Source organism: Rheinheimera mangrovi (assembly GCF_003990335.1).
GTDB lineage: Bacteria > Pseudomonadota > Gammaproteobacteria > Enterobacterales > Alteromonadaceae > Pararheinheimera > Pararheinheimera mangrovi.
This window is the reverse complement of the sequence record NZ_CP034683.1, coordinates 115343-172733: the sequence shown is the minus strand read 5'-3', so window position 1 is coordinate 172733 and position 57391 is coordinate 115343. Positions and strand designations below refer to the sequence as shown.

The window sequence follows — 57391 nt, the reverse complement described above, 5'->3', positions numbered from 1 at the left end:
CGCCAGTGACTTTAGAACTGGGTGGCAAAAGCCCGGTTTATGTCGACAGCAGTGCAGATTTAAAACTGACAGCACAGCGTATCGCCTGGGGTAAATGGCTCAATGCAGGCCAAACCTGTATAGCACCGGATTATATTCTGGCGCATAAAGATATTGCCCAGGCTTTGGCTGAAGAAATTAAGGCGCAGTTACACCAGATGTATGGTGATGATCCTAAACTTAGCCCTGACTATGGCCGCATTATTAATCTACGCCATTTGCAGCGGGTGCGAAGTTATCTGGATGGCCTTGATGTTTATTGTGGTGGTGTGGTGGATGAAGAGCAGCTGTATTTCAGCCCTACGTTAGTGTTGGACCCGCCGCTTGATAGCCGCCTGATGACGGAAGAAATTTTTGGTCCTGTACTCCCTCTACTCCCTATAAGTAGTTTTGATGCAGCTGTACGTTTTGTGCAAAAGCGCGATAAGCCGCTGTCGGCCTATTTGTTCAGTAATAACAGCACGCAGCAACAGCAGTGGGTAGAGCAAATCAGCTGTGGCAGTCAGTGTATTAACGATGTGCTGATGTTTATGGCTGTGTCTGAACTTCCTTTTGGTGGCGTAGGTCCGAGTGGCATGGGCCAGTATTCTGGCAAAGCAGGTTTTGAGCAGTTTAGTCATTTGAAGTCTGTACTAAAACGTCCACTCTGGCCTGAGCCGCCTGTGCGTTTTGCGCCATATGCAGACTGGAAACGTAAAGTGCTTGGCTGGTTAAGCTAGCCATTCAGTGCAGAGTACGGACGCTTCAGCGTTTTGCTATTGGATTTTTTAGCCCTAACAGTGGACAATTGCCGCAGTTGATAAGAACCAGTCTGGCTTTTACTTGGTGTAAGGTCGCCAGATGCTAAGGAAGCTTTAAGTTATGTCTATGATCATTAAACAAATTGCTCTGGAAATTTCCGCACGCCCAGAGCAGGTTGCCGCAGCTATACAGCTGATGGATGAAGGCGCTACTGTGCCTTTTATCGCCCGTTACCGTAAAGAAGTGACAGGTGGCCTGGATGATACCCAGCTGCGTAACCTGGATGTACGTTTAACTTATTTACGTGAACTGGAAGACAGACGTCAGGTCATTATCAAAACCATAGATGAACAAGGCAAACTGACACCAGAGTTAAAACAGGAATTATTGGCAGCTGACAATAAAACCCGTTTAGAAGATTTGTATTTGCCTTACAAAGCCAAACGCCGCACTAAAGGTCAGATAGCCATTGAAGCAGGTTTAGAACCTTTAGCTGACGCTTTATTTAACAACCCAACTTTAGTGCCTGAGCAACAAGCGGCCAGCTATTTAAATGTAGAAGCGGGTTTTGCTGATACCAAAGCTGTGCTGGATGGCGTGAAATACATTCTGATGGAACGTTTTGCTGAAGATGCTGCTTTACTGGCGAAATTACGTCGTCATTTAAGCCAGAACGCTGTGCTGAAAAGCAGCATGGTGGCAGGAAAAGAGCAGGAAGGCGCTAAGTTTCGCGATTATTTTGAACACAAAGAAACTTTTAAAACAGTGCCGTCCCACCGCGCTTTGGCGATGTTCCGTGGCCGCAATGAAGGTATTTTAAACCTGCAATTGCAACCTGATGCCGACGACGCTTCTGCTCATGCCATCTGTGAGCAAATGATCGCCAATCATTTTGATATCCGCCAGCAAGGCCGTGCTGCAGATGATTTTCTGCGTACTGTTGTGCAATGGACCTGGAAAGTAAAATTACACCTGCATTTAGAAAATGACTTGTTAGGCGAATTGCGTGAGCAAGCGGAAGAAGAAGCCATTAAAGTATTTGCCCGTAACTTAAAAGACTTATTAATGGCAGCTCCTGCCGGTATGCGTGCGACCCTGGCGCTGGACCCGGGTTTACGTACTGGTGTAAAAGTCACGGCTATTGATGAAACCGGCAAGCTGGTGGACCAGACCACTATATTCCCTCATGCGCCACAAAATCACTGGGACAAATCAGTCCGCACTTTAGCTGCTTTAGCTAAACAACATAAAATTGAGTTAATCGCTATTGGTAACGGTACAGCTTCACGCGAAACCGACAAGTTAGCGGCCGATGTGATCAAACTGCTGCCAGAACAAAATATCAGCAAAATTATGGTGTCTGAAGCCGGCGCTTCGGTGTATTCAGCCTCAGAACTGGCTTCACAGGAATTCCCGGATCTGGATGTATCCTTACGCGGCGCTGTCTCTATAGGCCGTCGCTTACAAGACCCGCTGGCTGAGCTGGTGAAAGTGGAGCCTAAAGCTATAGGTGTCGGGCAGTACCAACATGACGTCAACCAAAGCTTGCTGGCTAAGTCACTGGACGCAGTAGTCGAAGACTGCGTAAACGCCGTAGGTGTCGATTTAAATATGGCCTCAGTGCCTTTATTGGCTCGTGTAGCTGGTTTAAACAAAACGCTGGCGCAAAACATTGTGGTGTACCGCGATACCCATGGTCGCTTCCAGCAGCGCAAAGATCTTCTGAAAGTAGCCCGTTTAGGCCCTAAAGCCTACGAACAGGCGGCAGGTTTCCTGCGTATCAACAAAGGCTCGGATCCGTTGGACTCCTCTTCAGTTCACCCGGAAGCTTATCCTTTAGTGGAAAAAATCCTGGCGAAATTTGGTCAGCCTATTGAGCAATTGCTGGGCAACAGTGCTTTCTTAAAAAGCCTGAACCCCGCTGACTTTGTTGATGAACATTTTGGTTTGCCTACAGTAGAAGACGTCATCAAAGAGCTGGATAAACCGGGCCGTGACCCACGCCCTGAGTTTAAAACAGCTGTGTTTAAAGATGGCGTAGAAACCATGGCCGACTTAAAGCCAGGCATGTTGCTGGAAGGCGTTGTTACCAACGTCACCAACTTTGGTGCTTTTGTGGATATCGGCGTGCACCAGGACGGCTTAGTGCATATTTCATCTTTAACTGACAAGTTTGTCTCAGATCCGCATCAAGTGGTAAAAGCTGGCGATATCGTCAAAGTGAAAGTGCTGGAAGTCGAACTGGATCGTAAACGTATAGCGCTAACAATGCGAATGGACGAACAACCTGCAGTGAAAGGTGCTGGCGGCGCAGGAAAAGATGCACCACGTGCTTCTGGAGCAAATCAGAGCAGACCGGCGAAAGCCGCAAAAACTCCTGAAACTCCAAATGCAGCCATGGGCGACGCTTTTGCTCAGGCCTTTGCCAAAATGAAGAAGTAATTCGCGTTTTTGAAAAAATAAAGGCCGGGAATTCCCGGCCTTTATTTTTAAGATTTGGATTAAGCCATTTGCAATAAAGGCCGCTGTGCCGGTTGGGTTGCTTTAGCGTAAAAACCTGAAATCACATCAGAGCGCAGCGACATTAAAGGGTCACGTTGCAGGGATTTAAAATCGGCAGGAGCAAAATCATTGGCCTCGTTATTCACTGGCGCTTCGTAGGGCTCCCACTCTGCAGCATCAGAGGAAGCCGTTTGTGTTGTTTTAGCGGGACTTGTTGTCGCCGCCTTCGCAATTTCTGCGGCCAAATCGGCCTGAGCTTCCATTAAAGTGCGACTGGCCTGAGCTGCTACAGAGCGATCTGCACTTGACGGTTCAGCCGGCGCCAAAGCTGCAGCTTTGACTTGCTGCATTTTTTGAATGGTAGCCCGTGGATCATTTGGTACTTCAGACACATCAATACGGACTTCACCGCCAGTCGCATATTGCTGACCATCAGGACCCGTTTCGTATTCGTAGCTTGGAGCACCGGCATACTGGCCACCTAAGGCTGCATGCGCCTGTTCGTGAACTTTAACTTCCTGATCACGGGCTTTTAATTCAGCAATGGTTTTCTGTTCAGTCTGTTCTTCTTTTTGCTGCTGCGGGTCGTCTTTTTCCTGCTCAGAGGCACTTTGTTTTTCTTGCTCAGAACCAGATTGCGGGTCTTTTTCAACTACAGCCTGGCGGTATTCCAGACCTTTAGTTTTTACATCTTCATAAGTGATTGGAGCAGAACTGTTGCCGTTGCGGCTCTTTTCGTCGGCCATCAGGCCTTTTTCAGCAGCGGAGCGTTCCATAGCTGCAACAGGTTCAATAACTTCACGGCGCAGGTTATCGCGCCGGGCCATATCCATGGCCGGATTACCAGTGTGCAATGGCACATTTGGGTAATTTGAAGTCAGTAACATAAAGTTTAGTTACACCCTTAAATCGATAATTGAACCCAACATTTCGTCCGCAGTTTTTATAGACTTCATATTGGCTTCAGCGTTAATTTGTTCATTCGCTAATGTCACCAGACTTTGCTCTATCGATGGGCCAGTACTTGGCTCAACCGGAGTTTCCAGTGCACGCTGATTACTGCTTTGGGCAGTTTGCTGATTTATATTTACGCTCGCTTCAGTCACAGCGTCTGATGCGCGCTGAAAGCCCTGAAAACCGCTCGTAAAGGCTGAACTGATTTCCATCATGACCTCGTTGACTAATGAAACAGAGTAATTTAACTGGATAATTATTAGCCATTTTTCGACAAAACAAAAGCCTGACGGCAATTATTTGCCGCCAAAATGCAGATTTTTCTAATTTAGTTAAGATTTATGCGGATAGGTGTGGCTGTAACAGGGAAATAAACTCCTGTTGATGAGAGATAAAAGGTGCATGCGAGGCTTTTGGCAGTATCCCTATCTGTAAATCAGGCCGTAGATTTTGTAATAAAGGGGCTATAGCAACAGGAACTAAGGAGTCCAAACGCCCTAAAATGCTAAAAACCGGCTGCGTTAAAGCGGCAAACTCTTGCCGCAAATCCAAAGTCGCCAATAACTCCAGTCCACCTTGTAAAGCTGTGGCTGATGGCAAAGCTAAACTCAATACGGCTTGTTTTAATGGTTTAATATCCTGCCGCGCTGTGCTGCTGCCCATGGCCTGAATCGCCAGAAAACGCTCCACTGTTAAAGCCAGATCCCGCTGCAACTGTCCTGCAAATTGCTGCATCACCCGGCTTTCCATGCCAGGCCAGTTGTCTTTTGCCATAAAGCAGGGCGAACTGGCAATTAAACCCAGTTTTTTCACTTTATCCGGATAACGGCTGGCTAAGGCTATGGCTAGTAAGCCCCCTAAAGACCATCCAACCACAGTGCTTTGATCCGGGATTTGTTCAGCAAGTTGGGCCAAGACGCTATCGATATCATAAGAAACCGGACAAGGAGATAAACCAAAACCAGGTAAATCAGGCGTATGAATAGTTAACTCTGCCGGCAAGGCCAACACAAGCTGCGACCAGACCTGATGGTTTAAACCCCATCCATGCAACAACACCACTGGGTTTTGGCTAAATTTTATTTGTTCGCTCATCCGCTCGACCATACTTGTTGTTATGTCTGGCCTTTTATCAAAGCAGGGATGCAGATGCAAGCGACTTTGTTGCAGCAACTGGTGCATAGACTGGCGCCAAATAGCTGCCTCTGGTGCCAGATGCAGGTGCAACAGCCACAGGCCCAGCTGTGCGATTATTGTCATGCTCAGTTACCCAAATTGGATTTAAGTTGGGTTGAACACAATGCCTTGTTATTACCTCAAGTGGCGCAAGGCTTCACCAGACCCAGATTTGACAGTCTTTACAGCTTAAGTTGGTACAGACAACCTTATAGGCATTGGATCAGTCAGTGGAAATTTCAGCACCAGCAGGCCGCAGGGGAGTTGTTATGTCAGTTGCTGTATCAGCATGCACAGCTTTACCAACAACAAGGCGGCCCCTTGCCGGACTGCGTCAGCTATACACCGGTATCCAACAAAAGGTTGCAGGAACGAGGCTTTAATCAGGCCAAACTGCTGGCACAGCAACTCGCCATTGCCTGGCAAAAACCTTGTGTCGGATTATTTCAAAGTCCGGATTTAGTGCCCCATCAAATTGGGTTGAATCGCAAAGAGCGGCTGGCGAATTTAAAAGGTAAGATTCAGCTGCAACAGCGCCCCCTGCCCGCTCATGTCACTTTGGTGGACGACGTCATTACAACAGGGGCTACTCTGGATTATCTGAGCTCTTTACTGAAAGCCAAAGGAGTCCAGACCGTCAGCGTCTGGACTCTGGCCATCACCAGGGCATTTTAGTGTGCTTCTTCGCCTTCACCATCAGAGGATTCGGCGCTGAACATTTTGCCAAAATACAGCGCGTTGATCAGTAAGCGGCTGGAACCGACAAAATAGCCGCGGAACACCGGGTTATCTGTCATGCCAATAACCCGGCCTTCGCCATGATTATGCGCAACGACTGCCGCACCTTCAGCGATACGGCTGACGTATTCAGGCGCGGTATAACCTGCCAGTTGAGGTTTATCTGTATACAAAGCCACATTGATAAAAGGCTCTTCACTGGGGGCTAATAAGAAGGTGCCGTTTTTAAACACAGGCAGGTTTTTATTCGACAGGCCAAAAGTTAAAGGATGACTTAAATCCAGTTGCGTCTGATAAATAGCACCGGCAATACGGCGCTGACCAGCCAGACTTTCTTTATCGGCATAACTTAAACCTTGATCAACAATCAACATACTCATATCTGCTGAATTCCAGGCTTTGGTTTTCAGCAAACCTGAGCGCACCAGAAATGCGGCACCGCCTTTATGGCCCCACAACACACCGCCTTTTTTCGCCCAGTCATTCAGCAATTGCTGCTCTTTTTGCTGCAAGCTGTTGTAACTGCCATCCGGCAAAATAATGTGAGTGTAGCGCGACAAATCGACCCGACCTAAACGTTGTGGTTCGATCAGACTTGGTGATACACCCGCCAGTTTTTCCAGATTAAACCAAACTTCGCCTGCCTCAGTGGAATTGACATCAGGGCCTGCCACCAACAGTACATTAGGTTTAGTCACAGGCACAAAACCATTGCTGCCTAAATCCTGGCCCTTGGCGGTTAAGCCTGACGTAAGAGCTGTGATAGCTAAACCTGCTTGTTGCTGAGCTTTACCTAAAAGTTCAAACCAGTTGTTGTGCTGCTGCAAACCAGCGGCAATGACGATAGCTCCGGCACTAAAAGCTTGTTCTCCGTCAGCAGTTTTAGCAAAAAATGGCTTGCTGGCAGCGCGTAATACCACACCTTGATCCAACAGCGCCTGAGTCAACAAGGGTGCCTTTTGGTCGGCCCAGTCAAATGCATAGGCATAAGCACCGGCGGATGGCGTCAGCACAGACTCTGACTGTGGCGACCAGGCGTCTTCAGCCACACCAGAAGGCTTGCGGCCTACTGTGCTGAATTCAATATTAAAAGCATAAGGTAAAGTCCAGGCTGACACATCGTAAAAGGTATTGTCCTGAAAGTTGGTCTGAGTGCTGAACGCCGCTTTTAACAATAGGTACTGTGGTTGTTGCAGCGGAATATAATAAGCCTGACCTTTTTGATAAGTCTGACCTTTTTGCTGCCAACGCTCATTGATTGGGTAAGCTTTGATCTGATGCTGTTTTAACAACGCCAGCAAGGCTTCTAAACGGGTTTTATCCGCAGCTTCTGCAATCACATAACCCTGAGTCGAGTCATCTGCTGCTAAGCGTTCAGACTCCAGCACAAAAGCTTTTTGATAACTTTGCAGCGCTTTTTTCTGCGCCACTGAACCGCGAAGGGTCGATAGCGAAGTAATATACTGATTTTCCACAGTTTTGCTAAAAGGCAAAGGCCCATTAATGCTGTCCTGTAAATGACCTCGGCTACTGGCCTGCTCAAACAAAATCCCAACACTGGCGTTGACGTCCGGGTAAGTTGAGCCTTTACCTACATAAAAATCGTCAAAACTTTCTTCGGTGTAATACAAACGGCCTTTTTTATCCAAAGCTGCGGCATGGTAATCGGCAATTTTCGCTGTCAGTTGTTGATTAGCGGTTGGCGTTAATGGATAAGTCCGGGTTGGAATACCAGGCTGGAAAAAGAAAGTGCTGTTTGGGCCCATTTCATGAAAATCACCGACCACAGCAGGCCGCCATTTATAAAACTGAGCGATACGGGCACGACTTTCCGGATGTTCTAACGGCAGCCAGTCGCGGTTTAAGTCAAACCAATAATGGTTAGGACGACCATTAGGCCAGGGTTCAATATGCTCGCGGCTTTGCGGATCGGCCACTGGCGATTTGCCTTTGTGCATATTGGCCCAGGTGGCAAAACGCTCTAAGCCGTCAGGGTTTAAACTGGGCTGGATCAAAATAACGGCGTTTTTCAGCCAGTCTTGCACTTCGGCCTCTGTGCTGGTTAATAAATGATGCGCAACCTGCACCGATGCATTAGGGCCACTGGATTCATTGCCATGCACGCCATACCCCAGCCAGACGATCAGCGGTAAATCGTCCGCCAGTTCAGTACCTGTCGATAGCTGAGTCAGGTGCTGCAAGCGGATTTGCTCCAGCTTTTTTAAGTTTTCCGGGGATGAAATAATCAGCTGCAATAAGGGTTTTTGTTCATGAGTGCGGCCAATAATTTCCAGCTGGGCTTTGTCTGAACCGGCAGCCAGTTGATGGAAGTACATTTGAATTTGATCATGGCGTAAATGCCATTCGCCGACAGGATAACCAAAAAATTGTTCCGGGCTTTGTGGTGCTGCCATTGAGAACTGGCTGCAAAGCCCCAATACTAAGGCACTGATGATAGTTGTTATTTTGTACATTGTTGTTCTCCCTTTCTGGCCGCTACCTTAGCAATAAAAAGTCCGGCCCGACAAGCGGGGCTGGCAAGGCACAAGAAGTCAGAGTATCATAGCCATTAACCTAGTAATTTAGTCAGGTACTACCGATGATCACCATTTCTGAACAGGCGCAGAGCCATTTTCGTAAGCTGCTGGAAAAACAGGCCGCCGGCACTCATATCCGAGTCTTCGTGGTCAACCCGGGCACTGTTTCTGCGGAATGTGGCGTGTCCTACTGCCCTGCCGACGCGGTAGAAAGCACAGATTTAGAGCTGCCATTTGACGGCTTTATGGCCATAGTGGATGCGGAAAGCAAACCCTTTTTAGTCGACGCCGAAATCGATTTTGTTACCGATCAGATGGGTTCTCAGCTGACGTTAAAAGCGCCAAACGCCAAAGTACGTAAGGTGAATGACGACGCTTCGCTGAAGGAAAAAGTACAATACGTTATTGACGCCGAAATCAACCCACAATTAGCCAACCACGGTGGCCGGGTTTCAGTGGTTGAATTGACAGACGACGGCGTAGCTGTGCTGCAATTTGGTGGCGGCTGTAACGGTTGTTCGCAAGTCGATTTAACCTTAAAAGAAGGTATCGAAAAAGAACTACTGCAACGTTTTGCCGGTGAATTAACCGCAGTACGGGATGTGACGGATCACCAGCGTGGTGAGCATTCTTACTATTAAGCTGTTGTTTGTATAAGCTACAGAGGCCACTTGATGTGGCCTTTGTTGTATATACCCAAGTAACTTCAAGATGCAGAATTCAGCGGGAGATAAAAGCGCTTTAGGCAAGGCAGCTGTTGGAAGCTTCAGTGGCTCTAAAGCGACAACAGTTAACGCGGCATAAAGCGCTTTTAACCCCGCCCTTTGGGAGTCGCAGGGCCATTGCACTGCGGTGTTAGCCTGTCTCGCAAGGTGTCGACATTGCTTCACCAGGCTGCCTTGCATTGCAAGCGCCCTGCGGCTCTGAAACTCGCATCTTGAGGTCACTTGGGTATATATGTCAAAAGGAGTTCTGAAATGAAATTGCTGGCCTTTTTGTTGGTTTTACTAAGCTTCCCAAGCTTCGCCGCTATTATTTTGCAGTACCATCATGTCAGCACTCAGACGCCTCGTTCCACCAGCGTCACGCCGGGAGAATTTCGGGTCCATTTGCAGTATTTAAAAGACCATCAGTATCAGGTGATAGGTTTAGATACTTTGTTAGCACAGCTGCAACAAGGTAAAGAACCAGCTGACAACGCTGTGGTGATCACTTTTGACGATGGTTTTGACAATATCTATCTGCAGGCCCACCCGATTTTGCAGGAGTTTGGGTTCCCTTATACGGTGTTTTTAAGTCCGGCTTTAATAGACCGTAAAGAAGGCCCAGTGATGAGCTGGCAGCAAATCAAACAGCTGCAAAAAGACGGCGTTATTATTGCCAACCATAGCTCCTACCATGATCATCTGGCCGCGCCCAATAAAGGCGAAAGCAAAGCGACTTGGCTGAAAAGAGTGAAAGCCGATATTTTGCTGGCGCAAACTCAGCTGGAACAGCAGTTAGGTATCAAACACAAATGGCTGGCTTACCCTTATGGCGAATTTAGTGGCGAGCTGGAGCAGATGGTGAAACACATGGGCTTTGTTGGCATAGGCCAACAATCCGGTGCCGTCGGCCTGAATAGCCTGATGACCCGTTTGCCGCGTTACCCTTCATCTAGCCAATACGCAGCACTGAAACACTTTACACCTAAACTGAAAACGCTAGCCTTACCGGTGAAAACCTATATAGCCGCCGATCCGGTGAAAGGCCCAAATCCGCCTACTCTGACATTACAAATCGACAGCTCAGATTTTAAAACCAGCCAGCTGAATTGTTTTAGCAATGGTGAGCCTATCAAAGTAACCTGGCTAAAAGCCGATACCTTTAGCGCTCAGGCTGGCCAAAAACTCAAAACCAGCCATAAGCGCTACAACTGCACAGCGCCTTCGTTAAGTAAAAAGGGATATTTCTACTGGTATTCCCAGCCTTGGGTGATGGAGTAGCATAAGGTTGTAACGCCTTCGGCGATTACAACCTACAAACGTAGGATGCATTCGCCCGCAGGGCAATGCATCTTGCTTCTCCGGTTTTTCTTATCTACACCTATAACTTCATCCCTAACTTTGTTCTGTCTTATGAACTACCGACGCTTGTGGTTTGAAGGCGGAACGTATTTTTTTACCGTCAACCTACATCAAAGACACAACAACTGTTTGCTAACAGAGCATATAGTCCTGTTACGTCATGCGGTTCGGCAGGTAAAACAGGTGCATCCTTTTATCATTCACGCTTGGGTAGTGTTGCCTGAACATCTGCATTGTATTATCGAACTGCCGCAGGGAGACGCAAATTTCGCGTTACGTTGGCGGCTAATCAAACTGATATTTTCCAGAGCTTTGCCAGCAACTGAACCCTGTGATTCAAGCAGAAAAAAACGTGGTGAGAGAGGGATCTGGCAACGCAGATACTGGGAACACCTTATCCGCGATCAAACCGATTTCAACGCTCATATGGACTATGTACATTTTAATCCGGTGAAGCATGGCTGGGTAGAACAAGTATCAGATTGGCCTTACTCAACCTTCCATTTGTTGGTCAAGCAAGGCGTATATTCTGTTGATTGGGCTGGAGGGGGAAATGATAAGCTATATACAGATTAAAAATTCAGCACATAAAATCATAAGCGGTTGTAATGCCTTCGATTGCACAACGTTGCAATGCCTTCGGCGATTGCAACCTATGGCTTCACCAACACAATCTGATCCAGTAATCCCAACAGCAATTTAGTGCCTGTGCCTGATGCTATGGCATCAAAGACATTTTCGGCATTTTTGCCTTGTTGGCCGCCGGCTAAATCACTGACGGAGCGGATCACTATCCAATCGACTTCGTTAACAAAACAGACCTGAGCTACCGCGGCTGATTCCATTTCAGTCACTTCGGCCTGAAATACTTTTTGCAACCATTGGCGATACTGGGCGTTGTCCAAAAACACCGAGCCTGTCACACCGTTACCACCCACTTTGATTTGGATTGGGTGACCAGATGGCATTTTGATAGGATCTATAGTGGCGACCGCTTTTTTTGTCAGCTCAATGAGTTGTGGCGTAGCGGTGAAATACGGCATTTGCTGTGGGCCGTCCCAGCCTTGTTTAACCACGGCCATTTCTTCGGGATGGATATAACCAAAGTTTTCATAAGCGGGTGAATGCGGATCCTGCTTATTACGCTCTTTGTAACTGGCCAACGCCTGCTCATAATAGTCAGGCAGAATATACTGGCCTGGTTTGGCCGGGTCAGGATTGGCATACACAGATTCATCGTGGAAGTACCAACGCTCAGGAATGGCGATATCGCCCGGCTGGAATTGTGGATTCACAGCACCAGCTATCCCCATCATCACCACCCGTTCAATAGGGAAATAATCCAGCGCCATTTGCATCGTCATGGCGGCGTTTGGCACGCTGACGCCCGTGGTAAAAATAACTATGGGTTCACCTTTGTAGTGGCCCAGTTGATACTTAACGCCGCGGATGGTCAGTGTTTTTGCTATTTTTGCGTCTTTAAGCTCTGCAAAGGCCTGGTCAATCGCCTTAATTTCCGGCTCATAGGCGGCTACTATAGCCGTCCATTTATTAGTGGTGCTAAATTGTTTTGGACCATACTGACTAAAATCTTCGGCGCTTAAATTAAAGCTAAATACCGCAGATAAAATCAGTAGTGGCGCTAAGGCGCGGGATAAAAACTTTCTCATCAGGCTGTGCTCTATGCTGGAGTTTACTTCATAACCAGCTGTTATGAATACAGTTCCACCATAAGGCGTGCAGCCTGATTTTGTAAAGAAAGGAATGAAGTTTGTTGCAGCGCCTTCAGATTATCGGGCTGCAGTTGCTATCACCAAAGGATAATCCGCCAGGAACTGCTGGTTATTGATCAGCGGCACAGCACCTGCTTTCATTTCAGGTTTAAACATAGCTACTACAGCGCCTTGGGGGTTTAGTAGCGTTATGCTGGCACTGTGATCGACTGTATATCGGTCTTCTGCGCCATCATTAATCGCATACATCAGGCCCAGTTGGCGGATAAAAGGGAATAGGTCTTTATGATCGGCTGTTCTGGCTTTGATCGGAGCTTGTTTAAAGTAGGTGATGTATTGGGCCAGTTGCTCTGGTGTATCCCGTTTTGGGTCGACCGAGACAAACCAAATCTCTAATGGCTCTGGTGTCAGCTTGACTAAGTCCTGATACATGCCCGCTAATTTCGCCATGGTCATAGGGCAAATATCTGGGCAATGGGTATAGCCGACAAAAACCAGCGTCCAGTGTCCTTGCAAGTCCTTTAATCCCACTGGCTGATTTTGTTCATCCAGCAAATTAAATTCAGTCAAAGCTCTGGGACTTGGGTAGACCAAAGCGGCCACAGGCTCAGCGGGATCAGATTTAAAACTGGCTGATAACCACAGACCCGCAGCCAAAGCCACAACCGCCACTACAACCCCTAACCACTTTTGCATAAAAAGTATCTTCCTGTTAAAGCGCTGATATCAACCAATAATGGTCCAGCAACAACAGCAGGAATAATACCATCAGATGCCAAATCGAAAACTTAAAAGTTGCCATGGCAGTTTCTGGTTTGGCATTAAACTTTAACTGCCAGGCATACCAGATAAAACCTAAGTTCAGTATGGTGCTGCCGAGCAAATACACAGCGCCTGTCATACCGACCAGATAAGGCAGCAAGCACACCAAAAACAGCACCAGGGTATAAAGGAAGATTGCACTTTTGGTGAACTCAATGCCATGAGTGACAGGCAACATTGGCATATTTACTTTGGCATAATCGTCACGGCGATGAATAGCCAAAGCCCAGAAATGCGGAGGCGTCCAGGTGAAAATAATCATCACCAGCAACAAGGCATGGGCATGCACTTCAGCCGTCATGGCTGTCCAGCCGAGCAGCGGTGGCATAGCACCGGCTAAACCCCCTATGACAATATTCTGCGGCGTCGCCCTTTTTAAAAACATGGTGTAGACCACGGCATAACCAAACAAACTGGCTAAGGTCAGCCAGGCGGTCAGTGGATTGACGGCAATAAATAACAGCAGAAAACCAGAACCTGCCAGCAGCAGTGAAAACTTCACCGCCTGCTGCGTTGATAAACGGCCGCGGGCCACTGGCCTGTTATAAGTGCGGGCCATTTGCGCATCGATGCGCTGATCCACTATATGGTTCATCGCCGCAGCGGCTGCGGATAATAAGCCTATGCCTAAAGTGGCGGCTATCATCAGGCCAAATCTGGGTAACCTAGGTTGCGCCAGCATCATGCCAACCCAGGCCGTCAGCACTAAAAGCGCCACGACTTTAGGTTTGGTCAGCTGGTAATAATCACGCCATTGCTGACTATAGTGTTGGGGTAAAGCCAGAACTTTAAGCATAAGCAGACTCCTTGTTTCTGTGCAGCTGATAACCAATCACTACCAGACACATGACTAAATTGGCTGCCACAAAGTTATGTGCCACCGCATTGGCCAAAGGCAAATGCAGCACCACGTTGGCAAGCCCCAAACTAAATTGCAGCACTAACAGCAGCAGCACTATGCTGGCCATGTTTTTAATCAAACCCGAACTATTGCGCCACAAGGCTATGGCATAAGCCGCCACCACCAGCAAAGTAACAACAGCACCAACCCTATGCATCACATGCACTGTGGCGCGGGCGCTTTGGCTCATCACGCCGTATTCGTAATTGTCGTAGCCCAGATGCAGCGAAAATGCCTCGTCAAAATTAAGCTGACCGGCCCAACCTGCTTCACAAACAGGCAACTGAATGCAGGCTAAAGCGGCATAGTTGGCTGCAGTCCAGCCCCCCAAGGCAATTTGGGCGACCAGCACCAGCAATACAGGCCAAAACAGCAGCTTCAGGCTTGGCTTTACAGCAATGAAAGGCGCAGGTTGTAATTGCCACCAATACAGCGCCAGTAACGACAGCAAGCTAAAACCACCCAGCAAATGCCCCATCACCACCACTGGGTGCAAAGCTAAAGTCACAGTCCACATGCCCAAAGCGGCTTGGAAAATTACCAGCCCCAATAACACAGTGGGTAACAACAAGCGTTTTTGTTTCAGACTCAACAGGAAAATGGCCAGGATCAACAGCCCCAAAGTGCCGGCAAAATACCTGTGGATCATCTCATTCCAGGCTTTATGACTTTCGACAGGTCGATCCGGATATAAAGCTTCTGCCTGCTCAATATGATGGGCCTGCTCCGGTACTTTTAAAAAACCGTAACAGCCAGGCCAGTCCGGGCAACCTAAACCGGCATCGGTCAGACGGGTGTAAGCGCCTAGTAAAATCACCAGCATGGCCAATACTAAGGCGCAACTGACTAAAGGTTTCAGGGCTCTCATCAAAGCCCCCTGTCGTATTTCAGCAGTTTGTTTAAATCGGTCAGAATAGCTTTGCCGGTTTGCACCATCTGGGTTTTGTCGGCAGTCACAGGGTAAGTCATCAAAGCCAGGCCATTCAGATCCACCAGCACCAGCTTTTGCTGTAACGCATCAGCCCCCACAGGATTAGCCTGCCACAATAATTTTTGTGGCTGAGTACCACCAGATTGCCATAACTCTAAATGCTGCTGTTTACGGCCCAGGGCTGTATAGACCTGCTGCATACCGTAATGGGCGTTCTGACATACGGCATCACAGTCAGTTTTATTGCTGACATAAGCTAAGCGCCAGTGCACATCACCACTGGCTTTAGGTAACAGCACAATTTCTTCGGTCAACCACTGGCCTTTATTGGTCGTCGCTCCGCCAAACCAGCCTAAAGATAAAAACGCCTGAGCAAAGGCTAGCGGTAATAAAGAACACAACAAAAACAGCAGCAAAAATTTATTCTTCGCCATTTACAGCTCCTTCTTTGACATAAACCAGCCGATCACGACTACAGCAACTGCCAGCAGCAACCATTGCAGCGCATAAGCCCGGTGTTTTTCCGGCGGCATCACCACAGCGTTGTAGTGGTACAGATAAGGGGATTGTTGCTGATACAGCAGAACCGGAGCCAACTCTTGCCCCAGCACTTGCGCCAGTTCCGCAGGTTCCACTTGTTGCATCCGCTGTGGCCATAAACCGGTGTTTTCTAAATTTTGGCCGAGGCGAAAGCCTTTGAGTTCAGTGCGCAATAACGCTTTTAAATCAAACTGTTCCGGAATGCCAAGTTCGGGCAATTGATCGCGGCTGGGCGGCGCAGCAACCCAACCCAAGTTCACTAAAACTGCTGGGCCCTGATTGGATACCAGCACAGGGATCACCACGTCGTAGCCTGCTTTGCCCTGGATCAGCTGATTATCCAACAGCCAGACCGCAGGTTTTAACCAGACCGCTTTGCCTTGTAGCATCAGGCCGTCTTGTTGCTCCGCTGGTATGGACGCTAAATCTATCCACTGCACCGGCCCTTGCTGCTCTGCCTGGTGCAACTGATCCAATTGAGTTTGCTTTTGTTCGGCGCGCTGCCATTGCCAGTAACTCAACTTGATCAAAAGCGCAAAAGCGACCAGAGTGAATACAGCCAGCAGCCAGTGTCGGGACAGATGACGAACAAAAGGCTGGGTGGTCATAAAAGTACCAGCCCTAAGTGAGGTTTTATGTGGATTAAACTTTTACTCATTGCACTACTGCTCTTTATTGTTTTTAACTTATTTCGTGCTTTGTTTCTGATGCTGAAGGACGATGAGAATCAGCCCAGTATGTCCAAGTTTTTAGGCCGACGCGTCTGGTGGTCGGCCATAGTGTTATTGCTGGTGATCCTTGCACTGCAGTTTGGCATCATCACTCCGCACGGCAGGCCCTATTAGCCACTAAGCGGGCAGAACAAGCCCGCCTCTGTGTTACAGCACGTAGACAAAAATAAACAAACATAACCAGACCACATCAACAAAATGCCAGTACCAGGCTGCGGCCTGAAAAGCAAAATGCTTATGGGCGGTAAAGTGGTTTTTCAGCAAAATACGCAGGAAAATCACTGTCAGGAATAAGGCCCCCAGAGTCACATGCAGACCATGAAAACCTGTCAGTAAAAAGAAGGTGTTGCCATAAATACCTGAGTCCAGTTTTAAACCCAGATCCTGATAGGCATGTACGTACTCTATGCCCTGCAAATACAGAAAACTTGCCCCTAACAGGATAGTGAGTCCTAACATCAGCTTCAGCTGACCTCTTTTATTTTGCTCTAACCCCATATGAGCAAACTGCAAAGTGACAGAAGATGCTAATAAAATCAGCGTGTTATAAAGCGGTAAACCTTGCCACGGCATGGCCTGAGTTTCAGTACCACCCGGTGTTTTTAGTAAAGGCCAGGCCGCTTCAAAAGCAGGCCACAATACAGCAGCTGTACTGGCGTTATTGCTGGCACCGTCCAACCACGGAATAGCGATGATACGGGCATAAAACAATGCACCAAAAAAGGCTGCAAAAAACATGACTTCGGAAAAAATAAACCAACTCATGCCCTGGCGATACGATCTGTCCAGTTGTTTGCTGTACAAACCATGCATGGACTCATCAATCACATTTCTGAACCAGCCGACCAGCATAAAAATTAAAGTGGCGACACCAGCCAGCAACAGATAACCGCCATAACCCGGCTGATCTTTCGTCACTTCATTGACAAAATGTCCTGCACCAAAGGCCATCATAAAAAGCGCCACTGCGCCTACTATCGGCCAAGGGCTTTGCTCTGGTACGTAATAATGTTCGTATTTTTCACTCATTGTTATCCCCTGTTGCTGTCTGTGCAGTGACCGGGGTGGCAGCTTCTACTTCGTACAAGGTGTAGGACAAAGTGATAGTGCTGAACTGTTCCGGTAGTGCGGGATCGACGTAAAATTGCAACGGCATTAATAACTGCTGACCTGCCGTCAGATGTTGTTGGGTAAAACAGAAACATTCCATTTTATTAAAATACAAAGCAGCCTGCCCCGGCGACACCGAAGGCACAGCCTGAGCTGTCATGGCACGGCCTGTGACATTGTGCGCCATATAATCAATGCGGTGGATCTCCCCCGGATGCACCCGCAGTTTGTGCACCACTGGTTCAAACACCCAGGGCATGTTGTTATTCGGACGGGCAATAAACTCCACCAGCACTTCACGTTTTTTATCCGGTATAGCCGCTTCTGCTGTCGCTGCCATGCTAGAGGTTTTACCGTTCAGGCCTGTTAAATCACAAAATACGTCGTACAAAGGCACTAAGGCATAACCAAAACCAAACATGGCTGCCGTCAGCAGACATAATTTAACCACTATAGGTTGATGCTTCAGTGCCATAACGCCCCCTACTTGATTTCAGGTGGTGTAGTAAAGCTGTGATAAGGCGCTGGCGAAGGGATTGTCCATTCCAGGCCCTCAGCGCCTTCCCATACCTGATCTGTGGCTTTTTCACCGCCTTTAATGCATTTCACCACCAGCCAGACAAACAACAGCTGAGATAAACCAAAGGCAAATCCACCAATGCTGATCAGCGCATTAAAGTCAGCAAATTGCAGGGCGTAATCCGGGATCCGTCGTGGCATACCAGCTAGGCCAACAAAATGCATTGGGAAAAACAGCACGTTGACCGAAATTAACGAACACCAGAAATGCCATTGCCCCAGAGTTTCGTCGTACATATGACCAGTCCACTTTGGTAGCCAGTAATAGGCCGCCGCCATAATAGAGAAGATGGCGCCTGTGACTAACACATAGTGGAAATGTGCGACCACAAAGTAGGTGTCATGGTACTGGAAGTCGGCAGGCGTAATGGCCAGCATCAAGCCGGAGAAGCCCCCTATGGTAAAGAGCACAATAAAGGCCAGGGCAAACATCATAGGCACTTCAAAGGTCATAGCGCCCCGCCACATAGTGGCCACCCAGTTAAAGACTTTCACCCCGGTCGGCACAGCGATTAGCATGGTGCAATACATAAAAAACAGTTCTGCGAACACCGGCATACCAGTCGTGAACATATGATGCGCCCAAACTAAAAAGGACAGCAGCGCAATACTGGAGGTGGCGTACACCATAGAGGCATAACCAAACAAGGGTTTACGGGCAAAGGTCGGTACTATGCTTGAGACAATACCAAAGGCGGGCAGAATCATGATGTAGACTTCGGGGTGACCAAAAAACCAGAAAATATGCTGGAACAACACAGGGTCGCCGCCACCGGCCGCATCAAAAAAGCTGGTACCAAAGTATTTATCGGTCAGCACCATAGTGACAGCACCGGCCAGCACAGGCATTACAGCAATCAGCAGGTAAGCCGTAATAAACCAGGTCCAGACAAACAAAGGCATTTTCATGTAGGTCATGCCTGGAGCGCGCAGGTTCATAATGGTTACTATCACGTTGATAGCGCCCATAATGGATGAAATACCCATGATATGAACAGAGAACACAAAAAGTGCCGTGCTGTCGCTGCTGTAGGTAGTGGATAGCGGAGCATAGAAAGTCCAGCCAAAACCAGGTCCACCGCCTTCCATAAATAAAGACAGCAGCAGGATGCTAAAAGCAAAAGGTAAGATCCAGAAGCTCCAGTTGTTCATCCTTGGCAAGGCCATGTCCGGCGCGCCTATCATCATAGGCACCAGCCAGTTGGCCAGACCGGTAAAGGCCGGCATCACAGCACCAAATACCATGATCAGGCCATGTACTGTGGTCATCTGGTTAAAAAAGTCGGGTTGTACTATTTGCAAACCTGGCTGGAATAACTCAGCCCGGATCACCATAGCCATAGCTCCGCCGATAAAAAACATAGTCAATGCAAACAGCAGGTACAAAGTACCTATGTCTTTGTGGTTGGTGGTATAAAGCCAGCGTTTTAAGCCTTTGGCTGGCCCATGATGATGCTCATGCTCAGCATGAGCATGTGGATCTGTAGTAACAGTACTCATCTGCGCCCCCTATGGTTTTTGTGCTTTGGCGATATCGGCAGCTTGCACCAGATCGCCTGTATTGTTATCCCAGGCATTACGCTCATAGGTAATCACTGCCGCAATTTCACTTAAACTCAGCTGTTTAGCAAAAGCCTGCATAGCGGTACCGGTTTTGCCGTTCAGCACTATGTCGATATGGGCAGGTAAATCCTCCAATGCCATTTTGCTACCTTTAAGCGCAGGAAAGACGCCCGGAATGCCCATGCCCGTAGGTTGATGGCAGGCAGCGCAATAACCCATGTAGGTTTTTTCACCCAAGGTCATTAACTCTTCTTTACTCATATTCATCGACAGCAGCTTTTGTTCTTCAGCTTTGGCAGCGGCCTGAGTAGCAGCTTCCTGAGCTATCCACTGCTCAAAATCGGCCTGATCTTTGGCAATAACAACGACAGGCATAAAACCATGGTCTTTCCCACAGAGCTCAGCACATTGACCTCTGTAGACGCCGGCTTGGTCCACTTTGGTCCAGGCTTCATTGATAAAGCCAGGGTTGGCATCTTTTTTCACCGCAAAAGCCGGCACCCACCAGGAGTGGATCACATCATCTGAGGTGACTAAAAAGCGTACTTTTTTGCCTGTAGGGATCACCAAAGGCCTGTCGACTTCCAACAGGTAGTTCTCGCCTTTTTTCAGTTTGTTGTCGATCTGCTTACGGGGTGTGGCCAGCAAAGAGTAGTACTCTACTTTGTGGTCCATGTATTTGTAGTGCCACTTCCATTGTGAGCCAGTGATCAGAATAGTCACGTCAGCTTCAGAGGTGTCTTCCATCGCTATCAGAGTTTGGGTGGCGGGTATCGCCATTAAAATAAGAATAACTACAGGTAAAGCAGTCCAAAGCAGCTCTACTTTGGTGCTCTCATGAAATTGGGCGGGCTCGACGCCCTTCGACTTACGATGGTGGATGATGGACCAAAACATCACCCCAAATACCGCTACCCCTATTGCACAGCAAATGTAAAAAATCTTCATATGCAGGTGGTAAACCTGCTGACTGATTTCTGTAACCCCTTGAGTCATGTTCAAAGGCATTTCTGCAGACTGCGTCGAAAACGCAAGCAAAAAGGTTAGCAGCGACCAACACAGATAACTGGTTTTCGCCACGTGACTTCTCCTCTGTCTTTGCACAAAGCAAATTGCAGATTAAAAGACACACACCCTACTTCGTCTTTGGTCCGCAACTGCCATTATTATTATTGTCCCGATTTAACTTGCTTAAACCCTTCGTACTTGAAGCTGCAGCTTTGTTGATTGCCTGCTCTAGCCCCAGTCACATAGGACGACTATGCTCCTGGGGTCTCGCGCACTTGTCGCCTCTCTGCAACTCCAAATACTTTGGGTATAAACCGGTGCACTGATTTGTTTATTTTGCTATCAGTTGCATCTAACAATTAGTCAAGGAACAGACAGAAGTAAACCCGAAAAATGAAAAAGCACCGATAAAACCAAATGGTCGTACCAGTGCTTCATATATTACAAACTATTGAGTCAGGTAGATTTTTTTACCAGCTACTAGTGCGGATCACACCAACGGCGAGGCCTTCAATGGCAAAATGCTGTTGGCTTAAGTCCACTTTAATCACGTCAAAATCACCGTTTTCCGGATGCAGGTAAACCATCTGGCCTTCACGGCGAAAACGCTTTACTGTGACTTCATCTTCAACCCGGGCGACTACGATCTGTCCCTGACGTGCTTCAGTGGTTTTGTGTACAGCCAGTAAGTCACCATCCAGAATACCGATGTCTTTCATACTCATGCCCTGCACTTTTAATAAAAAGTCGGCATTGGGTTTAAACAAACTGGCATCGAGCTGATAACGCTGCTGAATATGTTCTGCTGCCAGAATAGGTTGGCCAGCAGCCACTTTGCCTATCAATGGCAAACCCGGCTCTTCTTCAACATCATTGGCAGCTTCATCTTCAACCAAACGTATACCACGGGACGTGCCCGGCATCATTTCGATAAAACCTTTTTTTGCCAGCGCTTTTAAATGCTCTTCAGCAGCATTGGCTGACTTAAATCCCAGCTGAGTAGCAATTTCAGCACGGGTCGGTGGCATACCTGAAGCTGCCTGATAATCTTTAAGCAGTTGCAAAATTTCGGCTTGTCTTGGTGTTAATGGACGCATAATGCTGAATACCTATACAGTGGATACTGTGAGTATATACAGCCTTTTGTAGTCTGCCAAGCATTTTGCTGGTAAGACCTTCCATGCTATTCTAGCGGCTGTTTATAAGTACGGATTTGATATGTTAAAACCAATCACATGGTTAGCTAAGCTGCTGTATTGGCCACTCAAACCTTTGGTCAGATGCAAAATAGTGCCGGAACCTGTAGCTGAAAATCTGGCGCTGGACTCCAAACAGCCGGTGTTTTATATCACAAGAACCGCCTCTTCCAGCGATTTAGCGACCTTAGCCCGCGTCTGTCATAGACTCGGATTGCCCGATCCTATGACGCCGGTGCAATTGGACAATACCAGCTTGTCCCGTACTATATTCCTTGAACAACCTCGTGTGCTCTGGGGCAGTCGCGCCTCCACCGACGCCCTACAACAAGGGCTGGCTTTGTTGCAGGCGCATCAGCGGGACCCGAATTTTTCAGCGCAACTTATCCCTGTATCAGTGCTCTGGGGCAGAGCTCCGGGTAAAGAAGACAGTGTGAAATCTATGCTCGGTGAATCTGAATCCCCAAGCTGGCTGGCCAAGCTGTTTATTGTGTTGATTTCCGGTCGTCATACCTTAGTGCGTTTCAGTAAAGCCGTCTCTGTACGGCAGATCATTGAAAATGCCACTGTCAACGAAGACACAGCTCACAAATTATTGCGGGTGGCACGTTTTCATTTTTACCGTCAGCGTTTGGCGGCAACAGGTCCTAAACTGCCGGACAGAGCTGCATTATTTAACTCTTTACTGGCATCCGATGCGTTAAAAAAGGCCATTGAAGAAGAAGCTCAAAGTAAAAAAATCAGCATCAGAGAAGCGAGAGCTGAAGCTTTAAAACTGTTGGAAGAAATAGCAGCGGATTACCGCGAATCCACCTTAAGAGTGGGCGACCGTTTCCTCGGCTGGTTATGGAAAAAGCTGTACTCAGGCTTAAAAATCACTAATGGTCAGGTGCTGACGGATTTAGTGCAAAAAGGCCATGAGATTGTTTATGTGCCCTGCCATCGTAGTCATATGGATTATCTGTTGCTTAGCTACGTCATTTACCATCAGGGTTTAGCTCCACCCCATATAGCCGCTGGTATTAACCTGAATTTCTGGCCTGTAGGTAATTTTTTCCGCCGCGGTGGTGCTTTTTTTATTCGCCGTAGTTTTAGCGGTGAAAAACTCTATTCTGCTGTGTTTCGTGAGTACTTAAGCCAACTGTTCAGCAAAGGTTATCCGGTGAAGTATTACTCCGAAGGGGGGCGCAGCCGCACAGGCCGTTTGCTGCAACCTAAGACAGGTATGCTGGCGATGACGGTACAAGCCGTATTAAGAGGCATAGACAGACCTATCAGCCTGGTACCTGTTTACTTAGGTTATGAGCACGTGATGGAGGTCAATACCTACCTGACCGAACTCAAAGGCTCCAGCAAGAAAAAGGAATCTATAGGAGGCGTCTTTAGCGCTGCACGTAAACTGCGGGACTATGGCTATGGTTATGTGAACTTCGGTCAGCCGATTTCGCTGAATGCCTTTTTAAACCAACAGGAACCTGATTGGCGCGCATCGATAGAAACAGCGGATCTGCAAAAGCCAAGCTGGCTAAATCCGGCAGTAGCCGCACTGGCGACCCAGATCATGCAGCGGATTAACCAAGCGGCGGCGCTGAACAGCATCAACCTGATCGCCACCTGTTTACTGGCCACACGCCAGCATTCGCTAACCAGACAGGAACTCACTACACAGTTGGAGTTTTACCGTAACTTACAACACCATGCGCCTTATCATGCTAGTGTGACTTTGCCTGAAGGTTCAGTCAGCCAATGGATTGACCATGCTATTCGTTTGAAGAAAGTCGAAGTATCACAAGACAGCTTTGGTCAAATTATTCAGCTGACGCCTGAAAATGCGATTTTATTAAGTTATTACCGCAATAATGTCTGCCATTTGTTTATGCTGCCTGCAATTTTGGCGACAGCCTTGTTACAGCATCCAGGTTTAACTAAAGTGCAGTTGGTGAATATTTGTCAACTACTGCAGCCTCTGTTACAACATGAATTGTTTTTGCAGCTGGAGCACTTTAACGACTACATCAGCCAGGTGCTGGAGCAATTGCAAAAACACCAGTTAGTCGAAGTACAGGGCCAGTATCTGCAAGCAGCACCTGTACAACAGGCAGGTCATTTTATGTTGGAGCTATTGGCACACAATGCACAGGATGTTTTACAACGTTACGCTGTGGTGCTGAATTTGCTGCAACTGCGTAGTCCACTCACACGCGCTGATTTAGAGCAACAGAGCCATGAACTGGCACAGCGTTTAAGCACTTTGCACGGTATCAGCTCACCTGAATATCACGACAAACAGCTGTTTTCGACCTTAATTAACGCCTTGCGTGACGCTGGTTATTGCCATACCAATGAGCAAAATGAACTGGAAGCCACGGCTATTTTGTTACCTCTACAGCAAACCGTAAATGGCTTATTGAGAGCGGATGTACTACAGACTGTATTGAGTATAGTGAAAAAGGCATAACTCTTTGTGCCAGAAAAAAACCACCTCAACTGCAGGTAATGCCGATCAGTTAAGCAAATATCAGATCGGTTGACCGATCCAGTGGTTAATGTATAAAGGCCTGCAACAGAGATGTTACAGGCCTTTTTCTATGCAATTAGTTACCGCTTTAACCCTTGCCAATCGCTATTTCCCAACAAACCTGAATACAGGTGCGTTACACCAGCTTTTACCCGAAGAATTTATCAGCCAGTGCCTTGAAGAGGCTGGTATCGCGACCGTGCGTCGTCGTCGATTGCCCTTAGAATCCTTGGTGTTGGTTGTACTTGGTATGGCGCTTTATCGTGGTAAAGATGTCTGGAGCATTGCAGATAAAATGCAAATTATGCTACCCGGTCGACGTGAATTGGTGGCCCCCAGCGCTGTTGTGCAGGGGAGGCAGCGGTTGGGTTTTGAAGCGATGCGGCAGGTGTTTCATCACACCCAAAGGCTGTGGCACAAGGAAGCCGAACACCCACGCTGGTGCGGTCTGCAGTTACTGGGGGTGGACAGAGTTGTCTGGCGTACACCAGATACAAAGGAAAATACAGAAGCCTTTACGAAGCCAAAAACCACAGCTGGCGAATCGGCCTGGCCCATGGTCAGAATGGTGTGTCAGATGGAACTGACCAGTCATTTGCTAGTGAATGCAGCCATGGATGGGTACAGCACCAATGAAATGGTGCTGGCAGAGCAACTGGTTGAAAATACGCCGGACAACAGCCTGACGTTATTTGACCGTGGGTTTTATTCGTTAGGGCTGCTGCACGCATGGCAGAGCAAAGGGCAAAGCCGGCACTGGCTTATCCCGCTGAAAAAAGGCACTCAGTATGAAGTGATAGAAAAGCTTGGAAAGCAGGACTACCTGGTACGACTGACAACAAGTCCTCAGGCAAGAAAGAAATGGCAGTGCTTGCCGGAGTATATGGAAGCGCGGTTACTGCAGAAAAAAATCAAAGGCAAAGAGTGCTTTATCCTGACCTCAATGCTTGATACCAAAGCGTTCATGGGCGATGAAATTGTGGATTTATATAGTCAGCGCTGGGAAATCGAGTTGGGTTATCGGGAGATGAAGCAGCATCTGCTGGACAGCGAATTTACGCTACGAAGCAAGAAATCAGACATGGTCAAGCAAGAGCTGTGGGGAGTACTGCTGTGCTACAACCTTATCCGTTACCAGATGGTAAGGATGGCGAAAACCTTGCCAGGTATTTACCCTAATGAGCTGAGTTTTACTTTATGCGCGAATGCCATAGTCAGCTTATTCGAGCATGGATTTACCTTAATCAGCGCCCACCATATTCCAAAAGAACTGGATGATTTAACCCGAAAAGCCGAATTTTTTATCTTGCCGTTCCGGCGTGAAGAGCGCATGTATCCAAGGCAAGTGAAACGAAAACCGAGTAAATATGCGTACAAAAAATAATGCCAGTCAGCTTAACTGACTGGCATTACTCAACTGCAGGTGGTTTTTTTATTACCGCATAAAACACTTATCGGGCTTTGTCGTAACTACGGATCACACCTTCTTGCATAGTGGACGCCACTAACACACCATCCCGATTAAAAAACTGACCACGTACCAAGCCACGGGCACCGGATGCACTTGGGCTGTCTACTGCATAGAGTAACCAGTCGTCAAAGCGGAAATCATGATGGAACCACATCGCATGATCTATAGTGGCAACTTGCATATTAGGCGCCATAAAGGATTTACCATGAGGCTGCAAAGCGGTCGGCAGGAAATTAAAATCCGATGCATAGGCTAGTAAATATTTGTGCACCCGTAAATCATCTGGCATCACGCCATTGGCTTTAAACCAAACATAACGTTTAGCTTGGCTGATCTGCGGATTAAAGGGATTATGAAAGGCTACAGGGCGCATTTCTATTGGTTTTTCACAGATAAATTTACTGCGCAAAGACTCAGGAATTAAATGAGCGTGCTCGCGGTAGAACTCCAGATCCGACACTAAGTCCTCTGGTGCAGGTACACGAGGCATCAGTTCCTGATGCTCAAAACCTTGTTCTTCAGCCTGAAAAGAAGCCGTCATATAAAAAATGGGTTTACCAAACTGGATAGCGCTGACGCGGCGCGTACTGAAGCTTTTGCCGTCGCGAATGTTTTCTACTTCATACACTATAGGTTTACTGGCATCGCCTGGCCGCAAAAAATAAGAGTGGAACGAATGCACCTTACGGTCAGCTTCCACTGTTTCTTTAGAGGCAGACAACGCCTGCCCCATCACCTGACCACCAAACACAGCTTTAAACCCCAGGTCCTGACTTTGACCTCTGTATAAACCTTGTTCGATTGTTTCCAGTTTTAATAGTGACAGTAAATCGGCCAATACCTGACTCATAACTCTATCCCGTATACAAAAAGCGAGAAAGCATTGTGACGCAACCTCGCCATCCAGGTAAAGAGCTTGTTAGTCGGGAACCACTGAATTTCGTTTATTGTTGACGATGCATTTCACCAAAACCAGTTACACTGGAATGGATAGCATTCATCGTGTCACGAGCTTCTTCACGTTCTTTCTCAAGTTGTGCTCTGGTACGGCAACGCTTGTTTTTCAACATAGACCCTGTTGCGCGGCTATGCTCACATACCTTCCCCTCAGAGTTAACTTTGGCGACCTGAGCTTGTTTTGCCACAATGACCTTACCTTCCTTTTTCACAACATCTTGCTTCACAGCAGCCTGCTTCGGTGCACTAGCACAAGCTGCGAGCGTTAATGTTGCGGCAACAATCACCAGTAAGTTTTTCTTCACGGCCCAACTCCTTGTTTAAAAAATGTCCGACAAGTACATTACTATTCATAAAAATTAAATTCAACAAACCTGAGCATAATAGAAGCATAAATTTGAGATAAAAAGTTAAAATATGTAACTTTGTGTTAATTAAAAACGGATTCAAAACAAATGAACTACTGGCTTTTTAAAACGGAACCCGCAGAATGCAGCATCGACGATTTTGCCAAAGCACCTGACACAGCCATAGTCTGGGAAGGCGTTCGCAACTATCAGGCCCGTAACTTCTTAAGGGATCAGGTGAAAACCGGCGATCTGGTGTTTATTTACCATTCCAGTTGTAAAGACATTGGTATTGCAGGGATAGCAAAAGTGGCGCAAAGCAGCTATCCGGATCCAAGCCAATTTAATTCGCAAAGTCCTTATTTTGATGCCAAATCAAGCGGCAGCAAAGCACCATGGGTTGCAGTGGATCTGCAATTTGTGGAGAAATTCAGCCAACTTCTGTCGCTCGACAAACTCAAACAGTCAACTAAGCTAGAGCAATTACCACTGGTGAAAAAAGGCAACAGATTATCTGTAATGCCTGTTAGCCCAGCAGAATGGCAACACATAATAAAAATGAGCAATGACAAGGGGAATACCAATGAAGCAGGAGAGACGACGTGAAGCGCGGGATTTAAATTATTTCTGGGAAATGTTGAGCATGGCACAGAAGTTTTCAGTGTCTGAATTGCAGCGTTTTGGTTACGAATTGTCTTTTGTTCGTCAGGAAGAACAACAAAGAGTAGCTGTACTTAAAGCTGGGCCCAGGATGGCATCTATTGATGAAGATGGGCAGATTAATACAGCTCCAGTCGTTTTTCTTCGCGATTAGCCTGTTCGCCTGAGAATTAACCCGCCAAACGATCAGCATGCACAGGTTGATAGTCCTGTAACATCTCAACAGCCCGCTGGCATAACTTCAGATAAGAAGTCAGTGTATTACTTTGCCAAAACTCAGTCAGCACCGAATGATGACGGATAAAGTTTTCCATTTCATTAAAACTAAGTTGATTCTGTTGCTTCAAAAATTTAGCAACGGCCTGACGAGGCAAGGTATTGTGATTGGCTTGTTCTTTACATAACACCGGAATAGCTTTACATAAAAGTTCTGTATGCAGATACCAGACTGGTGGCTTGGTGTGACTGCGCCCTGTCTGATGTACCTTCGTCAGTAGTTGCTGACTTTGTTCTTCAGCCAACCAAAACGCCAGATGTTCTAACTGCATGGATTGCTGCTCAGCAAAATGCAGTTGTACTTTTAATCTGTTTTGAATTTTGCCAAGCTGATCCAGCTTCAGAGCCAAGAACACTATAGGCGCCACCGCCACCAACAATAACAGCATCCACATCAGAACTTCACTCCATTTCCCGCATCAGCACAGTCGAAAACAGCGGCACTTTAACAGAGCAAAAGGCGCAATCCTATGACAGAATCACAGGAAAAACGCCTTTGAATAAAAAAGCTCTACTATTGCATTTTCTGCTGAATATAACGGGCAACTTGTTGCTCTAAAACAGACAAAGGCACACTGCCATTACGCAGCACCACTTCATGAAATTCACGCACATCAAAATGACTCCCCAACTGCTGTTCAGCTTCTTGGCGCAACTTTTTAATCGTCAGCTCGCCGAGTTTGTAAGAAAGAGCCTGCGCAGGCCAACTGATATACCGGTCGATTTCTGTTGTCACATTGTGCATGGATAAAGCTGTATTGCTGGCAAGGAAATCTATAGCCTGCTGACGGCTCCAGCCCATGGTATGCATGCCTGTATCCACCACGAGGCGCGCGGCACGCCACATTTCGTAAGTTAAACGTCCAAAGTTACTGTAAGGATCATGATAAAAGCCCATTTCAAGGCCAAGATACTCCGAATACAAACCCCAACCTTCGCCAAAAGCGGAAGTATAAAAATTACGGCGATAATCAGGTAACGAGGCTTGTTCACGCGCCAGCGAAATTTGTAAATGGTGACCAGGTACGGCTTCGTGCAAAGTTAACGCTTCCATCTCATACAAAGGACGACGGTCCAGCGCATAGGTATTGACCCAATAAAAACCAGCTCTGTCATCTCTGTTGGTGCCAGCGTAACGACCTGTGGTGTACTTAGGGGCAATTTCTGCTGGAACAGGTGCTACTCCATATGGTGTGCGGGGTAAAGTTTTGAAGAATTTAGGTAACTCAGCGTCAATCTTTTTTGCGATAAAAGAGGCTTCTTTTAATAAATCATCAGGGGTTTTGACGTAAAACTGTGGATCTGTGCGCAAAAACCAGATGAACTCAGCAAAACTACCTTTAAATCCAACTTGTGTGATGATGTTTTGCATTTCTGCACGAATACGCGCGACTTCCGCTAAACCCGTCTGATGCACCTGCTCTGGTGTTAATTGTAATGTGGTGTAATGTTCCAGCCTGTTCTGATAATACTCGCGTCCCCGTGGCCAGTCACTGGCAGCAATACTATCGCGCGCACCCGGCAAATACTGCTGCACCATAAACTGGTAAAACTGTTGATACGCAGGATTTAATTGTTGGTCAACGATTTGTTTCGCTTGCTGCTGCATGGCAACCCAACTATTTGGGTCAATAAAATCAGGCTTGCGCTGAAAAGGCCGGTAAAACACATTCTGTTCCGGTGTTTTACTGATAAAAGCCAGAATACTCTCATCAAAACCAACCAACACCGCTTTAGGCTGCGTCATGCCGGTCGCTAAACCTTGTTTCATCCAATCTGTTTGTTGTTGCATATAACGAGGGATGGTTTTTAACTTCGCCAGATAATCCTGGAAGTCCTGAAGTGTTTTAAATTCTGTGCCTGACACCATAAATGCCAAATCGCTGTGAAAACCCGATTCTGCCGTCAAAGGGATCAGGTGAGCACCATACTGATATTCTGAAATGGCATCTTTGAGGCTGTAGCGCAAAATCTGATGATTTATTTGTTGTTGTTCAGTCAAAGAGCTGACATTCACCTGATCTAATTTCTTCAGCCACTGCAGCCGTTGTGCGGAAGCGGCCGCCAAAGCTGAAGCAGACATATCCGGCAAACTGGTTTTGCTGTGCTTGTTCAGGTCTTTTTCGGCTTGCCATAGCTGTGTGGCAAACTGATCAAAATCTTTGGGTTTAACTGTCTGACTGCTACAGCCTGTAACTAATAAGACAATGCAAAAACAAATAAACTTCTGACACATTTTTTTCTTCTCCCAGTTTTATTTGATTCTACTCTGTTCAGTAATGACAACCAGTACAACGAGCTGCGCTTTTTGGATATTGGCCGCAATAATTTACTCAGGAGGGTTAAAAAAGATGTTTTTTAACCGACAATCTATGCTTTTTTAAGCGATCAGAAAAAAAACTTAAAAAATAAGTCATTAATAAAGCAGGAGATGAAGACTTTTTCTAATAGATATGTCAGCTTAACAACATCAGTTTGTTTGCCTCAACGTAAGTTTCGCGTAACATTGCGTTTTGCAGGCTAAATTAGCAGTAGTATTTAGTGGAGTTGTGTTTGGCATGAAATATCAGGACTCAATCGAGCAAGCAAGTGAAAAGGCCGCGTTGACCGCTGCTTTTTTACAGCGGCATCGTTTGGCAGCCCATCCGGTCAATTACACAGTGATCTATGAATATATCAATGGTCAAAACGCCGGATTATGTCACGCCATAGAACAAAAACTTGCGGTACAGAGCCACTTTGACGACTTTGTATTGGCAGAGCTGTACAGCCAATGGCTGAGCCCACAACACCAACGTCAGGAAGAATTGGCCCAACAAGTCACCACTATGCTGGGTAAATTATCTGGCACTACAGATATCGCCAGCGAAGCAGTGCAGCATTATTTAGAGGTGTTGGATCAAGCCTTATTAGGTTTGGATCCAAATAACGCCAACCGTAGCCGTGAAAGCGTGAATAAAGTCATCAGTGCTACTTATGCTATTAAATCCAGTCAGCAAAAACTGAAAGACCAGCTCGATTTCTCCAATGAACAATGCCATGCATTACGTTCTGAATTGGACCACCTTAAAAAAGAACGCCAACTGGATCCGCTAACAGGCTTGTATAACAGGCTGGCAATGCAGGAGCATCTGGATTTATGGCTGAGCGAAAATCCAGGACGCCGCATTGCAGCTATAGCTGTGGATTTAGACCATTTTGCTCAATTTAATCAGGATTATGGTGTAGGCGTTGGCGACGTGATCCTCAGCAAAGTTGCGCGCAAAATTGCCAGTTATGTACAGGAAAGTGGTTTGCCTGTGCGCTCTGGTGGTGAAGAGTTTCTGATTTTATTACCTGATGTCGATTTACGCACAGCAGGAGAAATAGCAGAACAAGTTCGTAAGGGTGTAGAAAAACTGCGTTTTGTTTCTGCAAAAAGTAAAAAGACTTTACCTAAAGTCACCATCTCTTTAGGCGTAAGCATCTATAACACAGCGGAAAACTGGCATCAGTTTTTATCCCGTAGCACCAAAGTGTTGCTGGAAGCTAAAGTGCGTGGCCGCAATCAGGTAGCAACAGAGCTTATGTTGGCTAACTAAGTTATGGCCAGCTTACTAAAAGACCTGTTTGATCCTGAGTTTCTGCATCGTCTCGCCTTATTATGTCAGTATCACTGTTCTACTTTTAAGCCACAACAATTTCTGCAACAAACCCAAGGCAACCACTGGGACCAGCTGGAACTAAAAGGCAGAGTTCGTCACATCAGCCAGTCTTTACACAAAGAGCTGAATTTAGCTTACGCCGATGCCATCGAAGTTTTAATCCCCGTCAGCAGCCATTTCACTGGCTTGCAGGGTTTTGTCTTTGCCGATTATGTTGAAGTCTATGGTCTGAATGAACCTGAAACCTCATTCAGAGCTTTGGCGCATTTCACCTGTTTTTCGACAGGCGAGTTTGCCATCCGACCTTTTTTCCAACGCTACCCAGAACTCACGTTGACGCAAATGAAGCTCTGGGCCAGTTCTGACAATCTACATTTACGTCGTCTGGCCAGTGAAGGTGCTCGACCTCGCCTGCCATGGGGTATGGCATTAAAAGCCTATAAAAAAGATCCAAGGCCTTTATTGCCGATTTTAGAACAACTTAAAGCCGACACTGAACCTTATGTACAGCGCAGTGTAGCGAACCATTTAAATGACATCAGTAAAGATCACCCCGAACTGGTTTTGGACCTGGCACAAGCCTGGTTTGGTCAACATGCAATCACAGACTGGATTATTAAACATGCGTTACGAGGGTTGCTGAAACAGGCGCATCCAAGGGCTTTGGCTTTATTTGGTCTGCAACAACTACCGCTCCAAGTGCAACTTGAGATGATCAACGCCAATGTATCAGCGCAACACCCTCTGCATTTTTCAATCGAACTGTCTGGCCCACAGGAATTGGCAGCCAAAATAAGGCTGGAATACAAAATTGGCTACCGGAAAAAATCAGGCCAGCTGAATTACAAAGTATTTCAGCTAAGCAATACGGTATGGACAGGCCAGAATTTACGGTTTGAACGTCGGCAGTCTTTTGTTGACCTGACCACCCGCAAACATTATCCCGGCCAGCATCACCTGCAAATTATGCTAAACGGCTATTGTTATGCTGATAGCTTTTTTGAGTTGATCTAAAACATCGAAGACCGCATAAAACGACAGGATAAGTTGGCGTAAGCCGCCGAATCTTTTACACTAGCGCCACTTTAGTTCAGCACTCGTAGCCAAAGGCTTTTTTATGACTGACCAGCAACCCGATAGCACTCATTTTGGCTTTAAAACCGTGAAGCAGACTGAAAAAGTTTCGCTTGTGGCTAATGTCTTTCATTCTGTTGCGGCCAAATATGACCTGATGAACGATGTGATGTCTTTGGGGATTCACCGGCTATGGAAAAGATTTACTATTGACTGCAGCGGCGTGCGTCCTGGCCATCAGGTGCTGGATTTAGCCGGGGGTACTGGTGATATCACAGCTCTGTTCTCTAAAAGAGTGGGTCCTACCGGCAAAATCATTCTGGCGGACATTAATGAATCTATGCTCAATGTAGGCCGCGACAAGTTACGTGATTTAGGACTGGTCAATAACATCGACTATGTACAAGCCAACGCCGAAGCTTTGCCTTTTGCCGATAACAGCTTTGATATCATCAGCATAGGTTTTGGCTTACGTAATGTGACTGACAAAGACGCAGCTTTACGGTCTATGTACAGAGTATTAAAACCAGGCGGCCGTTTACTGGTATTGGAGTTTTCCAAACCTGAATACGAGTGGCTAAGTAAAGTGTACGACCTGTATTCCTTTAAATTATTGCCTACGATAGGTGGCTTGGTAGCGAACGATAAAGAAAGCTACCAGTATCTGGCTGAATCTATACGTATGCATCCGGATCAGGATACGCTGAAACAGATGATGGAAACTGCAGGTTTTGAACATGTTAGCTACCACAACCTGACCGGCGGTATAGTGGCACTGCACAAAGGCTATAAATTCTGATGCTGAGTTTAGTGCCACAACTGATCTGCGCTACTTTAGAAAAAGTGCTGCACAAAGTGGTGGCCATGGATCCTGCATCCCCTCTGCTCTTACAAAAAGTACAAGGCAAACAACTGGCTTTACAGTTACAGGAATTGCCATGGCGTTTTGTCTTGTCGGCTACGGCAGACACTTTATTACTCAATCAGCACAACGAAAAAGTCGATTGCGTGATAGCCACCGACCTTGCTACCTTGCAAAAGCTGAACGACCCCAGCCAGCTGACCCGCTTAATTAAGCAGGACAAGCTGCAAATTGAGGGCGATCTGCAGGTTGCCCAGCAATTCAGTACTTTGTTACAGCAGTTAAACCCAGACTGGGAGCAACAGCTTTCCGGCTGGCTAGGTGATGCACTGGCACATAAAGTCGCAACAGCTATAAAGCAACTGCAACTCTATATTCAGGCTCAGTTGCAACAGCTGGAACAGGCTACAGTTGAACTGGCTCAGGACGAACTGGCATTGAGCCCGACACAAGCCGAAATGAATCAGTTCAGCCGTGAAGTTAGTCAATTACACGCCCGACTGGAACAATTAAGTCGCCATAAAGCCTTCAGGCAGGAGTAATTTTGGGTCTGCGTCGTTTTTACCACATCTTAAAAACCCTGCTGCAATACGGACTGGAACAGCTGATCCCGGCACAATGGCAACCCTGGTATTTTCGCGCTGCACGCAGATCCGCCTTCTGGTTAAAAAACCAGCACCCGGATAAAACTGAAGGTGCCCGTTTACGTTTAGCTTTACAACAGCTTGGGCCAGTATGGGTCAAGTTTGGTCAGATGTTATCCACTCGCCGTGATTTGTTTCCTGATCAATGGGTCGATGAGCTGGCTAAGTTGCAGGACAAAGTAGAAGCTTTTTCTGGTGACGAGGCCAAACAACTGATTATTCAGCAGTTAGGTTTACAACAGATCACCGACTTATTTGAGCAGTTTGACGAAACCCCTCTGGCATCAGCCTCAATCGCTCAAGTACATACAGCACAACTAAAACAAACCGATGGCAGCCTGGCTGATGTAGTCATCAAAGTGATACGGCCCGATATCAGGCCGCAAATTCTGGCCGACTTAGAACTGATGGACGCTTTGGCTGATTTAGTAGCTCGTTATCTGCCGGATGGTAAAAGATTACGCCCTAAAGAAGTGGTCGCAGAGTACCGCAAAACTATTCTGGATGAGCTGGACTTACAACGCGAAGCCGCCAACGCCATTCAGTTGAAACGTAATTTTGAAGGTTCGGACTCACTTTATGTCCCTTATGTCTACGCCGATCACAGCCGACCTGGCGTGATGGTGATGGAACGGATTTATGGTATTCCGGTATCAGATTTAGCAGCACTGCGCGCTCAAGGCACAAACCTGGAGTTATTAGCCAAACGTGGTGTTGAAGTCTTTTTCACTCAGGTGTTTCGCGACAGCTTTTTCCATGCCGATATGCATCCGGGTAATATTTTTGTTTCCTTCGAACATCCAGAGAATCCGAAATACATTGGTATAGACTGCGGCATAGTGGGTACCTTAAACAAAGAAGATAAACGTTATCTGGCAGAAAACTTCGTTGCTTTTTTTAACCGCGACTATTTAAAAGTGGCGCAATTGCATGTGGATTCTGGCTGGGTGCCGGCAGACACTAGTGTTGAAGAGTTTGAAAGCGCCATCCGCACGGTTTGCGAACCTATATTCCAAAAACCGCTGCAGGACATCTCTTTTGGTCAGGTACTGTTTAATCTGTTTAACACGGCCCGTCGTTTTAATATGCAGGTTCAGCCACAACTGGTATTGTTGCAAAAAACCCTGCTGTATATTGAGGGTTTGGGACGTCAGTTGTATCCACAACTGGATTTATGGCAAACCGCCAAACCATTTCTGGAAAACTGGGTCCAACAGCAAATGGGACCTGCGGCTTTATGGCGCGAAATTAAAGCAAACCTGCCCTTTTGGGCGGAAAAAATGCCGGAAATGCCAGGCTTGTTGCATCACTACTTGCAACAAGGTCCAAAACAACAGGCCAATTTGATAGCCAAATTGCAGCAAGTGCAGGCACAGCAGCATAACCAGACTAAAAAGCTGGCGAATGCAGTGCTGGCAGGTTGCAGTTTATTAAGTGCTGTCTTATTACTGACATCTGGCTGGTCTATAACAGCGGCGGGGCTTGCCCTGGTCGCTGTGGGCTTTGCACTGAAAATTAACTGACGAACCCACAGGTTCGTTTCAATAGTTTGAAAACCGAAGGAGAATAACATGGGTTTTGGTGGCATTAGTATTTGGCAGTTATTGATCATCCTGGTGATTATTGTCCTGCTGTTTGGCACAAAGCGTTTGCGTAGCATAGGTACAGATCTGGGTTCAGCCATTAAAGGTTTCCGTAATTCTGTAAAAGATCCGGAAGATACTGTGGAACCAGCAGCTCCAATCGTTCAGCCACAACCACAAATTAAGGCTGAAACCAAAGAAGCTGCTCCAGTCAGTGCTGATCAACCAAAAACGCCTGAACAACGCTAAATGAGCTTTTGGGAATTAGTTGTCATAGCCGTAGTTGCTCTGTTGGTATTAGGCCCGGAGCGATTACCCGGCGCTATACGCAGTGTCAGCGGTTTTGTCCGCAGCGTAAAACAATTTGGCCAACAAATGCAGGCTGAATTAAACGACGAGCTGCGCGTACAGGAGCTGCACGATAAGTTAAAACAAGCCGAGGAAAAAGGCTTGTTAAACCTGACCACAGAAGAAATGCAGGCGATGGCAGAATTGCGTCAGGCCGCAGCAGATGTAACGAATCCTTATCCGGCTAACACCAAACCAGCTGAACCACAAACACTGCCTGCAGAACCTGCAGCTCCCTCTTTGTCCGTATCACCTGATCCAGTAGTAGCAGATGACAAAAACCACAAATCCTAACAGCCTGCTAGGGCACCTGATCGAGCTGCGCCGTCGGCTGTTAAATACAGTGATGGCGGTGCTTTTGGTGTTTATCTGTCTGGCTTATTTTGCCGCCGATATTTACCATTTAATGGCATCGCCTTTAATGGCGGTATTGCCTGCTGGCGCGTCCATGATAGCGACAGACGTGGCGGCTCCGTTTTTTGCCCCTTTTAAACTGACCTTTATTGTCGCACTATGCCTGACCGTACCTTATATGCTGTGGCAGATCTGGTTATTTGTAGCCCCAGCTTTATATAAAAAAGAAAAGCATCTGGTCGCGCCGCTGATTATCTCCAGCACAGTACTGTTTTATTGTGGTATTGCCTTTGCGTACTACATAGTTTTTCCTATCGTCTTTGGTTTCTTCACTAGTGTGGCCCCTGAAGGAGTGACCATAGCCACAGATATCAGCAGTTATCTGGATTTTGTTTTAAAACTTTTTTTTGCTTTTGGTTTATCTTTTGAAATTCCAGTCGCTGTATTGTTATTGGTATGGACAGGTGCGGTCACTCGTCAGCAATTAAGTGAAAAGCGACCTTATTTTGTTGTCTTTGCTTTTGTTATAGGAATGCTTTTAACTCCACCTGACGTGTTATCTCAGGTTTTGTTAGCAGTCCCAATGTGCTTGTTATATGAATTAGGTGTATGGCTTAGCCGTTTTTATGTTCCAACTGAGTCAGAACAAACAGATCCCCTTTAAGGAAAATGTGCATGAAAAGTAAATTTTTAATTGTGGTCGCAGGCCTTTGGGTTTCATTCGCCAATGCTGCAGAATTATCGGATCAGCTGGCACAATGTCGTGCCGTACAGAATGATCTGCAACGCTTAATCTGCTATGACAAGATTGGTACTAGCGGCTACACACCAGCGGTTGGCGCTGTAGTGGCAGAGCCAAGACAACTCCCGACGGAAAACAGTCCGGCGACAGTAACTGCAGCACCTGACAACTTTGGTATTGAACATAAAGTTATTGAAAAAGCAGCATCCAGCATCAGCTCAACTGTAGTGAGCATTGTCCAGTCAAAACGAGGATTTTGGACTATAACCCTGGACAATGGTCAAAAATGGCGTCAAGTAAGCAGTGACGGCTTCGTGCTGAGTAAAGGAGAAGAAATAGAAATCAGCAGAGGTACCTTTAACTCATTTCTTTTAAGCAAAAAGGGCTCAGAGCGCCAAACCAAGGTAACCAGGCTACAGGAATAATTGTGGTGTTTGATGTCGGAGTTAACCTGTTCAGTACCCAGTTTGATCTGGACCGGCAAGATGTGATTGATCGGGCCAAAGCTGCGGGTGTTGAAGGCATGTTACTGATCAGCAGTGACATAGCTGAAAGCCGACAGAATCAGCTTGAATGCAGCCGGCAAACCAACTTCTTTTGTACGGCTGGAGTTCATCCACATTATGCAGCCTCAGTTACAGCAGACGATATGCAGCAACTTAAAAGCTTGTTTCTGCATGACTGTGTAGTTGCAGTAGGGGAATGCGGACTCGATTTTAACCGGGATTTTTCACCACGTCAGACACAGATCAAGGTGTTCGAACAGCAACTGGATCTTGCTAAAAGCATAGACAAAGCAGTTTATTTACACGAACGGGATGCTTTTCCGACTCAATTGGCTCTATTAAAAGATCATCAAATACAGCATGGTATAGCACACTGTTTTACAGGCGATAAGTTACAAATGCAGGCTTATCTGGATCTTGGATTATATATAGGTATTACTGGCTGGCTGTGTGATGAAAGACGCCATGATCAGTTGGTTCAGGCATTAGGCTATTTGCCACTGGATAGATTACTCATAGAAACCGATGCCCCTTACCTGTTACCGCGAACTTTACAACAAAAACCAAAAAACAGACGCAACGAACCTATGTATCTGCCAGAAATAGCTCGCTACATAGCACAAGTCACTGGGGAGTCGGCAGAACACATCAGGAAAATTAGCTGGCAGAACAGCTGCAGAGTGTTTAACTTGCCACAGGACCTAATCCATGTTGATTAATGCGTTGCTGCTGCATTGGCCTGTGTTTCTTGCAGGAGTTGCCGCCGGCGCCGTCTTTAGCGGCCTGTTGGCCTGGCTGCTGTTCCATTTACAACAAAAACAATGGCAATTGAACGTTGCCGATCAGCTGGAAGAAAGCATTCAGCAACGTACCCTGGAACTCCAAATCACTCTGACCGAATTGGCTGATAAAAATAAACAGCTGGAACAGCAAAGCACCCGCGATGCTTTAACAACATTGCGCAACAGAGCCTTTTTTGATCAAAAGCTAAATGCAGAAATTAAACGTAGCCGCCGCGAGCGTAGCACTTTGAGTCTGTTAATGATTGATATCGATCACTTTAAAACCATCAATGACACGCACGGTCATCTGGTGGGTGATTTAGTCATTAAAGAGGTTGCCAGTTGCTTGCAACAGGAACTCAAACGCAGCACCGATCATTTGTGCCGTTATGGTGGTGAAGAGTTTGCAATTATTTTACCAAACACTGATAAAAACGGCGCCATGCTATTGGCAGAACAACTAAGGCTCTGTCTGGAGAACCAGCGTATTCAATATGAAGAGCTGGAATTGTCCGTTAGCATCAGCATCGGCTGTTACTCCGCAGTAGCTGAAATCAGCAGCGTCAGTGCAGATTATATTCAGGCCGCAGACACAGCTCTGTATCTGGCCAAAAATGAAGGTCGAAATAAGGTGGTATGTTCAGCCTTGTCTCACTCAGTGATCACAGAACAGGAGACTCCCGATGAGTCAGTTTAACGAATATTTCCCTGCCAGCCGCTTGCGCCGCATGCGCCAGTCGGATTTCAGCCGCCGCTTAATGGCTGAAAACCGTCTGACAGTAGACGATTTAATTTATCCTATGTTTATCGTTGAAGGTGAAAATCAGCGTCAGGCTATTCCGTCGATGCCAGGTATTGAGCGTTTGTCTTTGGATTTATTACTCGAAGAAGCAAAAGAATTGGCTGCTTTAGGTATTCCTGCTATTGCCATATTTCCTGTCACTGCTGCCGAAAAGAAATCATTGCTGGCCGAAGAAGCTTATAACCCGGATGCACTGGCACAACGTGCAGTGCGCCTATTGAAACAGCATGTGCCAGAACTGGGGGTGATCACCGATGTCGCGCTTGACCCTTTCACTACTCACGGTCAGGACGGCATTATTGATGACGAAGGTTATGTGCTGAATGATATCACCACCGACATTCTGGTGAAGCAGGCCTTGTCTCATGCAGAAGCCGGCGCTGACATAGTAGCCCCTTCAGACATGATGGACGGCCGCATTGGCGCTATCCGCTCTGCGTTGGAAGCTGAAGGTTTTGTAAATACCAAAATTATGGCTTACTCAGCCAAATACGCTTCGGCTTATTATGGTCCATTCCGTGACGCTGTCGGCTCTGCCGGTAACTTAAAAGGCGGGAATAAAAAGTCCTATCAGATGGACCCGGCCAATAGCGACGAAGCATTGCGTGAAGTGGCTTTGGATCTGGAAGAAGGTGCTGATATGGTGATGGTAAAACCAGGTATGCCATATCTGGATATAGTACGCCGTGTCAAAGACGAATTTGGAGTACCCACTTTTGCCTACCAGGTCAGCGGCGAATATGCGATGCATATGGCTGCTATTCAAAATGGCTGGCTAGCCGAAGAAGCCATAGTGATGGAATCTTTGTTGGCTTTTAAACGTGCTGGCGCTGACGGCATTCTGACGTATTTTGCGAAAAAAGCAGCTATTTGGTTACAGCGATAAAACAATAGCCAGAGCAAAAGCTCTGGCTTTTATTCTACAGCCAGTTGCCAGCCTGCCTGATGCTGATACATCACTTCCTGTTCCAGCTCAGCGCGCATCAAAGGGTGATGATCGAGCCAACCTTCCGGCAAAGTTAAAGTCAGAGCTTCAGCTTGCGCTGTGATCTGCACTTCAGGCAAAACTTCATGCCGGCGACGCATCGACAAAATCACAGATAATCGCAATAAACGGGTTAGCCGCACAGCGAGCAGCACTGAGGTCATGGTTTGTCTGGACAGAATTTCTTTGTGGATATCGGCTCTGTGGTTATAGACCAAAGCCATCAGCAACTGCTGTTGGGCCCGGGTAAATCCAGGCAGTTCGGCATGGCTGATAATATAGGCGCCATGATGATGATGGTTTTTGTATTCAATCAACAAACCCAGCTCATGCAGTAAAGCACCAGAGCGCAACATAGCCAGACCTTCAAAACTGGCTAAATTCCATTGCTGATGCAACTGGTCAGCCAAAGTAGCGGCCATATCTGCCACCCGCTCAGCATGTTGCTGGTCAATGTAATAACGCACCATCATGCTTTGCATAGTGCGGGCCCGCACATCCTGATGTTGCAGCTGCGGCAACATGCTGTACAACACGCCTTCGCGCAAAGCCCCACCTGATAAGGTCATGCCGCTGATGTTAAGCACCCGGAATAAGGCAATGAGGATAGCTAAACCTGAAGGGAATACCTGTTTACGCTCTTGGGCTAAGCCGGGCAAATTCAGCTGGTCCATATGACCACAGGCCAAAGCCTGTTGCATGATGGCTTCCAGTCGCGGCAAAGTGATCACTTCATCTTTACCCTGACCTACTAAGATTTCCTGCATCGCCTGCACTGTGCCGGACGCGCCCACAGCATTCTGCCAGCCTTGCTGCAGATACTGCTCGCTGATTTTCAGAATCTCATGTTCCGCGGCAGCTATAGCGGCATTAAAATTAGCTTCGCTTAATTCGTTATTTTCAAAATAACGCTCGAGGAAAGTCACGCAGCCCATATTCAGACTAGACAATAAAATCGGCTGAAAACCCTGCCCCACCACTATTTCAGTGGAAGCACCGCCTATGTCGATCACCAGACGGTTCGAATCACAATTGGAGGTATGAGCTACGCCCAGATAAATAATACGGGCTTCTTCTTCGCCGGAAATCACCTGGATAGGCTGGCCTAAAATAGCTTCAGCTTCAACCAGAAAGGTTTTGACGTTACGGGCTAATCGAAGTGTCGCTGTACCAACAATACGGATATTGGCAGAAGGAATATCCTGCAGACGTTCAGCAAACAAAGCCAGGCATTCCCAACCCCGGGTCATGGCTTGTTTGCTTAAGACTAAGCTGTCGTTTAAACCTGCGGCCAAACGCACTTTACGTTTGACCCGGCCTATCACCTGGACGCTGCCACCAACCACTTTCACCATCAACATATGAAAGCTATTGGAGCCGAGATCGATCACAGCATAAATATCATTATGCTGTGTCGGTTTACCTGCGCCGTCCATAGACTTAGCGCGGGCGGTTACGTGGGTTTCTTGGCCCATTCTGATTAGGTCGTCCGCCGCTGCGTGCCTGACCCGGACGACGTCTGACCCGTGGTTTTGGCACGGTTAAGTCTTCCAGTAACGCAGAAGTATCGTATTGAGTGACAGGTATTGCATGACGGATATAGTCTTCAATAGCCGTCAGATTCAGTGCATAACGTTCACAGGCAAAACTGATGGCTTTACCACTCTCACCGGCGCGGCCAGTACGGCCAATACGGTGCACATAGTCTTCACAATCGTCTGGTAGGTCATAGTTAAAGACATGGCTGACCATAGGAATATGTAAACCTCGGGCGGCAACGTCAGTTGCAACCAGAATATCCAGTTTACCGCTGGTGAAATCCTCCAGAATACGTAAACGTTTTTTCTGGATCACATCCCCTGTCAGTAAACCAACACGGTGGCCATCGGCTTCCAACCAAGCGTGAATATCTTCACAGCAATGTTTGGTATTGGCAAAAACAATGGCTTTATCCGGCCACTCTTCTTCCATCAGCGTCAGCAACAACTTCATTTTGTGTTCGTCTGACGGATAGAATAATTCTTCAGTAATACGTGACCCTGTCATTTGTTCAGGTGCCACATGAATATGCACAGGCTGGTTCATCTGCTCAAAGGCCAATTCCTGCACCTTGTAAGACAAAGTAGCGGAGAACAATAAGCTCAAACGTTCAGTCACTGGTGGCATACGACGGAACATAAAACGGATGTCTTTAATAAAGCCCAAATCGAACATGCGATCGGCTTCATCCAGCACCACCACCTGAATTTGTGACAGGTCGTACAGGCCTTGTTTTAAGTAATCAATCAAACGACCTGTAGTGCCGATTAAAATATCTGCACCTTGTTCCAGTAATTGACGTTGAGAATCGTAACCTTCGCCCCCATAAATCAGAGCAAGCTTTAAGCCAGATGTTTTGGCCAGAGCCTGAGCGTCATGATGGATCTGAACAGCCAGTTCGCGCGTAGGAGCCATAATGATGGCACGAGGTTGGCCTTTAGCCTTAGGCTCGTGGGTTAACAAATGATGGAAAGTTGCCGTCAGAAAGGCAAGAGTTTTACCAGTACCTGTTTGTGCCTGGCCCGCAATATCTTTGCCAGCTAACGCAAGAGGCAAACATTGAGCCTGTATTGGGGTACAATGGTCATAACCTTGCGCGGCCAATGCGGCAAGAACCTGTGGTGCCAATGCGAAATCGGCAAATTTATGCTGAGTTAAGTGTGTTTTATTCATACGCGCTAAGCATAACCGTTACGCTTGCAATAAGAAACAGTCCGGATAAAATTGACAATACTTTTTTATAGTTATGCCCAAAGCAATTGGAGAATGAAATGAGTGAACATATTCTGCAGGTGTCAGACGACAGCTTCGAAGCCGACGTGTTAAAAGCTGCTGCCCCTGTCCTGGTCGATTTTTGGGCTGAGTGGTGTGGTCCGTGCAAAATGATTGCACCTATCCTCAACGAAGTAGCACAAGAATACGCAGGTAAAGTGACAGTGGCTAAAGTCAATATTGACCACAACCCAGGCACTCCACCAAAATTTGGTATCCGTGGTATCCCAACTTTACTGTTATTCAAAAACGGTCAGGTTGCAGCGACCAAGGTAGGTGCTTTGTCTAAAACTCAGTTAAAAGAGTTTTTGGACAGCAATATCTAAGTCCATCAGAAAAAAGGCGTATTTTTTATACGCCTTTTTGTTTTTTACGGCTGGACGACTGAAAATTATCCTGCTAATGTGTAACGCAGCAAAAAATCCCTGTAACCACGCTTTTCCGTTGACTAAACCTAAGCCTACTTCCTTTTAATCAGCGGCAAGCAATTTAATTCTGTTTGACCAACAAGAACCCATCATATGCATTTAACCGAACTAAAACTGAAGCCGATTAACGAGCTGGTTGATTTAGCCGAGTCTATGGGCCTGGAAAACATGGCCCGCTTACGTAAGCAAGACATTATTTTCGCCATCTTAAAATCCCACGCCAAAAACGGCGAAGAGATTTTTGGTGACGGAGTTGTTGAAATTTTGACCGACGGCTTCGGTTTCCTACGTTCCTCTGACAGCTCTTATTTGGCTGGCCCGGACGATATTTACGTCTCTCCAAGTCAAATCAGACGCTTTAACTTGCGTACTGGTGACACCATTTCTGGCTTAATTCGCCCGCCAAAAGAAGGTGAGCGTTATTTTGCTTTGCTGAAAGTGAACGAAGTGAACTTCGGTCGCCCAGAACAAGCCCGTAACAAAATTCTGTTTGAAAACTTAACCCCTTTGCATGCCAATTCTCGTTTACGGATGGAACGTGGCAACGGCAGTAAAGAAGACATCACAGCGCGCGTATTAGATTTAGCTTCTCCAATAGGTCGTGGTCAGCGTGGTTTGATTGTGGCGCCGCCTAAAGCCGGTAAAACTATTTTGCTGCAAAATATCGCCCAATCTATCGCAGCAAACTACCCAGAATGTGTGCTGATGGTGTTGCTGATCGACGAACGTCCTGAAGAAGTGACAGAGATGCAGCGATTAGTGAAAGGCGAAGTAGTAGCTTCAACCTTCGACGAACCAGCCAGCCGTCATGTGCAAGTTGCTGAAATGGTGATCGAAAAAGCCAAACGTTTAGTCGAACACAAAAAAGACGTTATTATTTTGCTCGACTCCATCACCCGTTTAGCCCGCGCCTACAACACAGTGATCCCAAGCTCAGGCAAAGTATTAACTGGTGGTGTGGACGCCAACGCTTTACACAAACCAAAACGCTTTTTTGGTGCAGCCCGTAACGTGGAAGAAGGTGGCAGCTTAACCATTATCGCCACAGCTTTGGTTGATACTGGTTCGAAGATGGACGAAGTGATTTACGAAGAATTTAAAGGTACAGGTAATATGGAATTGCACCTGTCGCGTAAAATTGCAGAGCGTCGAGTGTTCCCAGCTATTGATTTCAATCGTTCAGGCACCCGTCGTGAAGAACTGCTGGCGTCCTCTGAAGAATTACAAAAAATGTGGATCCTGCGCAAAATCCTTAACCCAATGGATGAAACTGACTGCATGGAATTCCTGATCGATAAACTGTCTATGACCAAAACCAACGACGAGTTTTTCGAAGCCATGAAACGGCAAAAAAATAGTTAACCCCCCAAAACCGGCCTAGTAGCCGGTTTTTTTTATGTGAGAAAACACAGATGACAACCCCGCAGATCGTAGTTATTGGTGGTGGAGCTGGTGGACTGGAACTGGCGACCCGCCTTGGTAATAAATTTGGCCGTAAAGGAAAAGCGGCAATTACCCTGATAGACAGAAACCCTACTCATATCTGGAAACCTTTATTGCATGAAGTGGCGACAGGCACATTGGATGTCGATATTGATCAGGTGACCTATCGTGCTCATGCCAGAGCCCACGGCTTTGACTTTCAGTTGGGTACTTTTACCGGTCTGAACAGGGCGGAACGACAGGTCACTTTAGCTCCTGTACTGGACGAAAGTGGCGAGGTTGTGCTGGAAGAACGTCGTATTCATTATGATTATCTGGTGCTGGCCATTGGCAGTGTGTCGAATCACTTTAATACCCCAGGTGTGCAAGAGCATTGTATTTTCCTCGATAGCCCGTCGCAGGCTAACCGCTTCCACCGTCGTTTGCTGGAAGCCTATTTAAAGCTGAACTCGCCTTTGCATCCGAAAGAAAACCTGAATATCGCCATAGTAGGTGCAGGTGCGACTGGGGTTGAACTGGCCGCTGAATTACACCATGCTGCAGCTGAGCTAAACTCGTACGGCTTTAACGATATGAAACGCGATCGCTTAAAAATTTCCGTCATTGAAGCCGGTCCTCGTATTCTACCAGCCCTGCCGGAACGTATTGCTGCGGCAGCGCACAAAGAATTGCTCAAACTGGGTGTAGATGTTCGGGTCAGTACCAAAGTCACAGCAGCGGATGAACATGGCCTGCAACTGGGTGATGAACATTTACAGGCAGAACTGATGGTGTGGGCTGCAGGTATTAAAGCACCAGATTTCTTAAAAGACTTAGATGGTTTAGAAACCAACCGTATTAACCAGTTGATGGTATTGCCTACATTGCAAAGCAGTGTCGACAGCCAAATTTATGTGATTGGTGATTGTGCAGGTTGTCCACTGCCAGATAACAAATGGGTGCCACCACGGGCTCAATCAGCACATCAAATGGCCAGCCATGTTGCGAAAAATCTGACAGCGGCCTTAGCAGGTAAGGCTCAGTCGGCTTATCAGTATAAAGATCATGGCTCACTGATTTCGTTGAGCCGTTTTGGCACTGTCGGTAATCTGATGGGCAATCTGGTTGGTGGCGCTATGATGATTGAAGGCCGTATCGCCCGCCTGGCTTATATATCGCTGTATCGCATGCACCAGGTGGCGTTACATGGTTGGTTCCGCACACTAGTGATTTCGGTGATAGGTAAAATCAACAAAATCATCAGACCTCGGTTAAAGTTGCATTAACGCCAGACTAGAGGTCACTAAACCGGGTTTCAGCCTGCTCTGGTACAAAAAGCCGGGTTTGCTGAAATCCGGCATAGTGCGGCTCCAGTAACTGCCGTTCCTGCTCGGAAAACCAGCGATACATCGCATTTTTATACTCAGGTTGTTGCTTTAAAGTATTCAAGGCCTCATCAACATCCTTAATCCAACGTTTTCCTGTTTCTGTTTTAGAGCAACTGACATAGGTATAAGAAAAACCTGGAATATCGGCAATAGGTCTGAACTCCAGCTTGATATCCTGACCTGCTTCTATGCTGAAATAACGTAAGCGGTTTGGATAGTCCACCACATAATCTACCCGCTTAGCGGCCAATAGCTGTGCGGGGTTCATGGTGGTCATCGAGCTACTGCCCAGATTACTGCCTGCTTTATCAATTTGTGCAGCAATTACGGCAGGATAAGCTCTGTCATTTTCAATCAGGCCTAGTAACTCCGGGCTTTTCACCAGTGTGCTCATTTGCACGGCCTGCTGAGGGTCGAAGGTTTTCAGTTTGCTATCTTGCTGCAGGCTATTGACAGCAAGATTAGGTAATAAACCTGCTGGCTGAGAAAAATAAGTACGCTTATCCCGATCTTGCGTATAACGCAAACCAAAGGTGCAGTGGTTTTCGCTGGTGGTCGCAGAGACTTTGACGATACGGGCCAAATGAATTTGATGGATCTGATGGTGATACTGCGGTAATGCGTCAATAAGCAGCTTAAGCATTAAGTCAAAGGAGCCCTGGCCAGCATAAATCCCTTCACTGATACGATAGGGTGGCCAATGGCTGGTATACCACTGCATCACAGGTTGAGCAGACACAGTGAAAGTCCATAACAGCATTAAGATACAACTACTTAACTTCTTCATCCAGCCTCCATGCAAAGAAGCCAGTACAGTAGCAAATGCCTTTCATAGCAACAAGATCGTTCGTCGCAAGCTGATGACCTAAACAGAATCTTTCAGGTCATCAGATCTTTTGATTATTAATCAATCACTAAGTGGATAATTGGATCGATTGTCACTGCTGTTGCTTCAATAGTTAAAGCGGCCAGATACTCATTTTTGGCGTGCTCTGCAGCTTCCGTTGTATCAGCATGAACCCGGGCTAATAGATCACCTGCAGCCACTTTTTCGCCCAATGCCTTCACATCGCTGAACCCCACCGCCATATTAATCACCTGATCTGGGTGAGCACGACCACCGCCCAAACGCACTACCGCCATACCAACAGCAGTGGTGTCGGCTTTATTCAGATAACCAGCCACAGGGGCTTTGATATCCAGCACCACTTTGGCTTTAGCCAGATACAGCTCTGGTTTTTCCAGTAAATCTGCTGGCCCACCTTGAGCCGCCACCATTTTACTGAAAATTTCAGCAGCTTTACCTGAAGTCAAACTTTGCTCCAAAGCTGCAATAGCGCTGGCTTTATCGTTAAACAAGCCACCTAACTGCAACATGCTGGCACCTAATTCTAAGGTGACCTGATGCAAACGGGGCTCGCGGTATTTTCCTGTCAGATAATCCAGAGTTTCCAGTATTTCCAGCGCGTTACCTGCGGTAGCGCCCAAAGTCTGGTTCATATCTGTTAACAAAGCCTGAGTAGGTACACCAGCCCCTTTGGCCGTATTGACAATACTTTTCGCTAAAGCAGAAGCATCGGCGACATTTTTCATAATGGCGCCTGAGCCAATTTTCACGTCCATCGTCAAAGCCTGCAGACCGGCGGCCAGCTTTTTCGACAAAATAGAAGCGGTAATCAGCGGAATAGACTCGACAGTGGCAGTGACATCACGGATTAAATACAAGCGACGGTCAGCAGGCGCTAGCTCACCACTTTGCGACACGATAACGCAACCTTGTTGCTTCACCAGTTGTTGAATTTTATCCAGAGGTTGCTGACACTGATAACCTGGAATGGCTTCCAGTTTGTCGATAGTGCCACCGGTATGGCCTAAACCACGGCCAGCAATCATCGGCACATAAGCACCACAGGCCGCAATCATAGGGGCCAGCATTAAACTGACTTTATCCCCTACTCCACCGGTACTGTGTTTATCCACCACAGGACCATCCAGCATGGATGTCCAATCCATCACAGCACCTGAATGCTGCATAGCGCGGGTTAACGCTACAGTTTCTGCTGTACTCATGCCATTCAGATAGATAGCCATAGCAAGGGCTGCCGTTTGGCCTTCACTAAAACTTTGATCCGTTAAACCACGGACAAATTGTGCGATAGCAGCTTCTGTTAAAACACCGCCATTACGTTTTTGTTTAATAATTTCCTGAGGTAATAACATTATGTACTCCAGACTCAGAATTTTTTGCTATTGGCCAGAAACAACGGCGTAAAAGCGCTGGGTAATAATTGTTCCAGTGTCCATTCCTGTTGTTGCTCTAAATGATTGCAGCTACGCACCGGGCTGTCTGGCGTGAAAAATTCCGCTATGACTTGCCGACAAATACCACAAGGGGGGGTGAGCTGATCTTGCGGGGTGTACACCATAAGGCCAACAAACTGACGTTCACCCGCCACCACGGCAGCAGCTATCGCATTGCGCTCAGCACAAATAGTACCGCCATAAGAAGCATTTTCCACATTACAGCCAGAGTAGATTTTGCCACTGCTGGCCTGAACTGCGACACCTACCGGGAATTTACTGTAAGGCGCATAGGCCTGTTCAGATGCTGCCTTCGCAGCGCGGGCTAATTCGGCCCATTGAATACTTGTAGTCATAGTTTAAATTTTTGCAGGTCATACGGCCTTAGGTTATGCGCCTAAAGCCGTTCAGAATCAAGAGCAAGCCGATCAAAAAACAAACAAATGCAGCAAAAAAGTTAAATTCGCACTGGTTTTGAGTGTTTTTTATGCAACAAATAGCTGAAATAACTGACGGTGCCTAACAGCCAGACCGCCAGTATAGGGATCAGCCAGTAAGCTGTGGCTATACCTACTTGTTGTGCAGCTAAGCCTGTGCCTAAAGCCGCAGCCTGATAGCCAATAGAGCCACCAATATTGGCTAGGCCAGATAAGACTGGGCCATTATCACTATCCAGATCCATAGCAGCCGTTAGCATCAGCGGGAAAATAGCCCCTAAACCTAAACCTAAAGCAAAGTTACCCAGTTGCAATAAAGCCGGCACTGCAGTGATTTTCACTAACACAGCGCCACAAAAGGCACAAAGCACCAGAATCATCAGTAACTGAGCGCTGGTAAACCAACGTAAAAACAGCGAAAAACTTAACCGGCTCAGCACCATACCACCGGTAAAAAAGGCAAAAATTAAGCGGGACTGTTCGGTGCTTAAAGCTAAGCCTTGGCTGGCATAGGTGACAAACCAGTTGCCATGACCCCACTCAACTGCACCGTACCCAAACATCATTAAGGCCAAAGCAAAAAATACTGGTTTTTTCATCACCTGACGGTAGGACAAGCTGCCCTTCGCATGTGTCATATGAGCAGGGCTTTGATGAGTGCGACCTAAATACCATGCATAAGCCGCTGTACCTGCCAGCATTACCGCCAATAACCGTAGTGGCCAGCGCCAGTCTTCAACGCCCCAATACAACACCACCACATACAAAGGTGCAGCTAAAGTACCCAAGCTAAACATAAAATCCATAAAACCCATCATTCGGGCTCGTTTTTCGACATAAAGCCGGGCGATCAAGGTATGACCTATGGTAAATAATCCTGAGCAGGTTAACCCCAGAGTAAACACAAAAAACAGCAATACAGGCCAAAACTGTACCAGCGATGCTCCAACAATCAGCACCACTAGTATCAGTTGCAGCACGGCAAAAAGCGGCACAAATTCAAACTTCTGTACATATTTACCGCCTAAAAAAGCGCCGGTAATGGAGCCCAGTGACATACAGGCAAAAAACAAACCACTGGCAGCGGGCGACATCTGCAACTGCTCCATGATGTCGGGCAACAAAATACCCCACAAAATACTGAGTAAACCCAATAACATAAAACTTAAATACACCAGTATCGTCACTTGCCGCTGATACATGGATTCTCCTAAAGTAAAGACGTCAATGAAAAAGCATCCGCATCCAGATAAGCCGGAAACTTTTGTTTAAATTGTTGTAAAGCAGTCAGATTCAGCTCTGCTGTCACCACTCCATTTTGGCTGAAGGCCAGTTCCGCCAGAATCTGTCCTGAATAATCCACCACCATACTGTCACCACTGTAATTCAGGCCGTTGCCATCCAAACCGATACGGTTGCAACCCACTACATAGGCCTGATTTTCCATAGCGCGAGCCTGTAATAACGTGCGCCACACCTGGCGCCGTGGTTCTGGCCAGTTCGCCACATAAATTAGTACGTCGTAATCTTGCTGATTGCGGGCGAATACCGGAAAACGTAAGTCGTAGCAAACCTGCAAACAAAACCTGAATCCGAGGTAAGAGACAATCACCCGCTCTGAACCCGGCTGATAATGCTGCTGTTCACCCCCCATCCGAAACAGATGGCGTTTGTCGTAAAACTGCACCAAACCACAGGGCGTCACAAACAATAATCTGTTAAAAATCTGACCTTCGACTGAAATAGCTACTGAACCACATATGGCAGCATCTGCACGCTTAGCCTGCTGCTGCATCCATTGTACTGTAAGGCCTTCCATAGTTTCAGCAATACGCGTTGAATCCATGCTAAAACCTGAATTAAACATCTCAGGCAATACAAAAAGCTGCACATCTTTATGCTTTTGGATTTGCTGTTCAAAATTCTGGAGGTTGGCTGCACTGTTCTGCCAGACCAGTTCGGACTGAATTAACGCAACACGGATAACTGACATAAAATCTCCGTCGCCAAAGTTAAAGTCTGAGGCTCTTTGGCAAAACAAAAGCGGATTATACGCTGACTGGGCGGCTGACGGTAAAACACCGATAACGGAATCGCAGCCACTTTGTGCTCCCGGGTTAACCACTGACAAAAAGCCACATCATCCAAATCACTGAAAGCACTGTAGTCGGCCAGCTGAAAATAACTGCCACGGCAAGGCAATAAAGACCAGGCTGAATGGGCCAAACCTTCTCTAAATTGATCGCGCTTCTGCTGATAAAAGCTCGCCAACTCATATACCTCATCTGGCTGCTCAATCAACAGCTGAGCTATCGCATGCTGCGCCGGTGTGAAACTTGAAAAGGTGACATACTGGTGAATTTTTCGAAATTCCGTCGTCAACTCAGCTGGCGCCACGGCATAACCCAGCTTCCAGCCTGTGACATGAAAAGTTTTGCCAAAAGACGACACCACCATTGTACGTTCAGCCAATTCGGGGTATTGGTTGGCACTTAATTGCGGCGTTCCATCAAAGACTAAATGCTCATACACTTCATCGCTGATGCAATACAAACGGTGCTTTAACACCAGCGCCTGCAGCGATAACCAGTCCTGATGGCTAAACACAGCTCCAGTTGGATTATGTGGGCTGTTGACAATAATCAGCCGTGTTTTTTTACTGATTTGTTTTTCCAGTTGAGCCCAATCCACCTGATACAAAGGCGGCAACAAAGGCACATGCACAGTAAAGCCGCCAGCCAGTTCGACTGCTGGCTGGTAGCTGTCATAAGCAGGATCAAAAACTATGACTTCGTCGCCGGAGCGGACTAATGCCTGAATAGCAACAAACAAAGCCTCTGTGGCACCGCTGGTGACTGTGATTTGCTGATCGGCACAGACTGCTCGCTGATAACAGCGTTGCACTAAAGCTGCTATTTGTTGCCTCAGCACCAGCACTCCAGGCATAGGTGCATACTGATTCAACCCCTCACGGGCTGATTCGGCCAGCAATTCAATCAAACGCGGATTGGATGGGAAATCAGGAAAACCCTGAGATAAATTAATAGCCTGGTGTTCTGCCGCAAGCTGTGACATCTGGCTGAATATGGTTGTGCCTAAGGAGGGTAATTTACTTTGTAACTTCATAATAGAATCTCACTGCCGCACAAAAACAATAGAAAACTGACTGGCCTGATAATGGAACGAATGCTATCATCCAGACAGTTTCATGTGTAGACGTCTAAACATCAAGATGAACCAATCTATTCAAACGAATCAGTTAAACCCTTATGCAATCCAGCTCTGTACCTTAGGTCGCTGGATAGCTCAACGTCAGTGGCTACCTGCAGGCAGCGGACTTTTTTCTGTTCGCACCTCTGAGCATAGCGCGCTTTTCACAGCACCAGATAAAGATAAAAACGAACTAAGCCCTGCCGATTTGTTTTCGTACGACTGGACCCGCCAAAATCAGTCAGATACGGCAATAGCTATCCATCAGTTTTTGTATCAGCAAAGCCCGCAACATAAGGTGATACTGCAAACTCACGGCCTGCAAGCTACGGTTTTTTCGCGTTTAATCAAAGCTGACCAACATCTGTTTGTAGGTTATGAGTTGCAAAATGTAGTAGCAGTCTCAGAGCCGCAACGCAGCTGCTGCCCTTTGGCTATTTTAGACCCACAAGCGACAGAATTAACTCTGCAGGAATTGCACCAACGCTTTGAGCGGGGTACTCTTGCTCATGCTTTTTTAATTCGTGGACATGGCTTATATGTCTGGGGAGACACCATAGACAACGCAAAACGGCATCTGGAGGCATGGCAATTTTTGATTGGCTGCGAACTGGAACGAATCAAAGCAAGTTGTCATTTTAATTAATAAAACAGACGCTATACTCAGCACTAGTGTTTTGACTGGCAACAACGCACCACATTAGTGCAAAGCTGACCGTCCTCGGTTCAATTTGCATATTGAACAATTAAAAAACCTTTTATAATCAATGCCATGAACTTGTGGTTCCATTTTTGCTTGAGTTCTGTGTCTTTGGTAACAATTGTGAATTCCTATGGCCATACATAGTTCGATGCGCGGCCTACGCTGTTTTTGTGTCGCCGCCGACTGCTTAAGTTTTAAAGAAACCGCCCGTCAGTTGTATCTGACCCCTTCAGCTGTTAGTCATCAAATTAAACAACTGGAATCAGAGCTTGGACTGGATTTATTTCTGCGCCAAACCCGCTCTGTAGAACTGACTCCGCAGGGAAAAGCTTTTTATCAGGCCTTGCTGCCGTTAATGAGAGAGCTGGAGCAAACTTTACGCACTTTTAGCCTGCAAAAAAATCCAACTGAAATCAGTATTTCGATGCCTGAGTTTTTTGCCAGTGAGTTATTTGTACCAAAGCTGGTGGGCTGGTCAGAACAGCATCCGGATATCAACCTGAAAGTGGAAACGATAAAATCGCGGCAGGATCCGGCCAAACACACTGATCTGCAGATTTTATTAGCCAGTAGTAGACCTACAGACAAAATAGCCCACGAGCTGTTTCCTATTAGTTATGTACCAGCCTGCAACCCTGCTTTGTATCAGCAGTTGGATGGATTAGGCTTTGATGCCTTAACCAAAGTGCCTTGTCTGGTGCATCAGGCCAGGCCCTGGTCCTGGCATCAATGGGCTGAGCAACTTGAATTGGAAGTCTTTACCCCTAAGCAAGTGATCCAGCTCGACAGCATGTTCAGCGTAGCTCGTGCAGCGCAGCAAGGTTTAGGCATAGCATTGGTGCCTTGGCCTATCAGCCACTCCTGGTTTGCCAGCGGCAGCTTAAAACGTTTGTTTAGTGAAGAATTGGAAAGCCGGGATAAATATTATCTGGTGCAACACGAAACCGACCCGAACAAACCACAGATCCAACTGCTGGTGAATTGGATCTTGCAAAGCTTTCAGCGCGCATTTTAACTACCCGTTACTCTGAACCCCGCCTCGTTTTTTATATCTGTTGTTACCTACAGGGATGTAGGTAAGAGCTGACCCCAGGCCCAACATCTCTGCTGCAAGACAGCCGCGAAACACTGCCTATCAACTTCAGGTTACATTTTTTGTCGCACCACAGATGAATTTTGCTCATCTATCAGGTGGATTTATATCCTTTGTCAGTTCGTCAGGAACTTTCTAAAGTAAGCACAGTGCAGTGAACAACCTGCACTTTGAAATGAAATTACTGATGAGTACTGGAGAGTAAATTATGAAAGCGACATCCCTTAGCTTTGGCAAAAAAGTAGCAGTGATGCTGTTGGCCTCAAGTTCTTTTGTCGCCAGCGCAGCCACCAGCGGATTTAAGATGGTATTGATTGAAGATACCCCTGGCGTGAGCAAAATTAAAGCAGGTCTGTATCAGGATGGCGTTGCAGAAGCAACAGCTGCAACAGACAAGCAAGCAGACTCGTTCAGTAAGCACATGAGCTTGTGTGTGGCATACACCCACATGGCGGAATTTAAACAGGCAGAGCAAGCATGCAGTTCAGCCATTTATGCCGCCCGTCGCGCCGAAGGCTCCGACAGCAGCTACAAACGCGAAATGCGCTCATTTGCTCACACTAACCGTGGTGTCGCCCGTTTGATGGGGCAAGATCCTGTTGCAGCTTTAGCTGATTTTCAACAGGCCACTACGCTGGAGCAAAGTGAAATTAACCAACACAACCTGGCGCTTTTAAATGAAAAAATGAAAGCCGTCAGCCCTGTGTACACAGCGTCAACATTAAATGTGACCAACTAGGTATTGTCATCTAACGGCTCTAAACTGGGCGCTTTACTAGCGTAAGTGCCCGGATTTAGGAGGAGACAGATATGTCATTCCATATACCGCAGGATCACGATGTTCACCACCATTGGCTGAACTGGTTGTTACAACACTGGTCTTTTTACCGACAGATTTCGGTAAGCCAGTGGGATATTGAAAACGAAGATTTTTAGCAGTAATAAGGTCTTGTTGTAGCGATGCCTGGCTTCCCCGGCCAAAGCATTCAACGAAGATCTGACCTCACTGTGAGCAGACAAATCGCCTCCCCTGTCAGGTTTGTCTGCTTTTTTCTTTGCCCCGTCGTACTTGCAGCCATAGCGTCGTCGACTGCGCGCTTTCGCCCAAGTCGCATAGTGAACTATGCTCCATGGGACTCAATCCCTTGTCGCCTCGCTCTGACAGCAATTACTTAGGGGGTTCCCCGCCGACTTGCAGCCATAGCGTCGTCGACTGCGCGCTTTCGCCCAAGTCGCATAGTGAACTATGCTCCATGGGACTCAATCCCTTGTCGCCTCGCTCTGACAGCAATTACTTAGGGGCTTTCCCGCCGACTTGCAGCCACACGGGCGGGGATAAACCCACGCCCCTACAGTTGACAGCCTGCTTTATCTTCTTGCATGCAACATCAATCAGCCTGGCTATAGTTTTTCCGTATTTAGCTGTCATAATATGCTCAACTTGAGTTAGAGAGAAATTCCTATGCGCGTTTGTGGTGTTGAAATGAAAGGCAGTGAAGCCATTTTATGTTTGTTGGCTGCCAATAACGGCCTGTTTGATATTCCGGACTGCCGCACTGTGCGTTTGCCGCTGTTAAAAGATCAGGACAGTGAGCAAATGAAGAAATTCCAATTTGTTTTTGCCAAACTGGCTGAAGACTACAAAATCGATACTTTTGTGATTCGGGAAAGACCACAAAAAGGCAAGTTTGCCGGTGGAGCTGTAGGTTTTAAGATGGAAGCTGCACTGCAGTTATTACCTGATGTCAAAACTGAAATTCTGACCAGCGCTTTTATAAAAGAGCAACTGTCACGTCATCCTGTGCCTGTTGACTTTAAAGAAACAGGCTTAAAAGGTTTTCAGGAAACTGCTTTTATCACCGCCTACGCTTACCTGGCTAAGTAATACCCGTCATCCTTGAAGCTGCAGTTTTGTTGACTGCGCTCCTTCGCCCCAGTCACATAGAGGTCTATGTTCCTGGGGTCTCACTCTCTTGTCGCCTTACTGCAACTCCAATGATTTAGGGGAATACCCGTCATCCTTGAAGCTGCAGTTTTGTTGACTGCGCTCCTTCGCCCCAGTCACATAGAGGTCTATGTTCCTGGGGTCTCACTCCCTTGTCGCCTTACTGCAACTCCAATGATTTAGGGTATGCAGTGTATTCTTTGGCCTTTAAGTTTTAACCCTTGCGCTTTAAAAGGTAGGCCTTTAAATCCTGCTTTACTTCCGGCAATAACAAATACAACGCCAGAATATTCGGTACCGCCATTAAAAAGATCATCGAATCGATAAAATCAAACACCGCCAGCATATTAGGCACAGCCCCAATAGCCACCACACAACAAAACAGTATTTTAAAACTACGCTGGGTAAAATCGCTGTGGCCAAATAAATAAGTCCAGGACTTCAGGCCATAAAAAGACCAACTGACGACAGTGGAATAACCAAAGAGCAGCAATGCGACCATCAGCACCAGCGGAAACCAGTCAAAGACGGAACCAAAAGCAGCGGACGTCATTTGCACACCATCCAGACCAGGCTGCAGATAAACGCCGCTGACCACTATCACTAAGGCGGAAATAGTACAAATGACGACAGTGTCGATAAAAGGCTCCAACAAACCAACAAAACCTTCAGACACAGGATCTTTAGTGCGGGCAGCTGAATGCGCTATAGGCGAGGAACCAATACCAGCTTCGTTGGAATAAGCAGCGCGGCGAAAGCCCTGAATAATGACACCTATCACGCCACCATAAGCAGCTTCAGGCGCAAAAGCGCTTTTCAATATGGTCCAAATGGCCGCCGGAATAGCGTCAAAATGCATAGCCAAAAATACAAATGCCGCCGACAAATAAATTGCGCACATCAAAGGCACTAATTTACTGGTGACACGGGCAATACTTTGAATGCCGCCCACTATGACCAGGCCAACCAAAAATGAATAAATGAGGCCAAACACCCAGGCGTTATCAAAACCTGTCACCAGTTTGACTTGCGAAAAGCCCTGATTCACGTGGACAAAACCGGCCGAACCAAAGACACAGGCAATAGCAAAAAAGGCGGCTAAAAAACTACCGACCCGGGGCAAACCGTATTTATCCAAAGCCGCTTTGATGTAGTACATAGGGCCACCCGAAGTGCTGCCATCGGCGTTATAGACCCGGTATTTCACCGCCAGCGTGCATTCGACAAACTT

The 57391-nt window shown here is 46.9% G+C and carries 59 protein-coding genes (2 of these 59 cut by a window edge); 31 read left to right on the top strand and 28 right to left on the bottom strand.

All coding sequences use genetic code 11. From position 1 onward, the window contains the following. Together EK374_RS00805 and EK374_RS00800 are read left to right on the top strand one after the other, a co-directional pair. Positions 1-758 carry the 3' portion of an aldehyde dehydrogenase family protein gene (locus tag EK374_RS00805; RefSeq protein WP_127019273.1) on the top strand. 607 nt of this gene lie to the left of the window's left edge, so the window shows 758 of its 1365 coding nt (coding positions 608-1365); its start codon lies beyond the left edge, outside the window; the stop codon is at positions 756-758. 142 nt (positions 759-900) lie between these two features. Then, the gene (locus tag EK374_RS00800) at positions 901-3222 is read left to right on the top strand and encodes a Tex family protein (RefSeq protein ID WP_127019271.1); all 2322 of its coding nucleotides are present in this window, start codon (positions 901-903) and stop codon (positions 3220-3222) included. A gap of 59 nt (positions 3223-3281) precedes the next feature. Here EK374_RS00800 and EK374_RS00795 read toward each other — a convergent pair whose 3' ends face one another. The 3 genes from EK374_RS00795 to bioH all read right to left on the bottom strand — a co-directional run bounded on the left by EK374_RS00795 (position 3282) and on the right by bioH (position 5331). Beyond that, positions 3282-4169, bottom strand: coding sequence for a putative metalloprotease CJM1_0395 family protein (locus EK374_RS00795; RefSeq protein ID WP_127019269.1), 888 nt, complete (start codon positions 4167-4169; stop codon positions 3282-3284). Positions 4170-4178: 9 nt separating this feature from the next. Next, entirely contained in the window at positions 4179-4448 is a 270-nt protein-coding gene (locus EK374_RS00790; protein ID WP_127026400.1) for a flagellar hook-basal body protein, read from the bottom strand. A gap of 127 nt (positions 4449-4575) precedes the next feature. Continuing rightward, the gene (bioH, locus tag EK374_RS00785; protein ID WP_127019267.1) at positions 4576-5331 is read right to left on the bottom strand and encodes a pimeloyl-ACP methyl ester esterase BioH; all 756 of its coding nucleotides are present in this window, start codon (positions 5329-5331) and stop codon (positions 4576-4578) included. A gap of 54 nt (positions 5332-5385) precedes the next feature. On the opposite strand from bioH, the gene EK374_RS00780 reads away from it, so the two are divergent. Then, positions 5386-6087 carry a ComF family protein gene (locus EK374_RS00780; RefSeq protein ID WP_127019265.1) on the top strand — a complete coding sequence of 234 codons (702 nt, stop codon included), beginning with the start codon at positions 5386-5388 and terminating at the stop codon, positions 6085-6087. Here the strand turns inward: EK374_RS00780 and EK374_RS00775 are convergent. After that, positions 6084-8624 carry a M14 family zinc carboxypeptidase gene (locus EK374_RS00775; protein WP_127019263.1) on the bottom strand — a complete coding sequence of 847 codons (2541 nt, stop codon included), beginning with the start codon at positions 8622-8624 and terminating at the stop codon, positions 6084-6086. The genes EK374_RS00780 and EK374_RS00775 overlap by 4 nt on opposite strands. 125 nt (positions 8625-8749) lie before the next feature. Between EK374_RS00775 and nfuA the strand changes: the two genes are divergently transcribed. The 3 genes from nfuA (at position 8750) to EK374_RS00760 (ending at position 11329) form a co-directional block, all read left to right on the top strand. Beyond that, entirely contained in the window at positions 8750-9328 is a 579-nt protein-coding gene (gene nfuA, locus EK374_RS00770) for a Fe-S biogenesis protein NfuA (RefSeq protein ID WP_127019261.1), read from the top strand. A gap of 336 nt (positions 9329-9664) precedes the next feature. Beyond that, positions 9665-10672, top strand: a complete 1008-nt coding sequence (locus EK374_RS00765) for a polysaccharide deacetylase family protein (RefSeq protein ID WP_127019259.1) — start codon at positions 9665-9667, stop codon at positions 10670-10672. 132 nt (positions 10673-10804) lie between these two features. Next, positions 10805-11329 (top strand): REP-associated tyrosine transposase, encoded by a 525-nt coding sequence (locus tag EK374_RS00760; RefSeq protein ID WP_127019257.1) that lies wholly within the window; start codon positions 10805-10807, stop codon positions 11327-11329. A gap of 77 nt (positions 11330-11406) precedes the next feature. Here EK374_RS00760 and EK374_RS00755 read toward each other — a convergent pair whose 3' ends face one another. The 6 genes from EK374_RS00755 to EK374_RS00730 form a co-directional block, all read right to left on the bottom strand. Further along, positions 11407-12423 carry a 5'-methylthioadenosine/S-adenosylhomocysteine nucleosidase family protein gene (locus EK374_RS00755; RefSeq protein ID WP_127019255.1) on the bottom strand — a complete coding sequence of 339 codons (1017 nt, stop codon included), beginning with the start codon at positions 12421-12423 and terminating at the stop codon, positions 11407-11409. Positions 12424-12543: 120 nt separating this feature from the next. After that, a complete protein-coding gene (locus EK374_RS00750) occupies positions 12544-13182 on the bottom strand; it encodes an SCO family protein (protein ID WP_127019253.1) in 639 nt (212 codons plus the stop codon). Positions 13183-13198: 16 nt separating this feature from the next. After that, positions 13199-14104 carry a heme o synthase gene (gene cyoE / locus EK374_RS00745; protein ID WP_127019251.1) on the bottom strand — a complete coding sequence of 302 codons (906 nt, stop codon included), beginning with the start codon at positions 14102-14104 and terminating at the stop codon, positions 13199-13201. Further along, positions 14097-15077, bottom strand: coding sequence for a COX15/CtaA family protein (locus EK374_RS00740; RefSeq protein ID WP_127019249.1), 981 nt, complete (start codon positions 15075-15077; stop codon positions 14097-14099). The genes cyoE and EK374_RS00740 overlap by 8 nt, the downstream gene beginning before the upstream one ends. Next, on the bottom strand, positions 15077-15574 hold the full coding sequence (locus tag EK374_RS00735; protein ID WP_127019247.1) for a hypothetical protein: 498 nt from the start codon (positions 15572-15574) through the stop codon (positions 15077-15079). The genes EK374_RS00740 and EK374_RS00735 overlap by 1 nt, the downstream gene beginning before the upstream one ends. Then, positions 15575-16288 (bottom strand): SURF1 family protein, encoded by a 714-nt coding sequence (locus tag EK374_RS00730; RefSeq protein WP_127019245.1) that lies wholly within the window; start codon positions 16286-16288, stop codon positions 15575-15577. A 27-nt stretch (positions 16289-16315) separates the two neighbouring features. Between EK374_RS00730 and EK374_RS00725 the strand changes: the two genes are divergently transcribed. Next, the gene (locus tag EK374_RS00725) at positions 16316-16525 is read left to right on the top strand and encodes a DUF2909 domain-containing protein (RefSeq protein WP_127019243.1); all 210 of its coding nucleotides are present in this window, start codon (positions 16316-16318) and stop codon (positions 16523-16525) included. A 33-nt stretch (positions 16526-16558) separates the two neighbouring features. On the opposite strand, the gene EK374_RS00720 is transcribed toward EK374_RS00725, so the two are convergent. The 5 genes from EK374_RS00720 to lexA all read right to left on the bottom strand — a co-directional run bounded on the left by EK374_RS00720 (position 16559) and on the right by lexA (position 21768). Next, positions 16559-17440: a cytochrome c oxidase subunit 3 gene (locus EK374_RS00720; protein WP_127019240.1), complete on the bottom strand. Its 882-nt coding sequence runs from the start codon at positions 17438-17440 to the stop codon at positions 16559-16561. Beyond that, positions 17433-17996: a cytochrome c oxidase assembly protein gene (locus EK374_RS00715; protein ID WP_127019238.1), complete on the bottom strand. Its 564-nt coding sequence runs from the start codon at positions 17994-17996 to the stop codon at positions 17433-17435. The genes EK374_RS00720 and EK374_RS00715 overlap by 8 nt, the downstream gene beginning before the upstream one ends. An 8-nt stretch (positions 17997-18004) precedes the next feature. Next, complete coding sequence (gene ctaD, locus EK374_RS00710) at positions 18005-19600, bottom strand: cytochrome c oxidase subunit I (RefSeq protein WP_127019236.1); 1596 nt, start codon at positions 19598-19600, stop codon at positions 18005-18007. Positions 19601-19609: 9 nt separating this feature from the next. After that, positions 19610-20743 carry a cytochrome c oxidase subunit II gene (coxB, locus tag EK374_RS00705; RefSeq protein WP_233280300.1) on the bottom strand — a complete coding sequence of 378 codons (1134 nt, stop codon included), beginning with the start codon at positions 20741-20743 and terminating at the stop codon, positions 19610-19612. A 398-nt stretch (positions 20744-21141) separates the two neighbouring features. After that, positions 21142-21768: a transcriptional repressor LexA gene (lexA, locus tag EK374_RS00700; RefSeq protein ID WP_127019234.1), complete on the bottom strand. Its 627-nt coding sequence runs from the start codon at positions 21766-21768 to the stop codon at positions 21142-21144. 121 nt (positions 21769-21889) lie between these two features. On the opposite strand from lexA, the gene plsB reads away from it, so the two are divergent. After that, complete coding sequence (gene plsB / locus EK374_RS00695; RefSeq protein WP_127019232.1) at positions 21890-24325, top strand: glycerol-3-phosphate 1-O-acyltransferase PlsB; 2436 nt, start codon at positions 21890-21892, stop codon at positions 24323-24325. A 130-nt stretch (positions 24326-24455) separates the two neighbouring features. Further along, on the top strand, positions 24456-25769 hold the full coding sequence (locus EK374_RS00690; RefSeq protein ID WP_127019230.1) for an IS4 family transposase: 1314 nt from the start codon (positions 24456-24458) through the stop codon (positions 25767-25769). Positions 25770-25836: 67 nt separating this feature from the next. Here the strand turns inward: EK374_RS00690 and tesB are convergent, their stop codons facing one another. Together tesB and EK374_RS00680 are read right to left on the bottom strand one after the other, a co-directional pair. Then, on the bottom strand, positions 25837-26706 hold the full coding sequence (tesB, locus tag EK374_RS00685) for an acyl-CoA thioesterase II (protein ID WP_127019228.1): 870 nt from the start codon (positions 26704-26706) through the stop codon (positions 25837-25839). 94 nt (positions 26707-26800) lie between these two features. After that, positions 26801-27118: a hypothetical protein gene (locus tag EK374_RS00680; protein WP_127019226.1), complete on the bottom strand. Its 318-nt coding sequence runs from the start codon at positions 27116-27118 to the stop codon at positions 26801-26803. A gap of 150 nt (positions 27119-27268) precedes the next feature. Between EK374_RS00680 and EK374_RS00675 the strand changes: the two genes are divergently transcribed. Continuing rightward, positions 27269-27766 carry an EVE domain-containing protein gene (locus tag EK374_RS00675; protein WP_127019224.1) on the top strand — a complete coding sequence of 166 codons (498 nt, stop codon included), beginning with the start codon at positions 27269-27271 and terminating at the stop codon, positions 27764-27766. Next, positions 27744-27974, top strand: a complete 231-nt coding sequence (locus tag EK374_RS00670) for a hypothetical protein (protein WP_127019222.1) — start codon at positions 27744-27746, stop codon at positions 27972-27974. The genes EK374_RS00675 and EK374_RS00670 overlap by 23 nt, the downstream gene beginning before the upstream one ends. 16 nt (positions 27975-27990) lie before the next feature. On the opposite strand, the gene EK374_RS00665 is transcribed toward EK374_RS00670, so the two are convergent. Together EK374_RS00665 and EK374_RS00660 are read right to left on the bottom strand one after the other, a co-directional pair. Then, complete coding sequence (locus EK374_RS00665; RefSeq protein ID WP_127019220.1) at positions 27991-28491, bottom strand: hypothetical protein; 501 nt, start codon at positions 28489-28491, stop codon at positions 27991-27993. 119 nt (positions 28492-28610) lie between these two features. Continuing rightward, a complete protein-coding gene (locus tag EK374_RS00660) occupies positions 28611-30332 on the bottom strand; it encodes a DUF885 domain-containing protein (protein ID WP_127019218.1) in 1722 nt (573 codons plus the stop codon). A 322-nt stretch (positions 30333-30654) separates the two neighbouring features. Here EK374_RS00660 and EK374_RS00655 point away from each other — a divergent pair, with 322 nt between their 5' ends. The 12 genes from EK374_RS00655 (at position 30655) to hemB (ending at position 40323) form a co-directional block, all read left to right on the top strand. Then, the gene (locus tag EK374_RS00655; protein WP_127019216.1) at positions 30655-31677 is read left to right on the top strand and encodes a GGDEF domain-containing protein; all 1023 of its coding nucleotides are present in this window, start codon (positions 30655-30657) and stop codon (positions 31675-31677) included. Between the two features lie 3 nt (positions 31678-31680). After that, a complete protein-coding gene (locus tag EK374_RS00650; protein WP_127019214.1) occupies positions 31681-32754 on the top strand; it encodes a DNA alkylation repair protein in 1074 nt (357 codons plus the stop codon). Between the two features lie 103 nt (positions 32755-32857). Continuing rightward, entirely contained in the window at positions 32858-33613 is a 756-nt protein-coding gene (gene ubiE, locus EK374_RS00645; protein ID WP_127019212.1) for a bifunctional demethylmenaquinone methyltransferase/2-methoxy-6-polyprenyl-1,4-benzoquinol methylase UbiE, read from the top strand. Further along, positions 33613-34218 (top strand): ubiquinone biosynthesis accessory factor UbiJ, encoded by a 606-nt coding sequence (locus tag EK374_RS00640; protein ID WP_127019210.1) that lies wholly within the window; start codon positions 33613-33615, stop codon positions 34216-34218. The genes ubiE and EK374_RS00640 overlap by 1 nt, the downstream gene beginning before the upstream one ends. Before the next feature lie 2 nt (positions 34219-34220). Further along, positions 34221-35843 (top strand): ubiquinone biosynthesis regulatory protein kinase UbiB, encoded by a 1623-nt coding sequence (gene ubiB, locus EK374_RS00635; protein ID WP_127019208.1) that lies wholly within the window; start codon positions 34221-34223, stop codon positions 35841-35843. 48 nt (positions 35844-35891) lie between these two features. Next, on the top strand, positions 35892-36152 hold the full coding sequence (gene tatA / locus EK374_RS00630) for a twin-arginine translocase TatA/TatE family subunit (RefSeq protein ID WP_127019206.1): 261 nt from the start codon (positions 35892-35894) through the stop codon (positions 36150-36152). Then, on the top strand, positions 36153-36545 hold the full coding sequence (gene tatB / locus EK374_RS00625) for a Sec-independent protein translocase protein TatB (protein ID WP_127019204.1): 393 nt from the start codon (positions 36153-36155) through the stop codon (positions 36543-36545). It begins immediately after the preceding gene. Then, on the top strand, positions 36523-37269 hold the full coding sequence (tatC, locus tag EK374_RS00620) for a twin-arginine translocase subunit TatC (protein ID WP_127019201.1): 747 nt from the start codon (positions 36523-36525) through the stop codon (positions 37267-37269). Before tatB ends, tatC begins: the two co-directional genes overlap by 23 nt. A gap of 11 nt (positions 37270-37280) precedes the next feature. Beyond that, positions 37281-37772, top strand: a complete 492-nt coding sequence (locus EK374_RS00615) for a hypothetical protein (protein WP_127019199.1) — start codon at positions 37281-37283, stop codon at positions 37770-37772. Positions 37773-37774: 2 nt separating this feature from the next. Next, entirely contained in the window at positions 37775-38572 is a 798-nt protein-coding gene (locus EK374_RS00610; protein ID WP_233280299.1) for a TatD family hydrolase, read from the top strand. Beyond that, positions 38562-39332 carry a GGDEF domain-containing protein gene (locus EK374_RS00605; RefSeq protein ID WP_127019195.1) on the top strand — a complete coding sequence of 257 codons (771 nt, stop codon included), beginning with the start codon at positions 38562-38564 and terminating at the stop codon, positions 39330-39332. The genes EK374_RS00610 and EK374_RS00605 overlap by 11 nt, the downstream gene beginning before the upstream one ends. Then, entirely contained in the window at positions 39319-40323 is a 1005-nt protein-coding gene (gene hemB / locus EK374_RS00600) for a porphobilinogen synthase (RefSeq protein ID WP_127019193.1), read from the top strand. The genes EK374_RS00605 and hemB overlap by 14 nt, the downstream gene beginning before the upstream one ends. 29 nt (positions 40324-40352) lie before the next feature. Here hemB and gppA read toward each other — a convergent pair whose 3' ends face one another. Continuing rightward, positions 40353-41897, bottom strand: a complete 1545-nt coding sequence (gene gppA / locus EK374_RS00595; protein WP_325049692.1) for a guanosine-5'-triphosphate,3'-diphosphate diphosphatase — start codon at positions 41895-41897, stop codon at positions 40353-40355. Next, positions 41863-43134, bottom strand: a complete 1272-nt coding sequence (rhlB, locus tag EK374_RS00590; protein WP_127019191.1) for an ATP-dependent RNA helicase RhlB — start codon at positions 43132-43134, stop codon at positions 41863-41865. Before rhlB ends, gppA begins: the two co-directional genes overlap by 35 nt. Positions 43135-43232: 98 nt before the next feature. Between rhlB and trxA the strand changes: the two genes are divergently transcribed. From trxA to EK374_RS00575, 3 genes are all read left to right on the top strand, one after another. Continuing rightward, complete coding sequence (trxA, locus tag EK374_RS00585; protein WP_046518974.1) at positions 43233-43559, top strand: thioredoxin TrxA; 327 nt, start codon at positions 43233-43235, stop codon at positions 43557-43559. Between the two features lie 195 nt (positions 43560-43754). Beyond that, entirely contained in the window at positions 43755-45023 is a 1269-nt protein-coding gene (gene rho / locus EK374_RS00580; RefSeq protein WP_046518973.1) for a transcription termination factor Rho, read from the top strand. 50 nt (positions 45024-45073) lie between these two features. Continuing rightward, positions 45074-46369 carry an NAD(P)/FAD-dependent oxidoreductase gene (locus EK374_RS00575; RefSeq protein ID WP_127019189.1) on the top strand — a complete coding sequence of 432 codons (1296 nt, stop codon included), beginning with the start codon at positions 45074-45076 and terminating at the stop codon, positions 46367-46369. A 7-nt stretch (positions 46370-46376) separates the two neighbouring features. On the opposite strand, the gene EK374_RS00570 is transcribed toward EK374_RS00575, so the two are convergent. The 6 genes from EK374_RS00570 to EK374_RS00545 form a co-directional block, all read right to left on the bottom strand. Further along, positions 46377-47258 (bottom strand): TIGR02285 family protein, encoded by an 882-nt coding sequence (locus tag EK374_RS00570; RefSeq protein WP_127019187.1) that lies wholly within the window; start codon positions 47256-47258, stop codon positions 46377-46379. A 116-nt stretch (positions 47259-47374) separates the two neighbouring features. Beyond that, positions 47375-48691, bottom strand: coding sequence for a thymidine phosphorylase (gene deoA / locus EK374_RS00565; RefSeq protein WP_127019185.1), 1317 nt, complete (start codon positions 48689-48691; stop codon positions 47375-47377). 14 nt (positions 48692-48705) lie between these two features. Further along, positions 48706-49128: a cytidine deaminase gene (locus EK374_RS00560; RefSeq protein ID WP_127019183.1), complete on the bottom strand. Its 423-nt coding sequence runs from the start codon at positions 49126-49128 to the stop codon at positions 48706-48708. Positions 49129-49229: 101 nt separating this feature from the next. Beyond that, positions 49230-50411 (bottom strand): MFS transporter, encoded by a 1182-nt coding sequence (locus EK374_RS00555; protein WP_127019180.1) that lies wholly within the window; start codon positions 50409-50411, stop codon positions 49230-49232. Between the two features lie 8 nt (positions 50412-50419). Next, positions 50420-51202, bottom strand: coding sequence for an amidohydrolase (locus EK374_RS00550; protein WP_127019178.1), 783 nt, complete (start codon positions 51200-51202; stop codon positions 50420-50422). Further along, entirely contained in the window at positions 51178-52335 is a 1158-nt protein-coding gene (locus EK374_RS00545; protein ID WP_127019176.1) for a methionine aminotransferase, read from the bottom strand. The genes EK374_RS00550 and EK374_RS00545 overlap by 25 nt, the downstream gene beginning before the upstream one ends. Before the next feature lie 82 nt (positions 52336-52417). Between EK374_RS00545 and EK374_RS00540 the strand changes: the two genes are divergently transcribed. From EK374_RS00540 to EK374_RS00525, 5 genes are all read left to right on the top strand, one after another. Beyond that, positions 52418-53065 carry a class II aldolase/adducin family protein gene (locus EK374_RS00540; RefSeq protein WP_233280298.1) on the top strand — a complete coding sequence of 216 codons (648 nt, stop codon included), beginning with the start codon at positions 52418-52420 and terminating at the stop codon, positions 53063-53065. Positions 53066-53252: 187 nt separating this feature from the next. Then, a complete protein-coding gene (locus EK374_RS00535) occupies positions 53253-54137 on the top strand; it encodes a LysR family transcriptional regulator (protein ID WP_127019174.1) in 885 nt (294 codons plus the stop codon). Positions 54138-54423: 286 nt separating this feature from the next. Then, the gene (locus EK374_RS00530) at positions 54424-54954 is read left to right on the top strand and encodes a tetratricopeptide repeat protein (RefSeq protein ID WP_206099257.1); all 531 of its coding nucleotides are present in this window, start codon (positions 54424-54426) and stop codon (positions 54952-54954) included. A 71-nt stretch (positions 54955-55025) separates the two neighbouring features. Next, a complete protein-coding gene (locus tag EK374_RS20980) occupies positions 55026-55151 on the top strand; it encodes a hypothetical protein (RefSeq protein ID WP_267898323.1) in 126 nt (41 codons plus the stop codon). Between the two features lie 526 nt (positions 55152-55677). Then, a complete protein-coding gene (locus tag EK374_RS00525) occupies positions 55678-56100 on the top strand; it encodes a DUF3010 family protein (protein ID WP_127019173.1) in 423 nt (140 codons plus the stop codon). 274 nt (positions 56101-56374) lie between these two features. Here EK374_RS00525 and EK374_RS00520 read toward each other — a convergent pair whose 3' ends face one another. Next, on the bottom strand, positions 56375-57391 hold the 3' portion of the coding sequence (locus EK374_RS00520; RefSeq protein WP_127019171.1) for an alanine/glycine:cation symporter family protein. Its footprint extends 375 nt past the window's final position; the window shows 1017 of its 1392 coding nt (coding positions 376-1392); the start codon falls outside the window, past its right edge; it ends in the stop codon at positions 56375-56377.

Bases quoted from the DNA above. Each gene is read 5' to 3' on its own strand.
- EK374_RS00800 (WP_127019271.1), top strand. From the start codon at position 901: ATGTCTATGATCATTAAACAAATTGCTCTGGAAATTTCCGCACGCCCA.
- EK374_RS00795 (WP_127019269.1), bottom strand. From the start codon at position 4,169: ATGTTACTGACTTCAAATTACCCAAATGTGCCATTGCACACTGGTAAT.
- EK374_RS00790 (WP_127026400.1), bottom strand. From the start codon at position 4,448: ATGGAAATCAGTTCAGCCTTTACGAGCGGTTTTCAGGGCTTTCAGCGC.
- bioH (WP_127019267.1), bottom strand. From the start codon at position 5,331: ATGAGCGAACAAATAAAATTTAGCCAAAACCCAGTGGTGTTGTTGCAT.
- EK374_RS00780 (WP_127019265.1), top strand. From the start codon at position 5,386: ATGCAAGCGACTTTGTTGCAGCAACTGGTGCATAGACTGGCGCCAAAT.
- EK374_RS00775 (WP_127019263.1), bottom strand. From the start codon at position 8,624: ATGTACAAAATAACAACTATCATCAGTGCCTTAGTATTGGGGCTTTGC.
- nfuA (WP_127019261.1), top strand. From the start codon at position 8,750: ATGATCACCATTTCTGAACAGGCGCAGAGCCATTTTCGTAAGCTGCTG.
- EK374_RS00765 (WP_127019259.1), top strand. From the start codon at position 9,665: ATGAAATTGCTGGCCTTTTTGTTGGTTTTACTAAGCTTCCCAAGCTTC.
- EK374_RS00760 (WP_127019257.1), top strand. From the start codon at position 10,805: ATGAACTACCGACGCTTGTGGTTTGAAGGCGGAACGTATTTTTTTACC.
- EK374_RS00755 (WP_127019255.1), bottom strand. From the start codon at position 12,423: ATGAGAAAGTTTTTATCCCGCGCCTTAGCGCCACTACTGATTTTATCT.
- EK374_RS00750 (WP_127019253.1), bottom strand. From the start codon at position 13,182: ATGCAAAAGTGGTTAGGGGTTGTAGTGGCGGTTGTGGCTTTGGCTGCG.
- cyoE (WP_127019251.1), bottom strand. From the start codon at position 14,104: ATGCTTAAAGTTCTGGCTTTACCCCAACACTATAGTCAGCAATGGCGT.
- EK374_RS00740 (WP_127019249.1), bottom strand. From the start codon at position 15,077: ATGAGAGCCCTGAAACCTTTAGTCAGTTGCGCCTTAGTATTGGCCATG.
- EK374_RS00735 (WP_127019247.1), bottom strand. From the start codon at position 15,574: ATGGCGAAGAATAAATTTTTGCTGCTGTTTTTGTTGTGTTCTTTATTA.
- EK374_RS00730 (WP_127019245.1), bottom strand. From the start codon at position 16,288: ATGACCACCCAGCCTTTTGTTCGTCATCTGTCCCGACACTGGCTGCTG.
- EK374_RS00725 (WP_127019243.1), top strand. From the start codon at position 16,316: ATGTGGATTAAACTTTTACTCATTGCACTACTGCTCTTTATTGTTTTT.
- EK374_RS00720 (WP_127019240.1), bottom strand. From the start codon at position 17,440: ATGAGTGAAAAATACGAACATTATTACGTACCAGAGCAAAGCCCTTGG.
- EK374_RS00715 (WP_127019238.1), bottom strand. From the start codon at position 17,996: ATGGCACTGAAGCATCAACCTATAGTGGTTAAATTATGTCTGCTGACG.
- ctaD (WP_127019236.1), bottom strand. From the start codon at position 19,600: ATGAGTACTGTTACTACAGATCCACATGCTCATGCTGAGCATGAGCAT.
- lexA (WP_127019234.1), bottom strand. From the start codon at position 21,768: ATGCGTCCATTAACACCAAGACAAGCCGAAATTTTGCAACTGCTTAAA.
- plsB (WP_127019232.1), top strand. From the start codon at position 21,890: ATGTTAAAACCAATCACATGGTTAGCTAAGCTGCTGTATTGGCCACTC.
- EK374_RS00690 (WP_127019230.1), top strand. From the start codon at position 24,456: ATGCAATTAGTTACCGCTTTAACCCTTGCCAATCGCTATTTCCCAACA.
- tesB (WP_127019228.1), bottom strand. From the start codon at position 26,706: ATGAGTCAGGTATTGGCCGATTTACTGTCACTATTAAAACTGGAAACA.
- EK374_RS00675 (WP_127019224.1), top strand. From the start codon at position 27,269: ATGAACTACTGGCTTTTTAAAACGGAACCCGCAGAATGCAGCATCGAC.
- EK374_RS00670 (WP_127019222.1), top strand. From the start codon at position 27,744: ATGAAGCAGGAGAGACGACGTGAAGCGCGGGATTTAAATTATTTCTGG.
- EK374_RS00665 (WP_127019220.1), bottom strand. From the start codon at position 28,491: ATGTGGATGCTGTTATTGTTGGTGGCGGTGGCGCCTATAGTGTTCTTG.
- EK374_RS00660 (WP_127019218.1), bottom strand. From the start codon at position 30,332: ATGTGTCAGAAGTTTATTTGTTTTTGCATTGTCTTATTAGTTACAGGC.
- EK374_RS00655 (WP_127019216.1), top strand. From the start codon at position 30,655: ATGAAATATCAGGACTCAATCGAGCAAGCAAGTGAAAAGGCCGCGTTG.
- EK374_RS00650 (WP_127019214.1), top strand. From the start codon at position 31,681: ATGGCCAGCTTACTAAAAGACCTGTTTGATCCTGAGTTTCTGCATCGT.
- ubiE (WP_127019212.1), top strand. From the start codon at position 32,858: ATGACTGACCAGCAACCCGATAGCACTCATTTTGGCTTTAAAACCGTG.
- EK374_RS00640 (WP_127019210.1), top strand. From the start codon at position 33,613: ATGCTGAGTTTAGTGCCACAACTGATCTGCGCTACTTTAGAAAAAGTG.
- tatA (WP_127019206.1), top strand. From the start codon at position 35,892: ATGGGTTTTGGTGGCATTAGTATTTGGCAGTTATTGATCATCCTGGTG.
- tatB (WP_127019204.1), top strand. From the start codon at position 36,153: ATGAGCTTTTGGGAATTAGTTGTCATAGCCGTAGTTGCTCTGTTGGTA.
- tatC (WP_127019201.1), top strand. From the start codon at position 36,523: ATGACAAAAACCACAAATCCTAACAGCCTGCTAGGGCACCTGATCGAG.
- EK374_RS00615 (WP_127019199.1), top strand. From the start codon at position 37,281: ATGAAAAGTAAATTTTTAATTGTGGTCGCAGGCCTTTGGGTTTCATTC.
- EK374_RS00605 (WP_127019195.1), top strand. From the start codon at position 38,562: ATGTTGATTAATGCGTTGCTGCTGCATTGGCCTGTGTTTCTTGCAGGA.
- hemB (WP_127019193.1), top strand. From the start codon at position 39,319: ATGAGTCAGTTTAACGAATATTTCCCTGCCAGCCGCTTGCGCCGCATG.
- gppA (WP_325049692.1), bottom strand. From the start codon at position 41,897: ATGGGCCAAGAAACCCACGTAACCGCCCGCGCTAAGTCTATGGACGGC.
- rhlB (WP_127019191.1), bottom strand. From the start codon at position 43,134: ATGAATAAAACACACTTAACTCAGCATAAATTTGCCGATTTCGCATTG.
- trxA (WP_046518974.1), top strand. From the start codon at position 43,233: ATGAGTGAACATATTCTGCAGGTGTCAGACGACAGCTTCGAAGCCGAC.
- rho (WP_046518973.1), top strand. From the start codon at position 43,755: ATGCATTTAACCGAACTAAAACTGAAGCCGATTAACGAGCTGGTTGAT.
- EK374_RS00575 (WP_127019189.1), top strand. From the start codon at position 45,074: ATGACAACCCCGCAGATCGTAGTTATTGGTGGTGGAGCTGGTGGACTG.
- EK374_RS00570 (WP_127019187.1), bottom strand. From the start codon at position 47,258: ATGAAGAAGTTAAGTAGTTGTATCTTAATGCTGTTATGGACTTTCACT.
- deoA (WP_127019185.1), bottom strand. From the start codon at position 48,691: ATGTTATTACCTCAGGAAATTATTAAACAAAAACGTAATGGCGGTGTT.
- EK374_RS00560 (WP_127019183.1), bottom strand. From the start codon at position 49,128: ATGACTACAAGTATTCAATGGGCCGAATTAGCCCGCGCTGCGAAGGCA.
- EK374_RS00555 (WP_127019180.1), bottom strand. From the start codon at position 50,411: ATGTATCAGCGGCAAGTGACGATACTGGTGTATTTAAGTTTTATGTTA.
- EK374_RS00550 (WP_127019178.1), bottom strand. From the start codon at position 51,202: ATGTCAGTTATCCGTGTTGCGTTAATTCAGTCCGAACTGGTCTGGCAG.
- EK374_RS00545 (WP_127019176.1), bottom strand. From the start codon at position 52,335: ATGAAGTTACAAAGTAAATTACCCTCCTTAGGCACAACCATATTCAGC.
- EK374_RS00540 (WP_233280298.1), top strand. From the start codon at position 52,418: ATGTGTAGACGTCTAAACATCAAGATGAACCAATCTATTCAAACGAAT.
- EK374_RS00535 (WP_127019174.1), top strand. From the start codon at position 53,253: ATGGCCATACATAGTTCGATGCGCGGCCTACGCTGTTTTTGTGTCGCC.
- EK374_RS00530 (WP_206099257.1), top strand. From the start codon at position 54,424: ATGAAAGCGACATCCCTTAGCTTTGGCAAAAAAGTAGCAGTGATGCTG.
- EK374_RS20980 (WP_267898323.1), top strand. From the start codon at position 55,026: ATGTCATTCCATATACCGCAGGATCACGATGTTCACCACCATTGGCTG.
- EK374_RS00525 (WP_127019173.1), top strand. From the start codon at position 55,678: ATGCGCGTTTGTGGTGTTGAAATGAAAGGCAGTGAAGCCATTTTATGT.